Here is a 57671-nt window from a genome sequence, read left to right as displayed (position 1 = left end):
CGGGACGTCCTGCCGGAGCTGATGTGGCTGTCCCAGATGGGGCTCGTCCTGTACTGGATCTTCGACCGCACCGAGGGCCGTGAGCGCAGCTACCGGCTCGCCGAGCGGGGTGCCCGGCTGACCGCGCGGGGTGTCTCGCTGGCGCGGTTCCGGGTGCTGCGGCCGCTGGTGCGCGAGGTCCACGAGCTGTTCACGGACTTCCTGCCGGGGATGACGAACGCCATTCCGGATCCGGCGAAGCGCAAGGCGGACGGGAACACCACCGGCAAAGGGGCGCCCGCCGAGGACGAGCGCCCCTGAAACCGTCTGCGGCCGACGTCAGTTGACGGCGTCCACCTCACCCTCGGCCAGCTCGACGTCGTACACCAGCGGCCCCTCGGTCACGACCACCTGCCCGGCCCGGGAGCCGTACGATGCGGCGCTCGCCGCCAGCAGATACGTCCCCGGCGCCGGCACCGCGACGATGTACGAGCCGTCGGCCAGGGACGTCACCCCGTCCAGCCGGCGTCCGCCCTGGGTCAGCAGCGTCACCGCGGCGCCCTCGACCGGCTCGCCGTCGGCTCCCCGGACGAACCCGTGGACGACCGAGGACCGTCCGGGCACCACCGGCTCCTCCCCGGCCACCGGCGGGTCCTCCCTCGGCTCGACCGCCAGATGCGGCAGCCGCTTCTCCAGCCAGTCCGGCAGCCACCAGTTCGCGTTTCCGAGCATGTGCATCGCGGCCGGCACCAGCGCCGTACGCAGGATGAAGGCGTCCAGGGCGACGGCCGCCGCGAGGCCGATGCCCGCCATGGCGCCCTCCATGTCGCCGCTCAGCACGAACGCGCTGAACACACAGATCATGATCAGGGCGGCGGAGTTGATGACCCGGCTGGTCTCCGCGAGGCCGACGCGCACCGCGCGCGCGTTGTCCTTGGTGTGCACCCACTCCTCGTGCATCCGGCTCACCAGGAACACCTGGTAGTCCATGGAGAGGCCGAACAGCAGGGACAGCATGATGACCGGCAGGAAGGACGTGATCGGGCCTTCCTTGCCGACGCCGATGAGCTCGGTGCCCCAGCCCCACTGGAAGATCGCCACCAGGACGCCGAAGGACGCGGCCGCCGCGATGAGGTTCATCAGCGCGGCCGTCAGGGGCACCACCAGCGAGCGGAAGGCGACCAGCAGGAGCAGGAAGCCCAGCGCGATGATCGTCGCGACGAAGTACGGCAGGCGGTCGGCGGTCACCGCGGCGAAGTCCTTGAAGACCGCCGTCACCCCGCCCACATGGGCCTCGGCGCCCGTCGGCGGGATCACGTCCTCACGCAGGCGGTCGATCAGCTGGTCCGTCTGCTCGGACTGGGGTGACGTCGTCGGTACGACCTGGATCACCGTGACACCGTTGGCGGGCGGTACGGCGGCCACCTGGGCGACGCCCTCGGCGGATCGGATGCCGTCCACCAGACCGGCGGGGGCATCGCCCTCGACGACCACCTGGAGCGGGCCGTTGAAGCCGGGGCCGAAGCCCTCGGCAAGCAGGTCGTAGGCCTGCCGCGTGGTGGTCGACTCCTGGTGGTTGCCCTGGTCGGTGGCGCCCAGGCGCAGCGACAGCACCGGGATCGCGAGCACCGCCATGACGACGACGGCCATGGCCGCGACCGGCCGCGGGCGCCTTTGCACGGACGACGCCCAGCGCGCCGCGAGCCCGCTCGCCTCCGCCGGCTCCGGTCCCGCGGCGGCGAGCCGGCGACGCTGGCGGCGGCTGAGCACCCGCATGCCGAGCAGGCCGAGCAGGGCGGGCAGCAGGGTGATCGCGGCCAGGACGCTCATGACGACGGTGAGCGAGGTCGCGACGACCACGCCGTCCAGGAACCGCATGTTCATGACCAGCATCCCGGCGAGCGCGATGCACACCGTGCCGCCCGCGAACAGCACGGCGCGCCCGGACGTGTTGAGGGCGGTCACGGCCGCGTCCTCGGGCTTCATCCCGCGCAGGATGCCGCGCCGGTGCCGGGTGACGATGAACAGGGCGTAGTCGATGCCGACACCGAGGCCTATCAGCGAGCCGAGCAGCGGGGCCACTTCGGGTACGTCCGTGACATGGCTGAGCAGCATCGTGCCGATCAGGCCGGTGCCGACGCCCGCGATCGCCACGACGATCGGCAGCAGCATCGCGAAGAGCGAGCCGAAGGCGAGGAAGAGCACGACCGCCGCCGCGAGGATGCCGACCCCCTCCGCGAGGCCCTGCGGCGGCTCCTGGGTGAGGGCGATGGCCTGGCCGCCCAGCTCGACCTGGAGTCCGTCGCGCTCGGCGGCCTGCGCCGTGTCGACGACGTCCTCGATCAGGTCCTTGGGGACGGCGTTCGCCTGCTCGGTGAACGTGATCTGCGCGTACGCGATCCGCCCGTCCTTGCTGATCTGCGCGGCCCCTTGTGCCGCGTACGGGTCGGTGACCTGGCCGACCCCCTTCATCCGCCCGATCTCCTCGAGCGCGGGTTCGATCCGGGACCGTACGGACTCGTCCCGTACGGATCCCCCGTCCACCTTCCACACCACCGTGTCGGTGTCGCCCGCGCTCTGCGGGAAGGCCTTCTCCATCAGGTCGTACGCCGTCGCCGAGTCCGTGTCCGGGAGGGAGAAGTCGTTCGCGTAGTTCGTCCCGGCGCTCGAACTCGCCGCGCCCAGGCCGAACAGTGCCCCCAACCACAGCAACAGGACCACCAGCCGGTGCCGATAGCACCACCGTGCCAATGCCGCCACGCTCAACGCTCCTTATTCGGTTTCGGTCGGTCCCCCAGGTCCTGGGCAACAGCATTGGCGGCGGCACACGCGCGTGGGGATGCGTCGGCCATGACTCTCAAGGAACTCCAAAGCAGAACCGGCCCGGTTGTCAGTGGGTGCGCCGATACTGGTGGCATGACGACGGGTTCAGGCACGGTGCTGGTCGTGGAGGACGAGGAGTCCATCGCGGACGTCCTGGCCATCGCCCTGCGCTACCACCGGTTCGAGGTCATGACGGCGGGCACGGTCCGCGACGCGCTCAGCCTCGCCGAGCGCACCCGCCCCGACGCGGCGCTGCTCGACGTCATGCTCCCGGACGGCGACGGCCGCGCCCTCGGGCGTGAGCTGCGCGTGCGGCGGCCGGACCTGGCGCTCGTCTTCCTGACCGCGCGCGACTCGCCCGCCGAGATCGTCGGCGCCCTCGGCTTCGGCGACGACTACATCACCAAGCCGTTCGACGTCGACGTGGTCGTCGCCCGCCTGACGGCCGTACTGCGCCGCACCCGCCCCGCCGACGTCCTGCCGCAGCGCCCGCCGATCAGGTACGGCGACCTGGAGCTGGACGAGACGACGTACTCGGTGCGCCGCGCGGGCCGCACCGTCGAGCTCACCCCCACCGAGTACGCCCTGCTGCGCTTCCTGGTGCGCAACGGCGGCCGGATCGTGCCCAAGGACCAGCTCCTGCGCCACGTCTGGCAGTACGAGCACACCCCGCCCGAGTCGACCGTCGTGGAGACCTACATCAGCTATCTGCGACGCAAGCTGGACGCCCTGGGGCCGCCGGTGATCACCACGCGGCGCGGCGTCGGATACGGGCTGGCATGAGGATCCCCCGGATCTCCCGCGTCGGCCGCCGGCGCGGGATCCACTCCCTGCGCGGCAAGCTGACCCTGACGAACGTGGCGCTGCTCGCCGTGGGCATCGTCGTCGCGACCGCGGTCAGCCTGATGACCGCCCGGTTCTACCTGCTCGACAAGGTCGACACCGAACTGAAGGGGGCGCGCGCCACCCTGGGCCAGGCCGGGTTCACCCTGCGCCAGATCGAGTCGCTCAGCGAACTGGGCATCGCGCTGGACAAGTTCAACGACGGCGGAGCCGCGGACACGGATCCGCTGCCGACACCGTCCATGGTGTACGTCGCGGTCGACTCCGGCGGGAAGCCGGTGGCCCTGGGCCCGCTGGAGCCGACACCCCGGCAGCACGCGCTCGCCGCCGCCGCGAAGGACCCGGCCGCCTTCGCCGCCGCCGAGGATCCGCGGGACGTACGGGTGGAGGGCGACCGCTACCGCATGGCCGGCGCGCGGCTGTCGGACGGCACCGTCGTGCTGATCGCCATGCCGACCGAGGGCCTGCACGAGGGCATGGGCAAGGCCCTGCGGATGGACCTCGCCGTCGGCACCCTGCTGCTGGCGCTGCTCGGCTGTCTGACCATGTTCAGCGTGCGCCGCCGGATGCGGCCACTGGAGGACATGGTGGAGACCTCGTCCGCGATAGCCGAGGGCGATCTGACCCGGCGTGTCCCCTCCAGCCGGGACCCCACCCTGGAGGTCGAGCAGCTGCGGGTGGCCCTCAACTCCATGCTCCACCAGGTGGAGTCGGCGTACCGCACGCGCGAGCACAGCGCGACCCAGCTGCGCCGGTTCGTCGGCGACGCCTCGCACGAGCTGCGCACCCCGCTGTCCGCGATACGCGGCTACCTCCAGCTGTACGACCGGGGGATGCTGCCGGAACCCGCCGAGCGCAAACGCGTCTGGGACCGGGTGAACGGCGAGGTCGACCGCATGGGACGCCTCGTCGACGAGCTGCTCACCCTCGCCCGTCTCGACCAGCGGCCCGAACTGCGCTTCCGCAACGTCGACCTGAGCCGGCTGGTGCGCGACGCCGCCGAGGATCTGCGGGTGCAGCAGCCCGAGCGGCCCCTCACGGTCTGCGCCGACGGCACGCTGCTCGTGCACGCCGACGAGTCGGGGCTGCGCCAGGTGCTGGGCAACCTGCTGAGCAACGTGCGTACGCACACGCCCGCCGATGTGCCGGTGCGGCTGGGGCTGGAGCGGTCCGACGGCGTCGTACGGCTGTGGGTCGAGGACAAGGGGCCGGGGCTGTGCGAGGAGGACGCGGCACGGGTCTTCGACCGGTTCTTCCGGGCCGGCGGGGGTGCGGGCAGCGGGCTGGGGATGGCGATCGTGCAGGGCGTGGTCGAGGCGCACGGCGGCGAGGTCACGGTGCGGACGGCGCCGGGTGAGGGACTGGCCGTCACGGTGATCCTGCCGACGAGGCCGGCTTCACGGTCGTAACCGTCACTCGGTCTGTCATGGACCGGCGGCATGCGGTCCGTCATGGTCCGGCGCGGGCGAGTACGAGCGCCCACACCGTCTTTCCGTGGCGTCCCCGGCTCCACACCCCCCAGGCGGCGGCCAGGTTCTCCACCAGGTGCAGGCCGCGGCCGGTCTCCTCCCACTCCCCCACCACCCGCAGCTGTGGCTCCAGTTGGCCCTCGTCGGACACCTCGATCAGACAGGAGCCGTCGGCGAGCGCGGTGACGGCGACCTCGAACTCGCGCTCCAGCGGAAGGCCGTGGCGTACGACGTTGGTGGCCAGCTCGGAGACGAGCAGCACCGCGTCCTGAAGCGCCGGATCCCGTGGCGCGTGCCCCCAGTCGGCCAGGTGGTCCCGGACCCGGCGCCGCGCGAGACCGACGGACGCCGGATGCCGGGGCAGCCGGAAGGCGTTGCGTCTCAACACGTTTGCTCCTCACCCCACGCACACCTCCCTCACATGGTGCGGTGCCGCGGGGTCCCCCGGCATCACCTGGGTGATGTCAAGGCAGCGAGATCGCGTCAGATCCAGGTGAGACGCCAGAGGCGGAAGACACCGGTGCCGTCGGACAGGTACTGGCCGCCGCCGACCTCCTCACTGGAGACGACGTACTCCTTGGCCTGCCAGAGCGGGATCACCGGGACGTCGCGGGCGACGGCCGCCTGGAGGGAGCGGAAGTCCTTCGTGGCCTCGCTGCGGTCGGCGTACTGCTGGCTGGCCGTGATCAGCTGGTCCACGGCCTTTTCGCTGTACCCGGTGTTCATGGTGCCGTTCGTGCCGACGAGCGGGCCCCCGTAGGTGTCCGGGTCCGGGAAGTCGGCGACCCAGCCGACGGCGTACGCGTCGAGTTTGCCGCTCGCCCACTGCTTCTGGAAGGCGGTCCACTCGTAGCCCTTGAGCGTCACCTTGAACAGGCCGCTCGCCTCCAGCTGCCGCTTGATCTCCGCGGCCTCCTCGGCTCCGGAGCCGCGGCCGGTCGCATAGCCGTAGGTGAAGCGGACGGGCAGACTGACGCCGGCCTCGCCGAGCAGGACGCGCGCCTTGGCGGCGTTCAGCTTCGGGTAGGTGTCGAAGAACGACGTGGTGTGGCCGGTGATGCCGGTCGGGATCAGCGAGTACAGCGGGTCGACGGTTCCCTTGTACACGGTCGCGGCGAGCCGGTCGCGGTCCACCAGCCAGGCCATGGCCTGCCGGACCCGGACGTCGTGCAGGGGCGAACCCTTGCGGGTGTTGAAGTAGAGGTTGCGGATCTCGGAGCTGTCGGCCTCGGAGACACGCTGGCCCGGGTCGGAGGCGTTCAGGCCGGCGAGGACCTCGGGCGGCAGCGTCCGGGTGGCGACGTCGACCTGCTTGTCCTTCCACGCCTTGTCCAGGGCGTCCCCGTCGCCGTAGTAGCGCAGTTCGACGGGGCGGCCGGTGCCGCCGAGGGCGCCCTTGTACTGCGCGTTGGGGGCGAGGACGGCATGCTCGTCCTTCGCGTAACCGGTCAGGGTGTACGGGCCGGTACCGTCGACAGCGTTGTCCGAGCGCAGAGCCTTGGCCGGGTACTTCTCGCGGTCCACGATCGCGCCTGCCCCGGTGGCCACCTTGAGCGGGAACGTGGCGTCGGGCGACGACAGATGGAAGGTGACCTTACGGCCGTTCGCGGTGACCGAGCCGAGGGTGTCCAGCAGGCTGGACGGGCCGACGTCCGACTTGATCCGCTTGACCCGGTCGAAGGAGTACTTCACATCCTCCGCCGTCATGGCGCGCCCGCTCGGGAAGGTGAGTCCCTCGCGCAGCTCGCAGCGGTAGGTGCTCAGACCGGTGCCTTCGAAGCCGCAGCTCTGGGCCGCGTCGGGCACGGGTGTCACGCCGCCCGGCTCGAAGGTCAGCAGCGTCTGGAAAACGTTGCTGAACAGCGCCCAGGAACCGGCGTCATAGGCGCCGGCCGGGTCGAGCGATGTCACGGCGTCCGTCGTGCCGACCGTGATGGTCCGGTTGTCGTCCTGCTGCGACGGCAACAGCTGCCAGCCGCCCACTCCCACGGCCGCCAGCACGAGCAGCGTCGCGAGAATCCGCATGCGAATCGAACGCATGGGTGTGCCCTCTCCCCAGGCCCTGAACGGGCCCCCGCATGAGCTTTGGAATGCGCCACTCCCCTAAGCGGCGCGCACACCTAATCACACGGATTTCATCAGGGGGAAGAGGATTCTGACGACATGAGAAAGAACTTACCTACGGGTGTTTCCGGCAGGTTTCACAGGCCGTTCACAGAGTGAGGGTGGTGGTCCGGCCGCCCGGCGGCGTCAGGCCTGACGGGACGCCAGCTCGATCACCGTGATGTCCGACTCGGCGCCCACACGCGTGGGCGGGCCCCAGGCGCCGGCGCCCCGGCTGACGTACAGCTGGGTGTCGCCGTACCGCTCCAGACCGGCCAGGGTGGGGTTCGCCAGGTTCGCGACGAGGTTGCCGGGCCACAGCTGGCCGCCGTGGGTGTGGCCGGAGAGCTGGAGGTCGACGCCGTGGTCGACGGCGTCGTGGATCTGGACCGGCTGATGGGCGAGGAGCACGCACGCGCGTGCCTTGTCGCGGTCGCCGAGGGCCTTGGCGAAGTCGGGGCCCTGGCCCTCGCTCTCGCCCGCCACGTCGTTGACACCGGCCAGGTCGAAGTGAGGCAGTTCGGTGCGGGCGTTCTCCAGCGGGCGAAGGCCCAGGCGGCGCACCTCGTCGACCCACTGCTCGGCGCCCGAGAAGTACTCGTGGTTGCCGGTGACGAAGAAGGCGCCATGTCTCGCCCGGAGCCCGGCGAGCGGGGCCGCCGCCGGGCCGAGGTCCTTCACACTGCCGTCGACCAGATCGCCTACGACCGCGATGAGGTCGGGCTGGGTGGCGTTGATGGTGTCGACGACCTTCTGCGCGAAGCCCCGGCCCAGGATCGGGCCCAGATGGATGTCGCTGACGACCGCGATCCGGTAACCGTGCGCCGCGCGCGGGAGCTTGGCCAGCGGGACGGTGACCCGCTTGACTTTCGGGCCCCGCAGCACGTCGTAGGTGCCGTAGCCGACGGTCCCCACGGCGGCCGCGGCGGCGGCACCGGCGATGACGCGGGAGACGAAGAGGCGSCGGGTGGGGGTGGCCAGGGAGCCGGGTGGGGTCGGGGAGCCCGGGGCCGGGGTCACGGAGCCCCGAGATGGAGGCGTGGAGCCCGGAGCCGAAGGCGGCGGGTCCGAGGGGAGGTCGGTCGCCGACGCCGAGTCGGTGGCGGGGGACGTGGCCGTGGTCACTCCGGCCGGCACCGGCTCGCGATCCGGCTCCCGTACGGCCTCCTGGTCGCCATCGCGTCGTTCGACCCACCGTCGCAGCAGTGGCCGTACGACCTCACCGGCGAGAACCGCCAGGAACAGATACAGCGCCAGGGCCAGCCACAGGAAGCCCGGCCAGGCCAGGACCTGCTGGAGCCAGAAGGGCGCGCCCGTGCGCTCGGCGACCAGGGCGCCGATCATCAGCGCCCAGCCGCCGGCGATCACCACCGCGCCCGCGCGGCGCACGAACCCGGGAGCGCGGGTCGTGTCGCGGAACAGCCGACGCCACACCCACCAGTTGCCCGCCACCAGGACGGACAGCACGAGCAGCGCGACGAGCGCGAAGACGATGACCACGCGGACGTTCCCTTTCCCTTGCGTGACGAGTGAACGTCCCGGGCCTTGGCCGAGTTCCTATGACATCCGGCGCAGTGCGCGCACTGAGCGCAACCCAATCACTCCGACGACCGTCCCCAATACGAAGGAGACGACGGCGAGCATCAGGTGCACCCAGAAGTACGCCGTCGGGTGACCGTCGTCGAACGCGAGCCCGCTGCTGTCCTTGATCAGATTCTTGACGAAAGTGACCCAGATGATCCAGCTCCACACCCCGAAGGCGAGCAGGAACCAGGAGACCGGGCGGCTGAGCTTCATGAGTTCAGTATCAACGGCGCCTGTCCGGCCCTCCGAGCGGGGTGGGGACAGAAGCGGGACTTCCATGGCAACGGCATGTACGTTCTCCGTCGTGCCCGCACCCAAGAAGACCTCCAGGCGAGCCCTGCTGGTCACTTCCGCCGTCGTGTCGTCCCTCGCGCTGACCGCGCCCGTCTCCCACGCGGCCCCCAAGCCGTCACCGAGTACGAGCCCGTCGGCCACTCCCCCGGCGAACATGTCGACCGTGGGCGGCGAGCGGCTGGGGCAGGCCGGTACCCAGGCGAACCTCGCGAGCGGTGTCCCCGTGCTGCCCAAGGACCTGACCGCCCGCTCCTGGGTCATCGCCGACGCCGAGTCCGGTGAGGTGCTCGCCGCGCACAACGCGCACTGGCGGCTCCCGCCCGCGAGCACCATGAAGATGCTGTTCGCCGACACGGTGCTGCCGAAGTTCCCGAGGAGCGTCGAGCGCAAGGTCGTCCCGTCCGACCTGGCGGACATCGGGTCCGGCTCCAGCATGGTCGGGATAAAGGAGGGCGAGACCTACAGCGTCCACGACCTGTGGCTCGGCGTCTTCCTTCGCTCCGGCAACGACGCCGTGCACGTGCTGTCGAAGATGAACGGCGGAATCGCCAAGACCGTGAAGGAGATGAACGAGCACGCCGAGGAGCTCCAGGCCCTCGACACGTACGCGGTCTCCCCCGACGGCTACGACGCTCCGCGCCAGGTCTCCTCGGCGTACGACCTGACCCTGATCGCCCGCTCCGGGCTCCAGAAGAAGGACTTCCGCGAGTACTGCTCGACGGTCACCGCCAAGTTCCCGGGCCAGACGACGAAGAACAAGAAGGGCAAGTCCGTCCGCGAGTCCTTCGAGATCCAGAACACCAACCGGCTGCTGGCCGGCGACAGCGACATCCCGGTGTACCAGGGCATCGCGGGCGTCAAGAACGGCAACACGACGAACGCGGGAGCCACCTTCACGGGCGTGGCGGAGCGGAACGGCAAGGTGCTGCTCGTCACGGTCATGAACCCGGAGAAGAGCGAGCACAACGAGGTCTACAAGGAGACCGCGCGGCTCTTCGACTGGGGTTTCCAGGCGGCCGGGAAGGTCCAGCCGGTGGGTGAGCTGGTGCCGCCCAGGGGCGCGGCGCAGGCCAGCGCACAGCCGGGTGCGAACGACTCCGGGCAGGCCGGTGGCGCCGGGGACGGCGAGAAGTCCCCGAAGTCGGCGGTGGGCGCCTCGGCCGCGAGCGGTTCGACCGGCATCGGGGTGGCGCTCGGGATCACCGGCGGAGCGCTGGTGCTGCTCGCGGCGGGCGCGTTCCTGATCAACCGCCGCTGGCCGCTGCCCGACCTGGTGCGCCGCCGGGGCCGTTCCTGACGCCGGGCTCCTCTGATTCGGCGGCTGAGCCCTCGGACTCGGCCGCCGAGCCGTCGGACACGTCCGCCGCATCCTCGGAAGCCTCCGCCGAGTCCTCCGAGTCGGCCTCCGAGTCGGCCTGCGAGTCCTCGGACTCGTCGGCGAGTTCTGCCTCCTTGCCGCTCGTCGCCGTCCACGCGGCGCAGAACACCACCAGTTTCGCGGTGAAGTTGATCCATAGGAGCAGGGCGACCGGCACGCCGAACGCGCCGTACATGCTCTTCGTGGCCACGCCCTGCATATAGCCGCTGAGCAGCAGCTTCAGCAGTTCGAACCCGATCGCGCCGATCAGTGCCGCCACGACCAGCCGACGTCGCGGCGGTTCGACGCCGGGCAGCAGGGTCAGGACGTAGAGCAGCAGCAGGAAGTTCGCGAGTACGGCGACCAGGAACGCGGCGATCTGCAACAGGATCCCGCCCCAGCCGTCCTCGTCGATGCCCATCTGCCGGGTGATCCAGCCGACCAGGGCGGAGGCGACGGTGGAGGCCGCGATCGTCACGAGCACGGCGCCGCCGAAGCCGACCAGGACGCCCGCGTCCTTGGCCTTGCGCAGGATGGCGTTCTCCTCCGGGTCGGGCAGCTCCCACACCGCGCGCAGGCACTCGCGCATGGAGGTGACCCAGCCGATGCCGGTGACCAGCAGAAGGGCGCCCGCGATGAGTCCGACCGTGCCGGCGTTCTGGACCAGGCCGCCGATGTTGAGCTGGTCGGCGATGCCGGGCACCTGGTCGGCGATCTTGTCCTCTAGTTTGTTCTGCTGCTCCTGGCTGAGCGTCGCGGCGGCGATGGCCGCGGCCAGGGTGAGCAGCGGGAACAGCGCGATGAAGCTGGTGAAGGTCATCGCGGCGGCCAGCCGTGTCCACTTCACCCGGTCCATGCGCTCGTACGACCGCCACGCGTGCGTGGCCATCAGCCAGGTCATCGCGGACCCGACGACGGGGAGTTTTTTCAGCCAGTCCATGATCCGACTCTGCCCTCCGCTCGGCAGACCAATGTCCGAGTGCCCCAAAACCGCAGGATCGTAGCCAGCATCATGCCGATCGGGCAGAGCAGCTGTACGACCGCTCGCTCCGGCGACGTTCACCACGCGGAAGCCGGCGTGGGGGCGCAGGAGGCCCCTGCGGGGGTGCCTAGCAATTGGCCACCGCCAAGCCGTACATGGCCGCCGACACCATGAACAGCGCCCCGAACCCGGTCGTGATCAGGAACCAGCGCCGACAGAGCGAGAACTACGACCATATTGGGCGACATCCCATTAATCACCCATTTTGCGGAGGGGAGGAATGTTTCAGGACTGATCGCCCGCATACGGGCGCTACGGTCGCCGACATGCCTGCCGACACCGTCTCCGTCTCCGTCTCGGGATGGGGCCGCACCGCCCCCACCACCGCCCGTCTGATCCGCCCCAGGACGTACGAGGAGGCCGTGACGGCGGTCCGGGGCTGCGGGACCCGCGGAGGCATCCCGAGGGGCCTGGGGCGGGCGTACGGGGACGCGGCGCAGAACGCCGGGGGCACGGTCCTTGACATGACCGGCCTGGACCGCGTTCACGCGATCGACGCCGACAGCGGCATCGTGCTGTGCGACGCCGGGGTCTCCCTGCACCGGCTGATGGAGGTACTGCTCCCGCTGGGCTGGTTCGTACCGGTGACGCCCGGCACCCGCTATGTGACGGTCGGCGGCGCGATCGGGGCCGACATCCACGGCAGGAACCACCACGTCTCGGGCTCCTTCTCGCGCCACGTCCTGTCGCTGGAACTCCTCACCGCCGACGGCGAGATCCGCACCGTCGGCCGCGGCACGCCCCTGTTCGACGCGACCACCGGCGGCATGGGCCTGACCGGCGTGATCCTCACCGCGACGATCCAGCTCCAGCCCGTGGTGACCTCGCTGATGTCGGTCGACACCGAGCGCGCGCGGGACCTCGACGACCTGCTGGCCCGCCTGTCCGCCACCGACGGCCACTACCGCTACTCGGTCGCGTGGATCGACCTGCTGGCGAGCGGCGCGGCGACGGGGCGCGCGGTGCTCACCCGTGGCGACCACGCTCCCCTGGAGGCGCTGCGCGAGGGCACGCGCGCGCGTAGGGAGCCGCTCGCCTTCCGCCCCGGCCGCCTGCCCGCCCCGCCCGCTCTCCTCCCGGAGGGCCTGCTGAGCCGCCGCACCGTGGGCTGGTTCAACGAACTCTGGTACCGCAGGGCGCCACGCGCGCGTACCGGCGAACTCCAGAGGCTCGCCCGCTTCTTCCATCCGCTGGACGGCATGCCGCACTGGAACCGGGTCTACGGCCGGGGCGGCCTCGTGCAGTACCAGTTCGTCGTCGGGCACGGCCAGGAGGAGACACTGCGCCGGATCGTGCGGCGCGTCTCGGCGCACCGCTGCCCGTCCTTCCTGGCCGTCCTCAAGCGCTTCGGCGACGCCGACCCCGGCTGGCTCTCCTTCCCTGTGCCCGGCTGGACGCTGGCCCTGGACATCCCGGCGTACCTGCCCGGGCTCGGCGCGCTCCTGGACGCGCTGGACGAGGACGTGGCCGCGGCGGGAGGGCGGGTCTACCTCGCCAAGGACTCCCGGCTGCGGCCCGAACTGCTCGCCGCGATGTACCCGCGCCTGGACGAGTTCCGCGCGCTGCGCGCCGAGGTCGACCCGCGCGGGGTGTTCGTCTCGGACCTGGCCCGCCGCCTCGCCCTGTAGCCCCCGGCATCGGATCCCTCGAACCCTCCGAACTCCCGCCCCCATCAAGCCTCCCCGGCCCCTCAGACCTCTAGGAGCTGTCGTGAAGGACGCCTTCGGCCTCCCCCAGTCCCTGCTCGTCCTCGGCGGTACGTCCGAGATCGCGCTGGCCACCGCACGCCGCCTGATCGCGCGCCGTACCCGCACGGTGTGGCTGGCGGGACGCCCGTCACCGGCCCTGGATCAGTCGGCGGCCGATCTGCGCGCCCTGGGCGCCGAGGTGCGCACGGTGGCCTTCGACGCGCTCGATCCCGAGTCCCACGAGACGGTGCTCGGCAAGGTCTTCGCGGAGGGCGACATCGACATGGTGCTGCTCGCCTTCGGGATCCTCGGCGKCCAGGCGCGCGACGAGCGCCAGCCGCTGAACGCGGTGCGGGTGGCGCAGACCAACTACACGGGCGCCGTGTCGGCGGCCCTGGTCAGCGCGGGCGCGCTCCAGTCCCAGGGCCACGGCTCGCTCGTCGTCCTGTCCTCCGTCGCCGGCGAACGGGCCCGCCGCGCCAACTTCATCTACGGCTCCAGCAAGGCCGGCCTCGACACCTTCACCCAGGGTCTGGGCGACGCCCTGCACGGCACAGGCGTCCACGTCATGGTCGTACGCCCCGGATTCGTGCGCTCGAAGATGACCGCGGACGTGGAGGAGACTCCCCTGGCGACCACCCCGGAGGCGGTCGCGACGGCGATCGAGGTGGGCCTGCGCCGCCGCTCGGAGACGGTGTGGGTGCCGGGCACACTCAGGGTGGTGATGTCGGCGCTGCGGCATGTGCCGAGGGGCCTGTTCCGCCGGCTGCCGATCTGAGCGCTGTCCGAGCTGTCTGAGCGCTGTCTGAGCGCCCGCGTCGGAGGCGCCCCAAAGGGGCGCGGGGAGCTGCGCGACCAGCCACGACGGCGCCGAGGCCGAACAACGACATTAAGTCGCACCCACCCGTCCCGGCGCACCCTGCGGAGCTACCCCGCCGGGATCGACCCGCGCTCCACATGCCCCGCCTGCGGCGGCACCACGGCGCTCCCGAAGGCGAAGTCCCGCAGCTTGCGCCACACGCCGTCGGCGCCCTGCTCGTAGAGGGCGAAGCCGGCGCAGGGCCAGTGGGCCTCGTAGTCGGCGAGTTCCTCGAAGGCGCGGTCCATCGACTCCTCGTCGATGCCGTGGGCGACCGTGACATGAGGGTGGTACGGGAACTGCAGTTCGCGTGCGACGGGCCCGGAGGCGTCGCGGACCTGCTTCTGCAGCCAGGTGCAGGCCTCGGCGCCCTCGACGACCTGGACGAAGACCACCGGCGACAGGGGCCGGAAGGTGCCGGTGCCGGACAGCCGCATCGGGAAGGGACGCCCGGCGCCCGCGACCTCGACGAGGTGCGCCTCGATCGCGGGCAGCAGCGAGGAGTCGACCTCTGTCGGCGGCAGCAGCGTGACGTGCGTGGGGATGCCGTGAGCCGCGGCGTCGCCGAAGCCCGCGCGCCGCTCCTGGAGCAGGCTGCCGTGAGGCTCCGGGACCGCGATCGACACGCCGATCGTTACGGTCCCCACGTCGTCTCCTGTCGTCTCTCGGTGAGCTCGCGCCCTGTTGGTGAGCGTGAGTGGCCGCCTGCGCGGCCACCCGGCTATCGACTGTACGGCCACGACTGTGCTGCGGGCAGGCGCAACCGTAGTGATGTGCAGCGCTGTGCGGTGGTACGGCCGTGTTCCGGCCGTGTGCCGTGGTGCGGGCTCAGTGCTTGGCGGGCAGGAAGCCCACCTTGTCGTACGCCTGGGAGAGCGTCTCCGCGGCGACGGCCCGCGCCTTCTCCGCACCCTTGGCCAGGATCGAGTCCAGCGTCTCCGGGTCGTCCAGATACTGCTGGGTCCGCTCCCGGAAGGGCGTCACGAACTCGACCATGACCTCGGCGAGGTCCGTCTTGAGCGCACCGTAGCCCTTGCCGTCGTACTTCTGCTCCAGATCCGCGATTCCCGTCCCCGTGAGGGTCGAGTAGATGGTGAGCAGGTTGCTGACGCCCGGCTTGTTCTCGGCGTCGTAGCGGATGACGGTGTCGGTGTCGGTGACCGCGCTCTTGACCTTCTTGGCGGTGGCCTTGGGGTCGTCGAGGAGGTTAATGAGGCCCTTCGGCGTGGACGCCGACTTGCTCATCTTGATCGACGGGTCCTGAAGGTCATAGATCTTCGCCGTCTCCTTGAGGATGTACGGCTTCGGGACGGTGAAGGTCTGGCCGAAACGGCCGTTGAAGCGCTCGGCGAGATCGCGGGTGAGCTCGATGTGCTGGCGCTGGTCCTCGCCGACCGGGACCTCGTTGGCCTGGTACAGCAGGATGTCCGCGACCTGGAGCACCGGGTACGTGAACAGGCCGACCGACGCCCGGTCCGCGCCCTGCTTTGCGGACTTGTCCTTGAACTGGGTCATGCGGGAGGCCTCGCCGAAGCCGGTGAGGCAGTTCATGATCCAGGCGAGCTGGGCGTGCTCGGGGACGTGGCTCTGGACGAAGAGCGTGCAGCGCTCGGGGTCGAGGCCGGCCGCAAGGAGCTGGGCGGCGGCGAGCCGGGTGTTGGCGCGCAGCTCGGCCGGGTCCTGCGGGACCGTGATCGCGTGCAGGTCGACGACCATGTAGAACGCGTCGTGGGTCTCCTGCAGCGCCACCCACTGGCGGACGGCGCCGAGGTAGTTGCCGAGGTGGAACGAGCCTGCGGTGGGCTGGATTCCGGAGAGCACGCGGGGTCGGTCAGAAGCCATGTCCCCCATTCTCTCAGGTCCCGGAGGCCGGTCCGGAACTGGTCGGAAACAGATGGGAACCGATCCGTGCCCGGCGGTGTAACAAAGGTGTGAGGACGCGGGAGGGGGGCCGCATCGTCGATGAGGCCGCGGTGATCGCACGCGTACGCGCCGGAGAGCCGGAGGCGTATGCGCAGCTGGTGCGGGCACATACGGGCATCGCGCTCAGGGCGGCCGCCGCGCTCGGGGCCGGTGCGGACGCGGAGGACGTGGTGCAGCAGGCCTTCGTCAAGGCGTACTGCTCGCTGGGCCGCTTCAAGGACGGCGCGGCGTTCAAGCCGTGGCTGCTGGCGATCGTGGCCAATGAGACGAGGAACACAGTGCGTACGGCAGCCCGCCAGCGCACGCTCGCCGGGCGCGAGGCGGCGTTCGCGGAGGCGGAGCCCCTGATACCGGAATCGGCGGATCCCGCGGTCGCCGCCCTGGAGATAGAGCGCCGTGCGGCGCTCCAGGCCGCCCTGGAGAAGCTGAGCGAGGAGCATCGCCTGGTCGTCACCTACCGCTATCTCCTGGAGATGGACGAGTCCGAGACGGCCCAGGCCCTGGGCTGGCCCCGGGGCACGGTGAAATCCCGGCTGAACCGCGCACTGCGCAAGCTGGGGCGGCTACTGCCGGATTTTCAGCCTCGGGAAGGGGGTGATGAGCATGGGTGACGGACGGAAGCCTTACGACGATGACGGCGAAGGGGCGTACGAGAGCGGGGGACGGCGTGCGCACGGGCATGGGCGTGCGTACGGTCGTGAGGGCGCCGGGGGCGGCGAAAGCGCCGGTCGGAGCGGCCGGGGTGCCGTTGGCAGGGGCTCCGGTGACGGCGGTCGGCGTGGAGAGGCGGCGGCACGCCTGCCGGAGGAGCTGCGGGCGCTCGGGCGTTCCCTGGACGCGCGGGATGCGGCGGACGGCGCCGAGACGATGGTCGAGCGGGTGCTGGGGCAGATACTCGCCGAGCAGATGCCCGTGCCGGTGGCCGAGCCGCCGCGTGCGGCGCAGCGGCTGCGGGCGGTGCGGCGCTGGGCGCGGGTCCGCCGGCGTTCGCTGACCGCGGCGCTGTGCGGCCTGCTGACGGTGCTGGTGCTCACGCCCCCGGTGCGGGCGGCGGTCTTCGACTGGTTCGGCTTCGCCGGGGTCGAGGTGCGGTACGACCCGTCGGCGGTCCCCTCCCCCGGCGCCGAGGTCCCCGGCTGCGGCCGCTCGGTGTCACTCGCCCAGGCCGAGCGCCGGGCCGGCTTCGAGCCGCTGGTGCCGAAGGAACTCGGCGTGCCGGACGCGGTTGCGGTGACGGACGAGCCTCGGGGACGGTTCCTGATGAGCCTGTGCTGGCGCGAGGACGGGCGCACGATACGACTCGACGAGCGCCTGGCGAGCCTGGACGTCGGCTTCGCCAAGTCGGTGCGCGAACCGCCGGAGTGGATCTCGCTGGCCCCCGACGCCTCGAACAGCACGGCGGCCGACACGGCCCTGTGGTTCGCCCGGCCGCATCTGCTGACCTTCTGGCTGGTGGACGCGAGCGGGGAGCACTTCACCCGCGAGGAGCGGACGGCCGGTCCGACGTTGCTGTGGACCCACAACACCGAGGGCGAGAGCGTGGCGCTGCGGCTGGAAGGGGTGGCGTCGAAGGAGCGGGCCCTCGCGATTGCGCGGTCGGTGGAGAGGGCGTCCGAGGCGGCGTCGAAGTAGCCCTGGAAACAGCGGACCGGCGATTCAGGTCCGGATTCGTGGGCTGGATTCGCGGGCCGGGTTCGCTGTCCGGGTTCGCTGTCCGGATTCGCGGGCCGGATTCGCGGGCCGGATTCGTCGTCCAGGCAGCGTGGGCCAAGCAGCGTGGTCCCGAAATAGTCGGTTCGGGGTGGGAACCCAGGCGGGTCGGGCGGTGTACCAGAAGTGACAAGCGGCTCGGGGACGGGCCGCACGGGGATTGCTTCGGGTTGGGGGTTCGGATGTGCGGACGCGGACATGGGGTCGGTCGCCTGGAAGACCGGCTGGGGGGACAGGAGACCGGCTGCTCGGGCCGGTGCTCGCGCGGACGCGGCTGGTGGGCCGGCCGGCGGGGCCGGTGTCGTGAACTCACCGCGCTGACAGGGGCGTTGGCTGCGGCGCTGGCCCTGCTGCTGTGGGGCGCCGCGGCCCCGGCATCGGCCGGAGGACCGACGAGCGTGCTCCTGGTCTCCCCGGAGAGCACGGAGACGGCCGCCCTGTACTACTCCGACAAGGAGTACGAAGAGCTGCAGCAGCTGCTCGGCACACTGGGTGAGGGCACCCGTGACAAGCCGCCGGAGGCCGGACTGACGGCAGCCCGTCAGATCAACGTCACATGGATGGCTCATGACGTGTCCCCCTGGCGCCTCGACCAGGTCTACCCGGTCGACATGGGGAAGGACGTCTGGATACACACGGCGGCGCACCTGGACAGCACGCCGAACGGCACCTGGCATCGAGCCGATCACCCGTCCGAGCTGCGCACCCTGCTCGCGAAGCTGGGCCTGATGGGCAAGGTCTCCTCCGAGGGACGCGCGGCGATCTTCCCGCCGGACGGGGACGCGTCCGGGACGGACGACGGCGCGGAGGACTCGTCGGCGCCCGCGGCGGACGAGGCGGCCGGGACCTCCCGGGCCGGGGCGGAGTCGACTGACGGCACCGACTGGTGGTGGGCGCTGCCGGGCGCTGCGGCCGGAGCGATGCTCGCGCTGGTGCTGCGCCCCTTCGCCACGCGACTCCTACTGGACCGTCTGCGGGGCGAGCCGGGGCCGAGGCAGGAGCTGCGGGACATATGAAGACCGATCCGGGCGGAGGGTTGCGGCTCGCGCTGGTCGTGGTGGCATCGGCGGCGCTGGCTCTGTGGGGCACAGCGGCGGCCGCCTGGGCCACGCCGACGCAGGGCCGGGACGCCCCCGATGTGGCGATGGTGGTCGCGGGCGGCACGGGGCGTACGACGGCACTGCACTCCGGTCAGCCGGGCTTCGCCAGACTCTGGCAGCTGCTCCAGCCGACGTATGTCGGGACGGAGCGGGTGCCGCAGGACTGGGCGGAGGGGCGTCATCCGTCGATACGGATCACCGTGCTCTGGGGACTGACGGGAGTCGGCGGCTGGCCGCAGACGAACCGGGCGCCGGGAGGGGACGTGGCCATAGAGCGGCAGGACCAGCTGTTCCTGGCCGGGGACGGCACACCCTGGGTGCGCTCGGACCTCGCGCCGGACGTGGAGGACGACGACATCCGCTGGCACCGGGCACCGCGCTCCGTCTTCGAGCGGCTGGACCTGGGAGGACTCCTCGGCGAAACGGAGGGCGAGCTCATGGCTGCCGCTGCGGGAACGGCGGCCGGGGGCCGGTCCGGCGTGGTGTTGGGTGATGCCTGGTGGGCGCTGGCGGGGCTGGCCGTCGGGTTCGCGACGGGCGTCGGCGGCACCCTGCTGATACGCCGCGCGGCGGCCCGGCCGGAAGCCGGACCGCCGCGTCAGGAACCACGCCACGAGTTGATCGACCTGGATCTGTAGGTCGTCGGCGCGTAGAGGCGGGCGTCAGCCCAGGTCGATCTCCGGGTACAGCGGGAAGCCGGTGACGAGGTCGGTGGCCCGGTGGGAGATCTCGTCGGCGATCTTCGCGTCGAGGACGTGAGCGGCCTTGGACGGAGCGCCCGACTTGGTCGTGCCGGCCTCGGTGGACGTGAGGACGCGGTCGATGAGGGCGGCGACCTCGTCCATCTCGGCGGTGCCCAGGCCACGGGTGGTCAGGGCGGGAGTGCCGATGCGGATGCCGGAGGTGTACCAGGCACCGTTGGGGTCGGCCGGGATGGCGTTGCGGTTGGTGACGATGCCGGACTCGAGGAGCGCGGCCTCGGCCTGGCGGCCGGTGAGGCCGTAGGAGGAGGCGACGTCGATCAGGTTCAGGTGGTTGTCGGTGCCGCCGGTCACCAGGGTCGCGCCACGGCGCATCAGGCCCTCGGCCAGTGCGCGGGAGTTGTCGACGATGCGCTGGGCGTAGTCCTGGAAGGAGGGCCGGCGGGCCTCGGCGAGGGCGACGGCCTTGGCGGCCATGACATGCGGGAGCGGGCCGCCGAGGACCATCGGGCAGCCGCGGTCGACCTGGTCCTTGAGGGAGTCGTCGCACAGGACCATGCCGCCGCGCGGGCCCCGCAGCGACTTGTGGGTGGTGGTGGTGACGATCTGGGCGTGCGGGACCGGGTCGAAGTCGCCGGTCAGGACCTTACCGGCGACGAGACCCGCGAAGTGGGCCATGTCGACCATGAGCGTGGCGCCGACCTCGTCGGCGATCTCGCGCATGATCCGGAAGTTCACGAGACGGGGGTAGGCGGAGTAGCCGGCGACGATGATCAGCGGCTTGAACTCGCGGGCCGAGGCACGCAGCGCCTCGTAGTCGATCAGGCCCGTGGCGTGGTCGGTGCCGTAGGAGCGCTGGTCGAACATCTTGCCGGAGATGTTCGGGCGGAAGCCGTGGGTGAGGTGCCCGCCGGCGTCCAGGGACATGCCGAGCATGCGCTGGTTGCCGAAGGCCTGACGGAGCTCGGCCCAGTCGGCCTCGGAGAGGTCGTTGACCTGGCGGACGCCGGCCTTCTCCAGGGCGGGGGCCTCGACGCGGGCGGCGAGGACGGCCCAGAAGGCGACGAGGTTGGCGTCGATGCCGGAGTGGGGCTGGACGTAGGCGTGGCGGGCGCCGAAGAGCTCGCGGGCGTGCTCGGCGGCGAGGGATTCGACGGTGTCGACGTTGCGGCAGCCGGCGTAGAAGCGTCGCCCGATGGTGCCCTCGGCGTACTTGTCGCTGAACCAGTTGCCCATCGCCAGGAGGGTGGCCGGAGAGGCGTAGTTCTCGGAGGCGATCAGTTTGAGCATCTCGCGCTGGTCGGCGACCTCCTGGCCGATGGCATCGGCCACGCGCGGCTCGACGGCGCGGATCACGTCGAGGGCGGAACGGAAGGCGGTGGACTCGTTGGAGAGGGGCTCGGCTGACATGGGGACCTCCGGACGTCGTGTGCAGCGATCACGGTACGGCCCAGGCGCACGGCACTCGGTCTGGACTCGGTCCAGGGGCCGCTCCCCGATGGTTCGTCCATCCCAGCGCGCCAGTCACGGCCCGCCGATCAGCCTACCGGGCGCGCCGGTCAGCCATGGCCGCACGTCCACCATGCGAGCAACGATAGGAGGGGGGCCGCACGGCACTCGTAAGGCAGGAATTGGACAGTGGCCGCGAGCCTCGTGACTGCCGGGACACGAGCCCTCGCGGTGGCGGAAACGGAGAGCCCTGTGAGTACGTCGAGCACCACCCAATCGCTGATCGCCGCGATCGACGCGCACAGCGCGCACAACTACCACCCGTTGCCGCTCGTCGTGGCGACGGCGGACGGGGCCTGGATGACGGATGTGGAGGGGCGGCGGTATCTGGATCTGCTGGCCGGTTATTCGGCGCTCAACTTCGGGCACGGCAACCGGCGGATCCTTGCGGCGGCGAAGGCGCAGCTGGAGCGGGTGACGCTGACGTCGCGGGCGTTTCATCACGACCGGTTCGCCGCGTTCTGCGCGCAGCTCGCCGAGCTGTGCGGGATGGAGATGGTGCTGCCGATGAACACCGGGTCGGAGGCGGTGGAAACGGCCGTGAAGACGGCCCGGAAGTGGGGTTACCGGGTCAAGGGCGTCCCGGCGGAGATGGCGAAGGTCGTGGTCGCGGGCAACAACTTCCACGGCCGTACGACGACGATCATCAGCTTCTCCACCGATCCGGAGGCGCGGGCGGACTTCGGGCCGTACACGCCGGGCTTCGAGATCGTGCCGTACGGGGATCTGACGGCGATGCGGGATGCCTTGACGGAGAACACGGTGGCTGTGCTGCTGGAGCCGATCCAGGGCGAGTCGGGGGTGCTCATGCCGCCGGCCGGTTATCTGTCGGCGGTGCGGGAGCTGACGCGGGAGCGGAACGTGCTGTTCGTGGCGGACGAGATCCAGTCGGGGCTGGGGCGCACGGGACGTACCTTCGCGTGCGAGCACGAGGGAGTCGTGCCGGATGTGTATGTGCTCGGGAAGGCGCTCGGTGGCGGGGTTGTGCCGGTGTCGGCGGTGGTGTCGTCGGCCGATGTGCTCGGGGTGTTCCGGCCCGGGGAGCACGGGTCGACGTTCGGCGGGAATCCGCTGGCGTGTGCGGTGGCGCTGGAGGTGATCGCGATGCTGCGGACGGGCGAGTTCCAGGCCCGGTCGGCCGAGCTGGGCGCGCATCTGCACAGGGAACTGGGCCTGTTGACCGGGACGGGCCGGGTGACGGAGGTGCGGGGACGCGGGCTGTGGGCGGGGGTCGACATCGCCCGGGCGTACGGCACGGGGCGGGAGGTGTCCGAGAAGTTGATGGACCGGGGTGTGCTGGTGAAGGACACCCATGGGGTCACGATCCGGATCGCGCCGCCCTTGGTGATCGGGAAGGAGGATCTGGACTGGGGACTCGCCCAGTTGCGGGGCGTGCTCGGGCTGTGAGTGCGCCGGTGCGGGTGCCGCCTGCCTCAGCGGGGCGCGGTGTGGTCGAGGATCGCGGTGGCGAGCGGCTTGTGGATCTCGGGTGACAGCGCGTGGCCCATGGACGATCTCTCCATCAAGCGATACGATACGTCTCGTCTCGCACACTCTTGAGTGAGCCCATCGGTCCGCCGCACCCACAAGGAGCCCCATGGAGCACGTCATCGACCTCGACGAGGCACCCGGCATCCGCCTCTGGGCGGAGGATCACGGCGCTCCCGGCTCACCTCCCCTCCTGCTGATCATGGGCGCGCTTTCCCCCGGCCTCGGCTGGCCCGACGAACTGGTCGCCCTCCTCGCCGCCCAGCACCGCGTGATCCGCTACGACCACCGCGACACCGGCCGCTCCACCTGGGCCTACGACGACCGGCCCTACCCCCTCACCGCCCTCGCCGAGGACGCCCTCGCGGTCCTGGACGGACTCGGCATCGCACGCGCCCACGTCGTCGGCATGTCACTCGGCGGCATGCTCACCCAGCTCCTGATCGCCGACCACCCCGACCGCCTGCTGAGCGCGACCCTGATCGGAACGGGCGCCCTCAGCGACACCCCGTACCGCGACCCGGAGGGCACCCGCGTCCCGCCCGAGGAACTCCCCGGCGTCGACCCCCGCATCGTGCAGCTCTGGTCCCAGCCGTGGACGGACCAGGGCCAAGAGGCCGAGCTGAACCGGCGCGTCGAGCACTGGCGACTACTGTCCGGCGACCAACTCCCCTTCGACGCCGACTACTTCCGCACCCTGGAACAGCGGGTCATCGCCCACACCGGCCACCACAGGCCCGCCGACGCCCACGCCCGCGCCGACACCTCCGGCATGCTCCGCACCGAGCAACTCGCCCGGACCACGGTCCCCACCCTCGTCACCTCGMCCCCCGCCGAACCGCGGGGCGGGGGCTGCTCTTCCGGGGCGGTGATGTCGAGGAGTTGCACGCGCTGGTCAGTGCGCGGTTCGCGCCGCACCGGCTGACAGTGCTGGACGAGCACCCGGTCGACGGGCGGTTCCGGTGTGTGCACGAGGGCGGCGTGGCGCTGTACGAGCTGGGGTACGGGGCTGAGGTCGATGTCACGCCGGGTGAGCTGCCGGAGTTCTACAACATCCATGTGCCACTGGCGGGCGACGGTGTCGTGACGGCGGACGGGGTGGCCCTGGCGTCCTCGCTGAGCGTCGTCAATCCGGGGCAGCGGCTGTCGATGCGGTGGAGCGGGCAGACCCTGAACCGGGTGCTGATCATTCCCCGGGCCACGCTCGACGGGGCGCTCGCCGTGCGGCTGGGTGAACTGCCGTCCGCGCCGCTGCGGTTCGCGCCGGTGCTGGATCCGCGGGTGGGGGTGGTCGGGGCGTGGTTGCGCGTGGTGCGGGCGTTCGCCGAGTTCGCCGACTCGGAGTTGGCGGAGCGGTCGCCGCTGGGGGTGGGGCACTTCGAGCAGTTGGTGGTGAACGGGCTGCTGGACGCGCAGCCGCACATGCTCAGCGACACGGTGGCGGGGCGCGGGCCGGCGGTGCTGCCCAGTGCCGTGCGGCGGGCCGCGCACTTCTGTGCCGAGCATGCCCATGAGCCGATATCCGTGGCCGACATGGCGGTGGCGGCGCGGGTGAGTGTGCGAAGCCTCAGGGAAGGGTTCCGGGTGCATCTGGCCACGACTCCGCTGGCGTATCTGCGGCGGGTCCGGCTGGATCTGGCGCGGCGCGATCTGCTGGCCATCGCGGACGGGCACGGGCTCGGGACGGTCACCGATGTGGCGTTGCGGTGGGGGTTCGCGCACCTGGGGCGGTTCACCGGGCACTATCGGCAGGTGTACGGGGAGACGCCGTCACAGACGTTGCGGCGGGGCTCGGGCTATCCACAAAAGGGGGCGGTTTCCGCCGTAAGCGGATAGCTGGGTGGCGGGTGCCGACGCGATGCTGGAGTCCTGCCGCCCGGGTCGTGAACAGTGGTTCGGGGGAGCCGAGCCGGGCGGCAGCACCGGCCGCGCGGCCCGCTCTCGCCCGACTCGCCTTCCGTGTACGGCCGTTACAGGATCACGTGCGGCAGGAAGCGCGCGTACTCGTCCGTGATCAGGCCGGACGACTCGCGGATGCCGAGGCCCGCCGACTCGTCCTCGACGACCCACGCGCCGAGGACGACGTGGTTGCCGTCGAAGGCGGGGAGCGGGGCCAACTGCTGGTAGCAGCAGGGCTCTTCGCGGACGATCGGCTCGGCGGCGGGTTCGTGGATCGTGACGCCGGCGCCCTCCCTGCCCAGCAGGGGCTTCGCCACGTAGCCGGTGGTCGTCGCGAGGTCGCGAGGCCCGTCGAGGTACGCGGGGAGCAGGTTCGGGTGGTCCGGGTAGAGCTCCCAGAGGATGGCGAGGAGCGCCTTGTTGCTGAGGAGCATCTTCCAGGCGGGCTCGATCCACAGGGTCGTGCCCGTGCCGCCGCCGTTGTCGAGGGTGCCGAGGACGTGGTCGGCGAAGCGGTCGGTGGTGAGCCACTCCCAGGGATAGAGCTTGAAGCAGCTGCGGATGAAGCGGAGCTGGTTGTCGACGAAGCGGCCGGAGAGGCGGTCCCAGCCGATCTCCTCCATGGAGATCCAGCCGGTGTCCAGGCCCGCCTGCTCCGCGGTCTCCTTCAGATAGGCGACCGTCATCATGTCCTCGCCGAGTTCGTCGGCCGAGGAGTACGCGAAGTGGAGCGGGGCGCCGGGCGGGAGCAGGGCGGACTGTTTCTTCCAGGCGGCGACGAGGCGTTCGTGCAGGGAGTTCCACTGGTCGGCGCCGGGGAAGCGGTCCTCCATCCAGAACCACTGGGGCGAGGCCGCYTCGACCAGGGAGGTGGGGGTGTCGGCGTTGTACTCCAGGAGCTTGGCCGGGCCGGTGCCGTCGTAGTGGAGGTCGAAGCGGCCGTAGACGGACGGGAGTTCGGCGCGCCGGCGCCAGGCCTCGGCGACCGCGTCCGCGATGCGCGGGTCGGTGATGCCGAGGTCGGCGAAGCGGCCGGTGGAGGCGATGTGGTCCGCCGCGGCGAGGCACATGCGGTGGAGTTCCTCGACGGTCTCCTCCAGCGCCTCGACCTCCGGGAGGGAGAACACGTAGTAGGCGCTCTCGTCCCAGTACGGGCGCAGGGAGTCGTCCGGGTGGCGGGTGAGGGGGTAGACGAGGCCCTGTTCCTCGACGGTCTGCTGCCAGTCGGGGCGGGGCTCGATCGTGCGGCGCTGCATCTCGTACGGGTCCTGCTCAGCCGCCGCTGCTGCCCGAGCCCGAGCAGCCGAAGCCGCCTCGGTCGACGGCCTCGCTGCGGCTGAAGGTGCCGAAGTCGGCGTGGCCGTCGTCGATGTCGGCGTCGTAGTACCAGGCTGCGTCGGAGCTGCCGGTCTTCTTCTTGCCGCTCTTGCCGTACGAGGAGCCGGAGCCGGTGGTGGAGTTGCAGTTCTTGTCCGCGACGATCTTGTAGCCCTCGTAGGTGTAGCTGTCGCGGTCGACGCAGCGGCGGTCGGGGTCGGAACTGCAGGAGGTCAGGGCCGCGGCTATGACTCCCATGCCGCCGAGTACGACTGTGCTGGAGCGCAGCCTGCGTCGCGTTTCTGCCATGTGTGTCTCCCCCGGTGTTCCCTGTGCCCGGCCGTCGATGACCCGGCCGTCGATGACCCGGTTGTCGGGTCGGTTGTCCGTCGGTTGTCCGGTCGGTTGTTCGTGGTTCGTCAGGCGGACAGCCTAGAGATCGGTGAGAGTGCGGCTGTCGGAGGGCTGTCGATCTTCCGCTCGCCTACAGTCGCTTTGTGCTGTTTGGGATGCTGTGTGCGCTGGGTGCGGCGGTCTGTTTCGGTGCGRCGACCGCCGTCACCGCGAGACTGGACGCCAACGCGGCGCTCACGGCGTAGATGGGAAGCGACAGCAGGGCCACGACCTGCAGCACGAACCCCATCCCGTCCAGGCCCAGCCCGGCCAGATACCGCCACTGGCGCAGCGCCCGCAGCAGCACCCCCGCCTCGCCGCCCGGGCGACAGTCACCGTCCGGTCAATCCCCGCGGCTCACCCCGGCCAGACGATCGCCTGCACCTCGCTGTAGGCGGGTCGGGAGGGTGGTGGGTGTCATGCGCCGGCCGGCATCTTCCAGCGGGCGAGCACCTCGACGCCCACCACGACGAACGCTCACCCCCCGTCCTCAACGCCGGAGGCATCCGCACCCGGCGCCTCCCCAAACCGCGCCAACGCCAACGCCCCCGCCCAAGCGTGATCCGGCGGCGTCCCGTATCCCACCACCAGCGCGTCCGTCGGATCCGCCGTGGCGGACTCGTGGCGGAACGAGTTCACGCCATGCAGGGCCAGGCCCTGCCAGGTGGCCGCCTGGACCACTGACCGTTCCGTGCCGGGCGGGAGGCGCAGGAGGACGTGGAGGCCGGCTGCGATACCGGTGACGTGGAGGTGGGGGGCGTGCGTGGACAGGGCCCGGACCAGGGCGTCCCGGCGGCGGCGGTAGCGCAGGCGGGCGGCGCGGACGTGGCGGTCGTAGGCGCCGGAGGTCAGGAACTCGGCCAGGGTCAGCTGGTCCAGCACACCGCAGGTGTCCGAGCCGCCCTTCGCCGCCGTCACCTCCTTCACCAGCGCCGGCGGCAACACCATCCACGCCAGGCGGAGGGCGGGGGCCAGGGACTTGCTGGCCGTGCCCAGGTAGACCACCTTGTCGGGGTCCAGGCCCTGCAGCGCGCCAACCGGCTGGCGGTCGTAGCGGAACTCGCCGTCGTAGTCGTCCTCCAGGACCAGTCCGCCGGTGCTGCGCGCCCAGTCCACCACCGTCCCCCGGCGGTCGCGGTGCAGCGGCACGCCCATGGGGAATTGGTGGGCGGGGGTCAGGAGTACCGCCCCGGGGCGCAGGTCGCCGGATGTCAACTCCCCTGGGTTCGTGCCCAGTTCGTCGAAGGGGAGGGGTGTTGTGGTCAGGCCCGCCGCCGTCAGTTGCTTCCAGTGCGGTGGGAGGCCGTACGACTCCACCGCGATCGTCTCCACACCGCGCGCCCGCAGCACCCTGGCGAGCAGTTGCAGGCCGTGCACGAAACCCGCGCACACCACGACGCACTCGGGGTCGGCGCGTACGCCCCGTGCGCGGGCGAGGTAGCCGGCGAGGGCGGTGCGCAGTTCGGGGCGGCCGCGGGGGTCGCCGTAGCCGAGGGCCTGGTTCGGGGCGGTGAGGAAGGCGCGGCGGGCCGCCTTGAGCCACTCCGTGCGGGGGAAGGCAGCGAGGTCCGGCGTACCGGGGATCAGATCGTAGACCGGGCCCGGGCGCTCCGGGTGAGGTGTGGCCGTGGTGCCTGTCGGTGGGGTCACCGTGCGGTCGGCCACTCTGGTCCCCGAGCCCTGGCGGGCGGTGAGCCAGCCCTCGGCGACGAGTTCGGCGTACGCCTCGGCGACCGTGTTGCGGGCGATGCCGAGGTCGGCGGCGAGGGAGCGGGACGAGGGCAGCCGGGTGCCGGGAGCCAGGCGCGCGCTGCGGACCGCCTCGCGCAGGGCGGCGGTCAGGCTGAGACGCAGGCCCGGTCCGGACGGTTCCAGGTGGAGGTCGACGCCCAGAGTGGCCCAGGGTTTCGGCATGGAAGTGGACCATACTCCTGGGCTGCTTCGCTCCTAGGCTCGACACCATGACGACGATCGACAGCACCCCCGACACCACGACGGTCGAGTACGCGGCCGAGCGGCCCGCCCGGCTCAACTGGGCCAAGCACGCCCCCGAGGTCTACAAGGCGATGGTCCGCGTCGACGCGGCCGCCCGTAAGGGACTCGATTCCAGGCTGTACGAACTGGTCAAGATCCGCGCCTCGCAGCTGAACCACTGCGCGTTCTGCATCGACATGCACACCAAGGACGCGCTCGCGGCCGGCGAGAGCGTCGAGCGGATCGTCCAGCTCAGCGCCTGGGAGGAGTCGGCGCACTTCTACACCGCCAAGGAGCTCGCGGCGATCGAGCTCACGGAGGCCGTGACCGTCCTGACGGACGGGTTCGTGCCCGACGAGGTGTACGACCGTGCCGCCGCGCACTTCGAGGAGCCCGAGCTGGCCCAGCTGGTCTCCGCGATCGCGGTGATCAACGCCTGGAACCGGTTCGGGGTGACCTGCCGTATGACGCCGGGGCACTACCGGCCCGGTCAGCATGCGTGAGCCGACATACACAGCCATCGACAACGGGAACCGGGTGATGGTCGCCCGCCGCATTCCACCAGGGGGATACACACCGTGACCGACAGCGTGGGCAGCACCGTCACCAAGGTCGAGACGTTCCGCGCCCTGCACCGGCGCAGGGCCCCCGGCGACCCGCTGGTCCTGCCCGGCCCCTGGGACGCCGCCAGCGCCCGCGTGTTCGTCGAGGCCGGGTTCCCCGCGCTCGCCACGCCCAGCGCGGGCGTCGCCGCCTCCCTCGGCCACGAGGACGGGCAGACCCCGGCCGACGAGATGTTCGCGGCGGTCGCGCGGATCGTACGGGCCGTGGACGTGCCGGTGTCGGCGGACATCGAGGGCGGGTACGGGATCGCGCCGAAGGAGCTGGTGGAGCGGCTGCTGGAGACCGGCGCCGTGGGGTGCAACCTGGAGGACTCCGAGGGCGGGGTCCTTCACGACCCGCGCGCGCACGCCGACTGGCTCGCCGAGGTACGGCACGCCGCCGGCGACCGGCTCTTCGTCAACGCCCGGATCGACGCCTTCATCCGGCCGCCCGGTGACGCCGACCCCAAGCAGGCCGCGGAACAGGCCATCGCGCGGGCCGCGTTGTACGTCGCCGCGGGCGCCGACTGCGTGTATCCGATCGGCGCCCCCGTCGGCGTACTGCCGCTGCTGCGGTCCGGGATCCAGGGGCCCGTCAATGTGCACGGCACGGTGACCGGCGGCCCCTCGTCCACCGAACTCGGTGAACTCGGGGCCACCCGCGTCACGTTCGGGCCGGGGCTCCAGCGCGGGGCCGTCGAGGCGCTGCGGGAGATCACGGCCGGTCTGACGAGGTGAGCGTCAGGACAGCCACGTCTTCCACGTGGACTCGTGGCTGTCCGCCCACTTCTTCGCCGCCTCCTCGGGCGACAGCTTCTGCTCGGCGATCATCAGGGAGACCTCGTTCTGGTCCTCGGTCGTCCACTTGAACTTCTTCAGCAGGGCCGCCGCCTCGCCGCCGTTCTTCGAGAAGTCGGCGTTGAGGTACTTCTGCAGCGGGGTGTGCGGATAGGCGCAGGCGACCTTTTCCGGGTCCGCGTCGCAGCCCTCCTTGTACGCCGGCAGCTTCACCTCGGTCATCGGGACTTTCTTGAACAGCCACTGCGGCTCGTACCAGTACGTCAGGAAGGGCTTCTTGGCCTTGGCGAACTGCTTGAGCTGCGTGATCTGCGCGGCCTCCGAACCGGCGAACACCACCTGGTAGTCCAGGTCCAGGTTGTTCACCAGCGCCTTGTCGTTGGTGACGTAGGACGGCGAGCCGTCCATCAGCTGGCCCTTGCCGCCGCTCTCCGCCGTGCGCATCTGCTCGGCGTACTTGTTGAGGTTCTTCCAGTCGGTGACGTCCGGGTGCTCCTTGGCGAAGTACGTCGGGACGTACCAGCCGATGTGGCCGGTGACTCCGAGGTCGCCGCCGGGCACGATCGTCTTCTTGTCCTTGACGTACCGCTGCTCCTCCTCCGGGTGGCCCCAGTCCTCCAGGAGAGCGTCGACCCGGCCCTGGCTGAGGGCGTCCCAGGCGGGCACCTCGTCGATCTGGACGGTGTCGACGCGGTAGCCGAGCTCCTTCTCCAGCAGGTACTGGACGACGGCCACGTTGGCCTGCGCGCCCACCCAGGACTGGACGGAAAGGGTCACCGTCTTGGCGCCCTGCGCGTTCGCGAAGGGCGAGGACTGCTTGGTCATGTCGGCGGCGCCGCAGCCGGTCAGCAGCAGCAACGAGAGCGCGGACACGCCGGCCACTGCGGCAGTCGTACTCATCCGTATACGCATGTCACGCTCCCTTCTTCGCGCGGCGTTCCGTCGGCTGGGTCACCCGGTCCAGCATCAGGCCCAGGCAGACGATCGCCGCGCCGGCCACCAGACCGGTCGCGAGGTCGCCCTGCGCGAGGCCGAAGACGACCTCGTAGCCGAGCGCGCCACCGCCGACCAGGCCGCCGATGATGACGACGGCGAGGACCAGGACCACGCCCTGGTTGACGGCGAGCAGCAGGGCGGGCCGGGCGAGCGGGAGCTGGACCTGGCGCAACTGCTGGGCGGGGGTCGCGCCGAGCGAGCGCGCCGACTCCAGGGCGGCCGGGTCGACCTGGCGCAGGCCCTGGGTGGTGATGCGGACGACGGCGGGCAGCGCGTAGACGACGGCTGCCGCGGCGGCCGGGGCGCGGCCCACGCCGAACAGCGCCACGACCGGGATCAGGTACACGAACTGCGGCATCGTCTGGAAGACGTCCAGGACGGGCCGGAGCATGCGCTCGACGCGGTCGCTGCGGGCCGCCGCGATGCCGGTCGCGAAGCCCAGGACCAGGGTGACGGCGACGGCCGCGAGGACCTGGGAGAGGGTGTCGAGGGACGGCTTCCACACACCGAGCACGCCGATCGCGGCCATGGCGAGCACGGCGGTCAGCGCGGTGCGCCAGGTGCCGATCAGCCAGGCCAGGGCGGCGACGATCAGCAGCACCGACCACCAGGGCAGCCACTGCAGGCCGTCGCGCAGGGGGTCGAGGATCCAGGTGGTGAAGTGGGCCGCCCAGTCGGCGGTGCCGCCGACGACGGGGACGCCGGAGTAGAGGTGGTCGGTCATCCAGTCGACGGCGCGGTTGACCGGCTCGGCGATGTTCAGGTCCCAGGCGTCGGGCCAGTCGAGACGGCCCGCGAGACGTGCGGCGACCGCCACGGCCAGAGTGCCGGCGAGCGCGTACAGCCAGCGTGCGCGGCCGTTCGGCTGGGGCTCCTCGCCGAGGCTCTCGCCTGCCGCGCAGGTCACCCGGTCCAGGACGACGGCGAGCAGCACGATCGGGATGCCGGCCGCGAGCGCGGCGCCGACGTCGACCGAGGCCAGCGCCTGGTAGACGCGGTCACCGAGGCCGCCGGCGCCGATGACGGACGCGATGACCGCCATGGACAGCGCCATCATGATCGTCTGGTTGAGGCCGAGCAGGAGTTCCTTGCGGGCCAGCGGTATCCGGGCCGTCAGCAGGCGCTGCCGTGCGGTGGAGCCGAGCGACTCGACCGCCTCCAGCACCTCCTTGTCGGCGCCGCGCAGACCGAGGGCGGTGAGGCGGGCCATCGGCGGGGCGGCGTAGACGACGGTGGCCAGGACGGCGGCGGGGACGCCGATGCCGAAGACCAGGACGACGGGCAGCAGGTACGCGAAGGCCGGGAGCACCTGCATGGTGTCCAGGACGGGGCGCAGTATCCGGTCCATACGGTCGGACAGACCGGCCGCGAGACCGAGCAGCGCGCCCACGGCGGCCGAGGCGAGCACCGCCACGACCATGAGCGCCAGGGTCTGCATGGTGGGTACCCACATGCCGAGGAACCCGCAGGCCAGGAACGCTGCGGCCGTACCGGCGGCGAGCCGCCACCCGGCGACGCGCCAGGCGATCAGGGACGCGGCGGCGGTGACACCGGCCCAGCCGGCGGCGAGCAGCACCAGGTACACGGCGCGTACGGAGAGCACGACCGCGTTGCTGATGTGCCCGAAGAAGTAGAGGAACAGCGGGTGGCTGTCGCGGTTGTCGATGATCCAGGTGCTGACCTTGGTCAACGGTTCGGACAGGTCGACGGTCAGCGCGCCCGGCCAGGAGCCGCTCGCCCAGCGGGCGTTGGCCAGCGGGACAAGGATGGCGGCGAGGAGCGCGAGCAGCAGGAGCTTGCGCAGGGCGGGCCGTTTGAGGAAGCCGGGCAGTGCTGCCCGGGGAGCGGTGGCGGTGACGGTGGCCATCAAGCCACCTCCCTACTCTGCTCCGTCCCCGCTACGACGCCGAGAAGCCGTTCGTGGTCGACCACCCCCAGACAACGTCCCCCTTCCATGACCCGGGCCGCGGCACCGGTGCGTGCGACGGCCTCGATGGCCTCGGACACGGTCGCGTCCGGCGCGAGGGCGGGGCCGTTGCCGCCGGCCTCCTCCGCCGACGCGGTCCTCATCGCCGTACGGACCGTCAGGACCTGTTCGCGCGGGACGTCACGGACGAACTCGCGGACGTAGTCGTCGGCCGGGGAGCCGACGATCTCCTCCGGGGTGCCCAGCTGGACCACGGCGCCGTCGCGCATGAGGGCGATGCGGTCGCCGAGCTTGAGGGCCTCGCTGAGGTCATGGGTGATGAAGACCATCGTGCGGCCCTCCTCGCGGTGCAGGCGGACGACCTCCTCCTGCATGTCCCGCCGGATCAGCGGGTCGAGCGCGCTGAACGGCTCGTCGAAGAGCAGGACCTCGGGGTCCACGGCGAGCGCCCGGGCGAGGCCGACGCGCTGGCGCTGGCCGCCGGAGAGCTGGCCCGGCCTGCGGTGCTCCATCCCCTCCAGGCCGACCTTGGCCACGACTTCGGCGGCCCGCTCACGGCGCTGCGCCTTGCCGACGCCCTGGATCTCCAGGCCGTACGCCACGTTGTCCAGGACCGTGCGGTGCGGGAGCAGGCCGAAGTGCTGGAAGACCATCGCGGCGCGGTGCCGGCGCAGTTCGCGCAGGCGGGCCTTGTCCATGGCGCGCACGTCCTCGCCGTCGATGGCGATGCTGCCGGCCGTCGGCTCGATCAGCCGGGTCAGACAGCGCACGAGCGTGGACTTGCCGGAGCCGGACAGGCCCATGACGACGAAGACCTCGCCCTTGCGGACGTCGAAGGACACGTCACGCACGGCGGCCGTGCAGCCGGTGCGGGTGCGCAGCTCGGCGGGCGTGAGCGCGGTCAGCTCGGGGTCGGCGGGGACGCGGTGCGCCTTGGGGCCGAAGACCTTCCACAGGCCTTCGACGGAGAAGACCGGCGCGGTCGGGGGCTTACGGGTCTCGGGCGAATCGGGCGTCACGGTCTGGGTCGTCGTACTCATCACGCCTCACCTCCAATCAAATCGACGGCCTTCTCCCCGACCATGAGCACCCCGATCATCGGGTTCACGGCGGTCATCGTCGGGAAGACGGAGGCGTCGGCGATACGGATTCCTTGCAGGCCGCGGATCCTCAACTGCGGGTCGACCACGGCAAGTTCGTCGTCGGCGGCGCCCATGCGGCAGGTGCCGGCCGGGTGGTACACGGTGTGCGCGACCTTGCGCGCGTACTCGCTCAGCTCCTCGTCGCCCGTGACCTGCGGGCCGGGGCACACCTCGCGCTTGAGCCAGTGCGCCAGCGGTTCGGTCTTGGCGACCTCACGGGCGATCTTGATCCCGTCGACGAGGGTGCGACCGTCGTAGTCGTCCTCGTCGGTGAAGTACCGGAAGTCCAGCGCGGGCTTCACGGACGGGTCGGAGCTGGTCAGGTACAGCCGGCCGCGGCTCTTCGGCTTGGGGATGTTCGGGGTCATCGACACCCCGAACTCCGGCCGCTCGTAGCCGAGGCGCTCCGGGTTGTCCGTGAACGGGACCTGGTAGAAGTGGAACATCAGGTCCGGGCCCCGGTGTTCGGGGTCGCGGCGCACGAACAGGCCCGCGTCGGAGTCCATCGCGGAGTTCTCCGGGATGGGTCCGTCGGTCTCCCAGACGATCACCGACTCGGGGTGGTCGAGGAGGTTCTCGCCGACGCCCGGCAGGTCGTGGACGACCGGGATGCCCAGCTCGGTGAGGTCCCCGCGGGGGCCGATGCCGGAGTGCAGCAGCAGGCGGGGCGAGTCGACGGCGCCCGCGCACAGCACGACCTCGCGCCGGGCGCGGACCAGGATCTCCTCGCCGTCCTTGGTGCGCATGTGCACGCCCTCGGCGCGGGTGCCGTTGAGCTCCAGCTTGTGCGCCCAGGTCTCCAGCAGGATCGTGAGGTTCTCGCGCTCGTCCATCACCGGGTGCAGATACGCCACCGACGCCGAGGAGCGCTTGTTGTTCTCGGGGTGGTAGGCGAGGTCGAAGAAGCCGACGCCCTCGGTGAAGGGCTGCTTGTTGAAGCCCTCGACGCGCGGGACGCCGAGCACGTCCTGGGCGGCGTCGACGAAGTCACGGGCGATGGCGTTCCGGTCGTTCTCGTCGACCGGGACGATGTTGTTCTTGAGCCGGGCGTAGTACGCCTCCATCGGCACCGCGCCCCAGCCCTTGGCGCCCGCCTCCTCCCACTCGTCCCAGTCGGACGGCAGCGGCTTGAAGGCGATGAGGGTGTTGTGGCTCGAACACCCGCCCAGCACGCGGGCCCGGCTGTGCCGGATGTGCGAGTTGCCACGGGGCTGCTCGGTGGTCGGGTAGTCGTAGTCCAGCTCGCCGCCGAGCAGACCCATCCAGCGGCGCAGGGTCAGGACGTCGTCGCGGCCGACGTCACTGGGGCCGCCCTCGATGACGGCGACGGTGATGTCGGGGTCCTCGGTGAGGCGGGAGGCGATGACGGAACCTGCGGTTCCGCCGCCTATGACGACGTAGTCGTACTCGTGGGTGTTCTCGGGCATGCGGGTGGTACTCCAAGGGGGGTTGATCAGGGCTGACTTGAGGGGACGGGGTCAGCCCGTGAACCAGCGGACCGGCTTCGGCGCGAGGTTCTGGTAGACGTGCTTGCTCTCGCGGTACTCGGCGAGTCCGGCGGGGCCGAGTTCACGGCCCACCCCGCTCTTGCCGAAGCCGCCCCACTCCGCCTGCGGGAGGTAGGGGTGGAAGTCGTTGATCCAGACGGTGCCGTGCCGCAGGCGGCCCGCGACCCGGCGGGCCCGGCCGGCGTCGGCGGTCCAGACCGCGCCCGCGAGGCCGTACTCCGTGTCGTTGGCCAGCGCGATCGCCTCGTCCTCGGTGCGGAAGGTCTCGACGGTGAGGACCGGGCCGAAGACCTCCTCGCGCACGACCTTCATCTCGCGGTGGCAGTGGTCGAGGACGGTCGGCTCGTAGAAGTAGCCGCTCTCCGGCCGCTCCGGGGACGGCTCGGGGCGCTTGCCGCCGGAGCGCAGCACCGCGCCCTCCTTGAGCGCGGATTCGACGTACGACTCGACCTTGGCGCGCTGTTGCTCGGAGACGAGCGGGCCGCACTCGACGCCGTCGGCGGTGCCGCGGCCGAGGCGGATCTTCTGGGCGCGGCGGGCGAGTTCGGCGACGAAGCGGTCCCGGACGGACTCCTCGACGATCAGGCGGGCGCCCGCCGAGCAGACCTGGCCGCTGTGGATGAACGCGGCGTTGAGGGCCTGGTCGACGGCGGTGTCGAAGGCCTCGTCGGTGGCGCAGGCGTCGGCGAAGACGACGTTGGGGTTCTTGCCGCCGAGTTCGAGGGCGACCTTCTTGACGGTGGGCGCGGCGGCCTGGGCGACCTTGGTGCCGCTGATCAGTCCGCCGGTGAAGGAGACGAGGTCGACGTGGGGGTGCTCGGAGAGCCGGGCGCCGACGGAGTGGCCGGGGCCGGTGACGATGTTGGCGACGCCGACCGGCAGGCCCGCCTCGACGAGCAGGTCGATGAGCGCGACGGTCGTCAGCGGGGTGATCTCGCTGGGCTTGACGACGAAGGTGTTGCCGGCGGCGAGCGCGGGCGCGATCTTCCAGCTGGCTTGGAGGAGGGGGTAGTTCCAGGGGGTGATCAGCGCACACACACCGACCGGCTCATGGACGACGACGCTGTGGATGTCGGGCGAGCCCGCGTCGACGACCCGGCCGGGGGCCTCGGCGGCGACGAGGTCGGCGAAGTAGCGGAAGGCGTCGGCGACGCAGTCGATGTCGACACGGCCCTCTTCGACGGTCTTGCCGGCGTCACGGGCCTCCAGCAGGCCGAGCGGCTCACGGTCGCGCACGAGCAGGTCGGCGACGCGGCGCAGCAGGGCGGCACGCTCGGCGACGGGCGTGCGGGGCCACTCCCCCTGGCCGCCGTCGAAGGCACGGCGGGCGGCCTCGACCGCCAGATCGGTGTCCTTCTCGTCACCCTCGGCGACCAGGACGAACGGTGTCGCGTCCGCGGGGTCGAGGATTTCGCGCGTCGCGCCGGAGACGGCCGCACGCCATTCCCCTCCCACGTGGATGGTGCCGCGCGTCTGGAGTTCCGTACTTTCCGCCATGATCGGTGTTGCCTTCCGTTCCTGTTCAGAGCCCCTGTGTCACACGTATGTCACCCATGGGACCGAGTGCGCCTGCCCCTCGGTTGCGGATGCATGCGCGATCCATGGCCGAAAGTGTGCTGGGTCACTGAACATGCGGGCAAACCAGACAAAACAGGAACCGGCCGGGCTGGACCTCGACCGGACCTTTGACTAAAGTCAAAGAAATATGAAGCCAGTGTCGGCAGAACAGGTGACGGCCTTCCGTCGCTTCAACCGCTACTTCACGCGCCGCATCGGCGTACTGGACGACCACTACCTCGGCCAGGACCGCCCGCTGGGCGAGGCGCGGCTGCTGTTCGAGATCGGGGACGGGGTGTCCCTGCGTGAACTCAGGAGCCGGCTCGGGCTGGACGCCGGGTATCTGAGCCGGATGGCCAAGGCGCTCCAGGCCCAGGGCATGGTCAGGCTCAGCACCCACTCACAGGACAGCCGGCTGCGCATGATCGAGCTGACGCCGGCCGGACGGGTGGAGGTCAAGGAGCAGAACCGGCGGGCGAACGTGGTCGTCGCCGGGCTGCTCGACGGCCTCAGCGAACCGCAGCGCGCCGAGCTGACCGGGGCGCTGACCACCGCCCAGCGCCTGCTGCGCCTCGCCGGCATCACCGTCGCCCTCGTCGACGGCGCCGCACCGGACGCCCTGGCCTGCCTGGACGCCTACGCGGCCGACATCGACGAGCGGTTCCCGGAGGGGTTCGACAAGGACGACCTCGTACGGCCCGAGGAGGTGTCCGGCGACGCCGGCGCGTTCTTCGTCGCGTACGAGGAGAGCCGCCCGGTGGGCTGCGGCGCGCTCCGGCGCCTGGAACCCGGCGTCGGCGAGATCCGCCACGTCTGGGTGTCCCCCACCGCCCGCCGCCTCGGCCTCGCCCGCCGCCTGCTGGCAGCCCTCGAACAGGAGGCCACCACCCGCCACTTGACCGTCGTACGCCTCGACACCCACGCCTCACTCACCGAGGCACAGGCGATGTACCGGGCGTGCGGATACACGGCGATCCCGGCGTACGACGACAATGTCTACGCCAGCCACTGGTTCGAGAAGCGGCTGGCCGTCTGAGCCTGCGGTGCGCTCTGCGTCGACCCTGCGGAGATCGGCGCCGGGACCGGGGTGCGCGGGCCTGGGTGGCTCGCGCTCAGCCGCTGGTGGAGGGCCAGCAGTTCTGGTGCCGGGTCGACGCCCAGGTCCTCGGCGAGGCGCTTGCGGACGGCGTCGTAGTGGAGGAGAGCCTCGGCCGGTAATCCGCATCGGTACAGGGCGGTCAGCAGCTGCGCAGCCAGTCGCTCGTCCAGCGGGTGGGCGGCGGCCAGCTCCCGCAGCCGAGGGAATGTTGAGGAAACCTGTACGCGCAGGTCGTACGCCCTGGACCATGACCGCTCGGAGGACAGGGCCTAGGGAAGGACGGACCGGTGGAGATCCGGTTGCTGGGACCGGTACAGGCGTGGGCGGACGGGGCCGCGATCGACGTCGGCCGCCCTCGCCAGCGGTGCGTGCTCGCGGTGCTCCTCATGGAGGCCAACCGCGTCGTACCGATCGAGACACTCATCGACCGGGTCTGGGGCGACGATCCGCCCGCTTCGGTGCGCAACGTGGTCTACGGCTACATAGGCCGCCTGAAGACCGCACTGAGCGGGTCCGGCCCGGCGGCGACGGACATACGGCTGAACCGGGTCTCGGGTGGCTACGAGCTACGGGTGCCGGACGAGCGTGTCGACCTGTACAGCTTCCGTGACCTCGTCGCCCGTGCCCGGGACTCCGACGACGACCGGGCGGCCGAACTCCTGCAGGGAGCCCTGGAGTTGTGGCGCGGCGAGCCGCTGTCCGGGGTGACAGGAGCGTGGGCCGACACGACCCGTGCCGGTCTGGCGAGGGAGCGCGTCGACGGCTGGCTCAGGTACCACGAGGTGCAGTTGCGCAGGGCGCGCCACAGCGAGATCCTCCCCCGGCTGCGGGAGCTGGCCGCCGCCCACCCGCTGGACGAGCGACTGGCTGCGCAGCTGCTGACCGCCCTGTACCGATGCGGATTACCGGCCGAGGCTCTCCTCCACTACGACGCCGTCCGCAAGCGCCTCGCCGAGGACCTGGGCGTCGACCCGGCACCAGAACTGCTGGCCCTCCACCAGCTCATCGTCACCAACGACCCGACCCTGGCCGCACCGACCCCGCGCCGTTCCGGGATACCGGCCGAACTGCCCCACGACGCCGCCGGTTTCGCGGGCCGCACCGACGAACTCGCCCGCCTGCACGCACTGCTGGACAGCGGCCCGGCGAACACGGTCGTGATCTCCGCCATCGGCGGCGCCGCGGGCATCGGCAAGACCGCCCTGGCCGTGCGCTGGGCACACCAGGCGCGGTCCCGCTTCCCGGACGGCCAGCTGTACGTCAACCTGCACGGCTTCGACCACGACCGGCCGCCGCTCACGCCCACCGAGGCGCTCGAACTCCTGTTGCGGAGCCTGGGCCTGGAAGCCTCGGAGATCCCCTTGGCCGAGGAGGCGCAGGCACGCGCGTACCGCACCCTGCTGGCCGACCGCCGCCTGCTCGTCCTGCTCGACAACGCGGCCTCGGCTCAGCAGGTACGTTCGCTGCTCCCCGGCAGCCCGTCCTGCTGCGTCGTCGTCACCAGCCGCAACCGGCTCGGCGACCTGGTCGCCCACGACGGCGCACACGCCCTGCCCCTGGACCTCCTGCTGCCGGAGGAGGCCCGCGCCCTGCTGAGCGAGGCCCTCGGCCCGAACCGGCTCACCGCGGAACCGCCCGCGGTGGCCGAAGAGTTGATCCGGCTGTGCGGCAGTCTTCCGCTGGCACTGCGGGTCGCTGCCGCGAGGTTGGCGGGCGATCCGGGCCTGCGCCTGGCGGACCTGGTCGCCGAGATGTCGGAGGGCGACCGGCTGCAGGCCCTGGCACCGGACGACACCGGCAACTCCCCTTTGCGTACGGCGTTTTCCGCCTCGTACCGGGTCCTGTCGGACGGGGCGCGGCGGTTGTTCCGGCTGCTCGGACTGTTTCCCGGGGCGGAGTTCACGGCCGAGATCGCCGCGGCTCTCCTGGACCTGCCGCTGTCCCCGGCCCGCCGGCTCCTCGGCGGTTTGGCCGGGGCCCACCTGATCGAGCCCGCGGCCTCGGGCCGGTACCACTTCCATGATCTCCTCCGTGAGTACGCGCTGGAGCGTGCCCAGGTGGAGGAGGTGGCGGCGGATCGTGACGCCGCGTTGAGACGGGTCCTGGTCTGGTATCTGGGCGCTGCCCGGGCCGCCAGTGGAAGCTGGCTCTTCCCGCAGTTGCCCGACGATCTCGTCGCAGGCGAGCAGCCGGGCCTGCCGCCCGCCGCCGGAGCCGGACGATGGCTGGACGCGGAGCGGGCGAATCTGCTCGCCGTCATCAACCACGCGGCCCGTCACGGCCCCCGCCCGGTCGCCTGGCACCTGACGAACGCACTGTTCGGCTACTTCTGGCTCCATCTGCCGCGGGCGACATGGCAGGCCACCGCGCAGACCGCACTGGACGCCGCCACGGCCGAGGGAGACCTGTTCGGCCAGGCTGCCATGCACAGCAGCCTGGGACTGCTCAAGTCGGACCGGGGGCATGGCACGCAGTCACTGGAACACCACACGCGCGTACGCGAGATCAGCCGGGAGCTCGGCTGGGCGACGGGCGAGGCGGCGGCGCTCGGCGGCCTGGCCCAGACAGAGTGGAGCATGGCCCGCCTCGACAGGGCGCGCGAGCATGTCACCACCGGCCTGCGGATCACCCGGGAGGCCGGGAACCGTCACCTCGAAGCGCTCGGGCTGGTGGTCCTCGGTGTGACCTGCCGCGATCTGGGCCGACTGCGCGAGGCCGCGGAGCACCTCGAATCGGCGATCGGCCGGAACGAGGAGATCGGCTGGAACGACCACAGCCTGGCCCTGCAGAATCTGGGCTGGGTGTACTGGGAACTCGGACGTCTGACCCATGGCCTCGACGCGCTCGGTCCCTGGGTCACCTCTTCGGGGCGAGGCGGCTACCGCAACGACCGCGCCATGATGCTGGACGCCGTCGCGAGGATCAACATCGAGCTCGGCCGTCACGGGGAGGCTCTGGAACAGGCCGAGCGTGCCCTCGCGATGGTCAAGGACAGGGGACGGCGCTGGATTCAGGCCGGCATCCTCAACACGATCGCCGCCGCTCAGCGGAAGCTGACCCACTTCGACCTGTCGCTCCAAGCCGGCCGGCAGGCCGTGGCCCTGGCCCACGACTCGGGATCCCGGCGTACCCAGGCGGACTGTGTGCTGGGCCTGTCCCTCACACACCGGCAACTGGGCCGGTACGACGACGCCCGCACCCACGCCGAACGGGCGCTCAGCATCGCCCGCGACCACTGTTTCCGCGTGGTGGAGGGCCAGGCGCTGACCGCCCTGTCGGCGACGGCGAAGTCGGAGGGATCGCACGCCACGGCCGTGGAACTCGGCACCGAAGCCCTGGCCATACACCGCCGCACCGGCCACCGCCTCGGCGAGGCCCGCACGCTCCTGGTCCTCGGCATGAGGCAGGAGGCGTGGGACATCTTCACGGACGTCGGCGTGCCGACGCGGGAGTAGACGCCCGCGGGCCCCGTACCGGAAGAAACCGGTACGGGGCCCGCGGCTGACGCGTCTGGCGCAGGTGGCTCAGATGAGGCCGAGGGCGCGGACCGCCTCGCGCTCCTCCGCCAGCTCGGCGACGGAGGCGTCGATCCGGGCGCGGGAGAACTCGTTGATCTCCAGGCCCTGGACGATCTCGTACTTGCCGTCCTTGGTGGTGACGGGGAAGGAGGAGATGAGCCCCTCCGGCACGCCGTAGGAACCGTCGGACGGGATGCCCATGGAGACCCAGTCGCCGTCGGCGGTGCCGTTGACCCAGGTGTGGACGTGGTCGATGGCGGCGTTGGCGGCGGAGGCCGCCGAGGAGGCGCCGCGGGCCTCGATGATCGCCGCGCCGCGCTTGGCGACGGTCGGGATGAAGTCCTCGGCGAGCCACTTCTCGTCGCTGACGACCTCGGCGGCGTTCTTGCCGGCGATGCTGGCGTGGAAGATGTCCGGGTACTGGGTGGCGGAGTGGTTGCCCCAGATCGTCAGGCGCTTGATGTCGGCGACCGTCGAGCCCGTCTTCTTCGCGAGCTGGGTCAGCGCGCGGTTGTGGTCGAGGCGGGTCATCGCGGTGAACCGCTCGGCCGGTACGTCCGGCGCGGCGGCCTGCGCGATGAGCGCGTTGGTGTTGGCCGGGTTGCCGACGACGAGGACCTTGATGTCGTCCGCGGCGTTGTCGTTGATGGCCTTGCCCTGCGGCTTGAAGATGCCGCCGTTGGCGGAGAGCAGGTCACCGCGCTCCATGCCCTTGGTGCGGGGGCGGGCGCCGACGAGGAGGGCGACGTTGGCGCCGTCGAAGGCGACGTTCGGGTCGTCGCTGATGTCGATGCCCTGGAGCAGCGGGAACGCGCAGTCGTCGAGCTCCATGGCCGTACCCTCGGCAGCCTTCAGCGCGGGCGTGATCTCCAGGAGACGCAGCTTGACCGGCACGTCCGCGCCGAGCAGCTGGCCGGAGGCGATGCGGAAGAGCAGGGCGTAACCGATCTGGCCGGCCGCGCCGGTGACGGTGACGTTCACGGGAGTGCGGGTCATGGCGTTCTCCGTATGACAGCTGGCGATGGGGCGTCTCTGCCCCCGGGGTGCGGGACCTGGGCCCTGAGATGATCGATCTCTTGGCGTCGAGAGATCCACCGGTCAGGCTATCGCGCCTCCGGTATCCCGCACGGCCGGGTCCGTGTGGCCCACCCCACAGGATGACCATCAGTACGGCAAAAAGGGGCGGCCGCCCGGTCCGGGAGAGGGAAACCTGGGCGGCCGCCTGTGGGGGTACCGATGCCGGACTCCCGTGGGGGTACCGTGCGCGTGCCCACTTTGCCGACGGCCATTCCTGCCCAGCCGGATTCTTTTTCCGCCCCCGCCGCCGCTACCCGTCCCACGCTGAAAGACGCGGCCCGGACAGCGCCCCGAAGAGGCGCGGGGAACTGCGCGACCGGCCACCGACGGCCGTTGGTCGCGCAGTCCGCCCGGCGTGAGCCCCCGGGGCGCCCCTTACTGCGTGCACCCCTCCGGGCCGGCGGCCAGCGTCGCGCAGGCGATTGCCTCGCCCGCGTCCTTCACGGCCACCATCGGCGTGTACGCGATCGTGTCGCCGGCCACCGTGATCGACCCGGTCTCCTTCGCCTTGCCGACCGTCACGGCCACCTCGTCGCCCTGCGCGGCCTGGGTGATGCGCCCCCACGCCGCGCCGCACGTCTCGCTGTAGCGCACCTCGACCACGGCCGTGCCGACGGTCGCGGTCTTGGCGGTGGTCACGAGGTCACCACTGCACCCCATGGCCTCCGCGTCCTTGCCGGTGCAGGAGTCACCGCTGCACTTCACGCCGACCGGCAGGTCGGTGTCGGTCGAGGTGGTCGGCGAGGGCGACTTGGCGGCGTCCTCGTTCTTCTTCCCGCCGACGCCGTCGGTCAGGTAGAACACCGCCGCGATCACCACGAGCACACCGACGACGCCCGCGAGGAACATCGTCAGCCGCCGCTTCCCGCCGCCCCCACCGGCGCGGCGACTGCCGGGACGAGGCCCCCGCGGAGGCTCGCTGTACGGACTCGGGGTCCCCGGCGTCCACGCGGCACCCGACTCCGCCTCGGACGGCCCGGACACACCGGACGCGCCGGACACACCGGATGCCGCGGAGGCCCCCGTCGCACGGCTCCCCGTCTGGGACGGCCCTCGATACCCCGCCAGGCCCCAAGAGTTGGCCCCGGAGGCCTCGTCCTCGCGGACGTCACCCCCGCCGGACCCCCGCACCGGAGCATCCCGGACCACCGCGTCCCGCACCTCCGGCGCCTTGGGCTGCACGGGCACCGAAGGCGGCACGGTCGGTGCCACACCGGCCGGACCCGCCACCCCGGGCGTGGGCGCGGCCGTGGCGCTGCCGCCGCGGCGTGAGCCCTTGGCCGTCTTCGCGCCCCCCTTGGCGTTCGCGGGCGGCGCTCCGAACTCGCTCAGCGCCGCGCGGGCCTGGGAGATCCGGATGGCTTCCATGGTCATGTCGTGGCGCATCTCCGAACGGCTCCACGCACGTTCGGCGAGCTCCCACATCGTCGTCAGGTGAACCGGATTCGTACCGGTGACCTCGGCGAGCGCCACGATCGCGCCCTTGGGCGCAAGGAGCCGCCCGTTCAGGTACCGCTCCCAGGACGTCTTGCTGTATCCCGTGCGGTCGGCCAACGCCGCGACGCTCAGACCGCTGCGGTCCACGAGCCGACGCAACTGGCTCGCGAACTCCCTGACCTGCGGATCGAGTTCATCCGGCAAGGCCCTCCAACGAGGCATTGCTTCCCCCCTCTTCCCCCCGGTTCGTGCTGGTGTTTCTCGCGTTTTCCCCGCGCGTGGTGCCCTCTGCCGAGTCCCCGATGTGGCTACCCACAGGGATGCGCCACGTAAGGATCTCAGTTCCCGGGGTGGGGGCGCACGGGAGCATTGGGACTGCGGGCATGCACCGTCGCACGCCCGCCCAACCGCGTCCAGTGTTCCACCGGCTCCCCTTGCCGGCCGACACAACCCTGGCAGTAAGCCCTTACAGACAAGCGGGACGCCCCGGACGTCCCGATCGACCACGCTAGCCCGCCCACTGAACGACTTCCTTGCAAATGCGCGAACTTGTCAACACATCGACACACAGAACGCACATAAAAGATCACTCACGTCACATGCGACCTATTCGGGCAAGTCCGACGCGGCCGTCCCAGCGGACTCACCCCAGCGCAACGGCCCCGATCACCGCCGCCAGCACCAGCACCAGGACGAGCACGACGGCGACCATCAGCAGCCGGCGCGACGGCGGCCCGGTCTCCTTGGGCGGCGCGTCCCACCAGGGCAGCGTGGGATCGTCCTCGTACCCCTCGTCGGAGTACTGCTCACCCCCGGCGCCCGCAGGGCCTGYGGTCTCCCCCGCCTCCCCCGTCACATCCGGCTTCCCCGGCACCGTGACCGGCTTCGGCCAGGCCTGCACGGCCAGTTCCCAGCGCACCCCGAAGCGTTCCGCCTCCTCCTTGCCGACCCCCGCGACCCGGCACAGCGCGACGACCGCCTGCCGGGGCGGGGGCTGGGTGGCGTTGAGGTAGCGCTGCCAGGAGGACTTGCTGTACGCGGTGCGCGCGCCCAGCGCGACCAGGCTCAGGCCCGTACGGTCCTTGAGCTGCCGCAACTGCACCACGAAGTGCCGCACCTCCGACGGCAGATCGTCGGGCAGCGGCTGCCACGCACCCATCGCTCACCTCCGAACCAGACCCGATCGGGTGACGACACGACACGGCGCCTTGGTTCCCCGACGTGTCCGACGTAGCGGAACGGTCACTTCCGTGCCACAGCGCACTGACAGCCGTTGAACAGCGCCTTCACCGTGCCCGAGGGTTGACGCAGACGGCGGTCCGTCCTTCCTCGGGGGAGAGGACGGACCGCCGTCGCGCCGCAGGGTTTTCCGCGGGCTAGTTCTCCACCGTGAAGTGCAGCGTGTCCTTGAGGAACGGGACCTCCAGCAATGGCTTGGGCTGCGCCATCAGCGCCAGCAGCACGATCGTGAGGCCCAGCACGCCGTACGTCACGATGTCCGTGAAGCGCGAGCGCACCGCGAGCATGCCGACGCTCGGCAGCAGCCACCGCATCACCGCGCCGGCCAGCAGGGCCCCGCCGATCAGCAGCGTGCCGACGCGGAACACGTCGAGCGCGGTGACCAGCAGTCCGACCCCGACCAGTCCGAGGACGACGAGGACGGGCCACTGCCGGGCGGGCGCCGGCAGGTCGCCGGACGCCGCGCGGCCGCCGCCCTCGGGGCGGGCCGTGTCCCGGGTGAAGAGCGGGAAGCGGCGGGTGGTCCGCCGGGGCCTGCCCTCCGCGTCCGGCGCGCTCACCGGATCCCGGACCTCGATGTCGTCGGTCTCCTCGATGTCCTTGATCTCCTCCGCCTTACCGGCGCCCGGTTCAGCCGACACTGCGCTCCGCCGCCTCGACCACGTTGACCAGCAGCTGCGCCCGGGTCATCGGACCCACGCCGCCGGGGTTCGGGGAGATGAAGCCGGCCACCTCGGCGACGCCGGGGTGGACGTCGCCCACGATCTTGCCCTCGGCGTTGCGCGAGACGCCGACGTCGAGGACGGCCGCGCCCGGCTTCACGTCCTCGGGCCGGACCAGGTGGGCGGAGCCCGCGGCGGCGACGATGATGTCGGCGCGGCGCAGGTGCGAGGCCAGGTCACGGGTGCCGGTGTGGCACTGGGTCACGGTCGCGTTCTCGCTGCGCCGGGTCAGCAGCAGCGGCATCGGACGCCCGATGGTCACACCGCGGCCGACGACCACGACCTCGGCGCCCTTGATCTCCACGCCGTACTGGCGCAGGAGCGTGAGGACGCCGTTGGGGGTGCAGGGCAGCGGGGCCGGCTCGTTCAGGACGAGGCGGCCGAGGTTCATCGGGTGCAGGCCGTCGGCGTCCTTGTCCGGGTCCATCAGCTCCAGGATGCGGTTCTCGTCGATGCCCTTGGGCAGCGGCAGCTGGACGATGTAACCGGTGCAGGCCGGGTCCTCGTTCAGCTCGCGGACGACGGCCTCGATCTCCTCCTGGGTCGCGGTCGCGGGCAGTTCACGCTGGATGGAGGCGATGCCCACCTGGGCGCAGTCGCGGTGCTTGCCGGCGACGTACTTCTGGCTGCCGGGGTCGTCCCCGACCAGGACCGTGCCGAGTCCGGGCGTGACGCCCTTCTCCTTCAGCGCCGCCACGCGGGCGGTCAGGTCGGACTTGATCGCGGCTGCGGTGGCCTTGCCATCGAGAATCTGGGCGGTCATGACTCCCATCTTCCTGGATGACGCCCTCCCGGTTCCAATCCGGGTCCCACGTGGCCTGCGTCACCCCATCTACGCCTGTATCCGCCCATGATCAGCGATGTTGCACTTGCACAACACATAGGGAATGCGGCTGGACAAGTAAGAGCCGACTAAAGAACGATGTGACTGCAGTGCCGCGGGCTGTACCGGGGGGACGAACCGCATTCAGTCAACTCTCCTCCGCACCGTGCCGCGCGTCCCCGCACTCGGACAACGGAGGAAAGACCGCCATGAGTTTTGGCGACCCGAACAACCCTTACGGCCCGCCTCCCCAGCAACCGCCGGCCGCTCCCGGCTACGGCTACCCGCAGCAGGCTCCCCCCGGAGTCCCGCCTCAGCAGGGCTACGGCTACCCACAGCAGCCGGCGTACCCCGGCTACCCGGGGGGCAACCAGATGATGCCGCAGTCGATGCCGGGCTTGCTCGTCACCGCGCGCGTGTTTCTGTTCATCATCTCGGCGGTCCAGATCTTGGCGGGCCTCGCCTGGCTCTACGTTGCGGCCATCGCCAACGACGTCTCCGATGCCGCAGACGACCTGAGCTCCTCCTCCGACGACCCGTTCAGCTCGATCGGCGAGGGCGGTGACATCGCAGCAGGCGTTCTCGTACTCATCGCGCTCATCGCGCTCGGTCTCGCTGCTCTGTCCATCACGCTCGGTGTCAAGTTCAGCAAGGGCGGCCAGGGCATCCGGATCACCACGGTGGTCTACGGCGCGCTCGGCACAATCGTAGGGGTCATCGGCCTGTTCGTCGGTCTCGACTCAGGTCTGGCCACAGCGGTCATCTTCCCGTTGCTGTGGGTCGTCTTCGGCGGCATCATCACCGCCGCGCCGGTGGTGCCCAGCGGCACGGCGTGGTTCAACCGCCCCCGCTACTGAGCTCACTTGCACCCGGCTGGGCTGTGCCTCCTCTCCGCTCGAGAGGGGCCACAGCCCAGTCGGCATTTCACGACATCTCACCGAGGTCGGTAACTCGTTTCGCATTAAAGGTAACTTGACGTATAACTCTGGCCAGTGATTTGCTCCCATTGCCGCCATCTTGACCAGTGCGCGGCCGACGGCCGAATGACCAACGGCTGTCAACACAGTTCAAGGGGACAGGGGCACCATCCGTATGCCCCTCCCTGTGAAAACGGGAGACCACACACTTGAATACGTTCTCGCAGCGCAAGGTCCGCACGGGCGTCCTGGCCGGGACCTCCCTCCTCACCGCGGTCGCCATGCTCTGCACGGCATCCCCCGCCCTCGCCGAGACGGCGAACACGACGGCGGCCAACGCCGCGTCCGTGGTGGAACGAGCCACCGGCACAAGGGATCTGGCCCTGTCGACCGCCGCGCCGGACGGCGCGGCCCGCGCCGTCACCAGCTCGGAGTCGGGCTCTGTGACGGTCACCGCGCCCACTGACTCTCTCGGCTCCGTGGAGCACACCGCGGCAGACGGCACCAAGTTCCGTCTCAACCTGCCCGAGACCAGGCAGGTCACCGGCGTCAAGGCGGGAGCGGGCACCGTCGTCTACGAGGACGCGGCCGAATCGACCGACCTCGCGGTTCAACCGACCGCGGATGGCGGCGCACGCACTCTGGTCACGCTCAAGGACAGCGCCGCACCGGACGAGTACCGCTTCGGCCTCGATCTTCCGTCCGGCACCGAGCTCCTCGAGGACGGCCAGGGCGGGTACTTGATCACCAAGACGGGCAGCAAGGGCGCGGTCGTGGTGGGCTCCATCGACGCACCGTGGGCCAAGGACGCCACTGGAAAGGCCGTGCCGACCGCCTACCGCATCGAGGGCGGTTCGCTGGTCCAGAAGGTCACGACCACCGGCGACACGGCCTTCCCCGTGGTCGCGGACCCGAAGGTCAGTGTTGGCTGGAACATCTACATCAAGTTCAGCAAGGCCGAAGTCAAGGCGCTGAAGGGCAAGGTCGCTCACGCGGATACCTCCGTCGCGATGTGCGGTCTGCTCGTCAACCCCGTGGCGTCCGTGGGATGCGCCCTGCTCGCCGGCACGGTGATCAAGAGGATCCAGGGCGTGTGGGCGTACGCCGCCGCGCACGGGCGTTGCGTGGAACTCAAGTTGACGTACACCGGCCAGTTCGGCGACATCAAGCACTACAAGTGCTGATGAAATCTCCGCAGTCGGGGGTCGGTTCACGCCAATAACAGCCCAGGGCCGTGTCTCACCTGTTCGAGGGGGACACGGCCCGGCTGCGTCGCCCTACTCTGACGTGGGTAGCCGTCAGGCACGGGGAGACGCACCTTGTACAGCATCATCGTGGTACCTCCGCCGACCACGGAGGACGAGAATCAGCGCACCCAGCACAGGCTGGCGCCCGGCGAGCGGCTCGGCTTCGGGCGATCCGTTTCCGACAACGACCTCGCGATCGTGCACGACGGGGTGTCCCGCAGAGCCGGTGAGATCACCGCGCAGGGCGCCTTCTGGATACTGAGCAACCTCAGCCGGGAGCAGACGTACGTCGTCGAGAACCCGGAAGGCGCGGGTGAGCACATCAAGGTCGGGCCGGGGCGGTTGGACGCCCCGATCCCGTTCGAGTTCTCGCGGATCGTGCTGCCCGCCGCCGGTGATCTGCTGGCGATCGAGGTGTGGGCGCCGCGCCACGACTACCTCAGCTCCGAGGGCAGTCCGGACGGCGCCACCACCGCGCCCGCCTTCTCCGTGGACCGCACGAAGCGCTACTTCGCCGTCCTCGCCGCCCTCTGCGAACCCCGCCTGCGCGGCGAACCGCACGCCGCGCTGCCCACCGTCGAGCAGGTCGTGGACCGGCTGCGCCCCACCTGGCCGGCCGCCTCGCGCACCTCGGTGCAGTGGAACATCGACTACCTCGCCGTGAAACTGCGCCTCAAGCCCGGCCCGGAGACGGCAGACACCGGCCCGCGCCTCAACGGCAAGAAGGAGTCACTGGTGTCGCTGGCCCTCCGGTTCGATCTCGTGCGGGAGGACGATCTCATCGTGCTCAAAGAGGCCGCCTCCGGCCGGGTGGTCCGGTGACCGAGCCCTACGCCGTGCCGGTGCCCAGGGGGTACCGGGTGGGCGTGTGGGAGGTGCGGGAGCCGATCGCCACGGGGGCGTTCGGCAGCGTCTACGAGGCCAGACGCGTCGGCGACGACGAGACGCAGCCCGCCACGGCGGCCCTGAAGTTCCTGCCCACCGGCACCGGAACCCCCCGCCAGCTCACCCACCTGCGCGAACTCATCGAGCGCGAGGTCGAGTTGCACCGCCGGCTCAAGCAGCCGCGGCTGATCCGGATGTACGACACCCTCACCGTCGACGACCCGGCCCGCCCCGCGCTCGACGGCGCCACCGTCCTCGTACTGGAGAAGGCGGAGGGTTCCCTGTCCACGCTGCTCGCGGCGGACCCGCGCCCCGAGGCGGGTCCGGCGCTGCTCGCGCAGATCTGCGAGGGTCTTGCGCAGCTGCATCACGCGGGCTGGGTGCACGGTGACCTCAAACCGGCCAATGTGCTGCTGATGGCGGACGGTTCGGCCCGGCTCGCGGACTTCAACATGGCCGCGGAGCTGGAGGGCACACACGCGTACACGCCCGCCTTCTCGACGCCCGACTACACCCCGCCCGAGCTGCTGTGGTCGGAGATCGGTGAGCGGGGCCGCCGGATCCGCCCCTCGGCGGACGTGTGGGCCTTCGGCGTCCTGGCCCATCTGCTGCTGACCGGCTCCTTCCCGCTGCCGGGCGCCACCCCCTCGACCCGCCGTGACGCGGCCGCCGCCTATGCGCGCGGCACCGACGAGCTGCGGCTGTCCCCCGAACTGCCGGAGGTCTGGCGAGAGATCGTCCGCGACTGTCTGACCCGCACGCACGAGGACCGCGTCGGCACGCAGGACCTACTGCGCCGGGTGGAGGCCGCGGCGGGCACGGGCCGCTCACCGCGTCTGCCGCGCGCCCTGCTCCCCCGCCGCCGCTCCCGCCGTACGACGATGCTGGCCGCCGCGAGTGCGGTGGTGGCGGTGTCCGCCCTGGGCTACGGCATCAGCAACTGGGCCGGTGGCGGTACGGGCGCCGGCGGGACCCCGGGCGGCGAGAACACGAAGGTCACGACCGCGAACTACGGCGCTGCCGAACTCCGTACCGACAAGGGCATCCCCGTGGCCTACCGGCGCATCATCGTCGACTCGGCCCATGACTGCGTCCAGCCGGAGGTCACGCCCGCGCTGATCGCCGCCCTGTTGAAGGCGGAGAGCAACTTCGACCCGGACCTGTCCGACCCCTCCGTCGGCAAGGAGGGCGAGTACGGCATCGCCCGCTGGACGCCCAGCCTGCTGCGCTGGTGGATCCGCGCGGACGGCGTCCCCGCGGAGGAGACTCCCAAGCCGCCCCTCACACCGGCCGAGTCCATCCCGGCCGTGGGCCGCTACCTCTGCTACATGGAACCCCTCCTGCGTCCGACCGGCCTGTCCGGCGACCGCCAGGTCCTGCTGGCGGCCGCCTACCGCACCTCGACCAAGGTCGTGAACAACACGGGCGGAGTTCCCCCGAAGTACCGCGACTACGCCACCCGCGTCGCCCACTACCTCAAGGAGTACACGCCGCCCGGCAAGAAGTGACCCTGAGAGTTCTGAGGTACCGCTCGCGCGGAGTCGGCGTCACGGTGGCAAGTGTCCGATCTGCGGCTTCCGGTCTCCTCGGGGGAGGGCCGGAAGCCGCAGCTTGGTTATTGCGGTGATCTCCGGCGCGGATAGAGGGAAGATACACACACCGGCGCACAAGACGCACGGTTCACAACTCCACAAGGAGGCTTCCCACTTGAGACCGACCCGTATGGCCCTGGCCCTCGTCTCGACCGCCCTGGCCCCGGCACTTCTGCTCGCCACCCCGGCCATCGCCGCCGAGTCGGCACCGTCGTCCGCCACCACCGTGGCGACGGCCTCCGACATGTCCGACGACGATGTCCGCGTCGCGATCATGCGGATCATCGGCGACCCGAGCACCGGCAAGGCCGTCTACGCCGCCGCGCAGAAGGCCATGGACGGCACGATCGAGGACCAGCGGTACTTCCTGGAGACGGGCCGCGGGATAGCCCAGGCCGAGGACGACCGCGTCGCGATCGCCCGCATTCTCGCCACCGCCGACCCGAAGACCGACAAGGCGGTCATCAGGGAGGCCAACGAGGCCCTCGACGCCAACACTCCGGAGGCTCTGAGGGCCTTCCTGGAGACCGGTTACCGCCTCGCCCGCGCCGAGGACGACCGCGTCCGCATCGCCCGCATCCTGGCCGACCCGACCATCAGCGACGCGTTGCGCGCGGCGGCGGAGGAGGCCATCGACGGAACGCCGGAGGAGCTCCGGTACTTCCTGGAGGTCGGGCAGTACGAGGTCTCTTAGAGGGACTTGACGAAGAGGGCCCAGGCGCGGGTGGGGAACACCAGCGCCTGGGCCCTCCGGGTTTCTGGAGTCGCGGACGGGGACGAGGTTGGGGAAGATGTCGGCCACCTCGACGCACACGGTGTGGTGCGAACTGCCCACCGGGATACAAGAAGCGAGTGCGCTCTGAGGGGCCTGCGCGACACACGAGCCCGCGATAGCCTCGGGGCAACTGGGGTGACTGACTCAGTGTGTTGGGACATAGGTACATCGGGGGTTCCATGTCGGACCAGCGGCCCACGCCGCCGCACTCGTCCACGTCCACGGACGCCGCCCTGGAGCAGGCCGGGGCGCGCCCGCTGCGGTCCGCGGACCCGACGCGTATCGGCCCCTACCTTCCCCTCGGCCTCCTGGGCAGCGGCGGTATGGGCCACGTCTACGTCGCCCGCCCCGCCGACGGCGCCCCCGGGCTCGCCGCCGTCAAGGTGATCCGTCCCGAGTACGCCGAGGACCCCCGGTTCCGGCGGCGCTTCGAGCGGGAGGCCGCCGTGCACTCCCGGGTGCACACACCGCGCACGCCCGACCTGCTCGGCACCGGGTTCGACGACTCGCTGCTGTGGATGGCGACGCAGTACCTGCCCGGCCTGAACCTCGCCGAGGCGGTGCGCGAGTGCGGCCGGCTGGAGCCCGCCGGGGTGTGGCGGCTGGTCGCGGAGATGGGGCAGGCGCTGTCGGCGCTGGCCGCCGCCGACGTCGTACACCGGGATCTGAAGCCGTCCAACGTGATCCTGTCCCTCCAGGGCGTGTACGTCATCGACTTCGGCATCGCCCAGGCCGCCGACGGCAGCGCCATCACGTCGAGCGGGAGCCGGGTCGGCACGCCCGCCTTCATGGCGCCGGAGTATCTGCGCGAGGGCAGCTGCGACACCGCCTCCGACGTCTTCTCGCTCGCCGGGAGCCTGATCTACGCCGCCACCGGGCACGCCCCGTTCGGTGACGGCACGGGCGTCGACGTGATGCACCGGGTCGCCTTCGAGGAGCCCAAGCAGGAGATCATGGCCGAACTGGCCGCCGTGGACCCCGCGTTGGCGGCCCTGATGTCCGCCTGCCTCGCGAAGGATCCTGCCGGGCGGCCCCTCCCGCGGCAGCTGATCGAGGCCGCCACGGCCGCCGGACACGGGCACGGCCACGCGCCCGCCTGGCACGAGCCCCTGGGCGCTCGGCTGCTCGCCCGGCAGCAGGCATGCGAGGTGCTGGAGCGGGTCGCCGTACAGGAGACCGTCCAGTTGCGTACGCCGGTACAGCCGCCGGTCTTCCCCGGTCCCTCAGTCGGGGCGCCCACGCCGCCGGCCCCGTGGCAGCACGCCACGCCCACGCAGACCCCGGCCCCCGAGAACGGCGGCAGGCGGAGCAGACGCAGGGTCTACCTCGCCGTCGCCGCAGGTCTCGCCGTGTGCGCGGTCGCAGCGGGGGCGTTCGCCCTCACCCGCCCGCCCCTCGACGAGACGGCGTCGGCCAGACCGGGGGCGGCCGAAAGCGCCCTCCCCGGTGGCGCACGAACCTCTGCCCTCCCCAGCTCGTCCGCCTCGCCTTCCGGCAAGAAGAAGGAGTCGGAGAAGGCCGAGCCTCGGGAATCGGACGTCACGGCGTCCGAAAGCTCGAAGGCGACGCCCGACAGCGGCGCGGACGGAACCCGGCCCACCCCCACCGACGACGCCTCCACCCCGGCCGGCGGCGGCCAGCGCCGACAGCGCCTGCCCCATCTCCGCGACCAGCCGCCACACCCCGGCGGGCTCCAGCCGGCCGCACTCGCGCACCGCGCTCCAGCCGGCCGCACTCGCGCACCGCGCCCACCACACCCGCCACCCCGCCCTGGATCTCCCAGTGCACGTACTACTCCGGCAGCGAGCTCACCGTGCAGGGCAACAAGGGCCAGCGCGTGGTCCAGGTGCAGTGCATGCTCACCCAGCGCGGCTACAGCGTCGGCTCGTCGGGCGTGGACGGAGAGTTCGGCAGCGCCACGCTGGCCGCCGTGAAGCAGTTCCAGGGGGCCAAGGGCCTTGAGGTGGACGGCGAGGTGGGCCCCAACACCTGGGCGGCYCTGCGCAGTTCGACGTAGCAGCCGAATCGGCGCGCAGTGCCGCCCAGGTCGGATGTCCGGCCGAGGCCGGCGCTCCGTGTCAGTGGAAGAAGTGGCGCGTCCCCGTGAAGTACATCGTGACGCCCGCCTTCTTCGCGGCCTCGACCACCTGCTCGTCACGGACCGAACCGCCCGGCTGGACCACGGCCTTCACGCCGGCCTCGGTCAGGATCTCCAGGCCGTCGGGGAAGGGGAAGAAGGCGTCGGAGGCGGCGTAGGAACCCTGAGCGCGCTCGGCGCCGGCCCGCTCCACGGCCAGCTTCGCGGAGTCGACGCGGTTGACCTGGCCCATGCCGACGCCGACCGAGGCGCCGTCCTTGGCGAGCAGGATCGCGTTGGACTTGACGGCCCGGCAGGCCTTCCAGGCGAAGGCGAGCTCGGCCAGGTCCTCGGCGGAGAGCGCCTCACCCGTCGCCAGGGTCCAGTTCGCCGGGTCGTCGCCGTCGGCCTGGAGGCGGTCGGTGACCTGGAGGAGGGCGCCGCCGTCGATGGGCTTGATCTCGACGGGGTTGCCGGGGCCCTCGGGGCAGCGCAGCACGCGGATGTTCTTCTTCTTGGCGAGGGCTTCGAGGGCGCCGTCCTCGTAGTCCGGCGCGACGATGACCTCGGTGAAGATCTCGGCGACCTGCTCCGCCATCTCCTTGCTGACCGGCCGGTTGACGGCGATCACGCCGCCGAACGCCGACAGCGGGTCACAGGCGTGAGCCTTGCGGTGCGCCTCGGCGACGTCCGCGCCGACCGCGATGCCGCACGGGTTGGCGTGCTTGATGATCGCGACGCAGGGCTCGGTGTGGTCGTACGCGGCACGGCGGGCGGCGTCCGTGTCCGTGTAGTTGTTGTACGACATCTCCTTGCCGTGCAGCTGCTCGGCCTTGGCCAGGCCGCCGCCGTTGCCGTCGACGTACAGGGCGGCCGGCTGGTGCGGGTTCTCGCCGTAGCGCAGGGTGTTCTCGCGCTCCCAGGTGGCGCCGAGGAACTCCGGGAACTGCGAGTCGTCCAGCGGGGCGTAGGAGGAGGCGAACCAGGAGGCCACCGCCACGTCGTAGGCGGCGGTGTGCTGGAAGGCCCGCGCGGCGAACAGCTTGCGCAGTTCGAGGGTGAAACCGCCCTCGCGGACCGCCTGGAGGACGGCGGCGTACGCGTCCGGGTCGGTGACGACCGCGACCGACGGGTGGTTCTTGGCGGCGGCGCGCACCATCGACGGGCCGCCGATGTCGATCTGCTCGACGCACTCGTCGGGGGTGGCGCCGGAGGCGACGGTCTCGCGGAACGGGTAGAGGTTGACGACGACCAGGTCGAACGGCTCGATGCCCAGCTCGGCCAGCTGCCGCTGGTGGTCCTCCAGGCGCAGGTCGGCGAGGATCCCCGCGTGCACGCGCGGGTGCAGCGTCTTGACGCGGCCGTCCAGGCACTCGGGGAAGCCGGTGAGCTCCTCGACCTTGGTCACGGGGACACCGGCCGCGGCGATCTTCGCGGCCGTGGAGCCGGTGGAGACGAGCTCGACGCCCGCCTCGTGCAGGCCGCGCGCGAGGTCTTCCAGACCGGTCTTGTCGTAGACGCTGACGAGCGCCCGTCGAATGGCCCGCTTGTTGCTCTCGGCGGTCACTGGATAACTACCTTTCGTCCCTCAATGCGGTGGCCGTTGCGGGCGATCCGCCCCACGACCTCGACGAGCAGCCTTCGCTCGACTTCCTTGATGCGCTCGTGCAGAGCGCTCTCGTCGTCCTCGTCCCGGACCTCGACCACGCCCTGAGCGATGATCGGCCCGGTGTCGACGCCGTCGTCGACGAAGTGGACGGTGCAGCCGGTGACCTTGGCGCCGTACGCGAGGGCGTCACGGACGCCGTGGGCGCCGGGAAAACTGGGGAGCAGGGCCGGGTGGGTGTTCACGAACCGGCCGCCGAAGCGCGCGAGGAACTCCTTGCCCACGATCTTCATGAACCCGGCGGAGACGACGAGGTCGGGCTCGTGCGCGGCCACCGCCTCGGCAAGCGCCGCGTCCCACTCGTCGCGGGTGTCGTAGTCCTTGACCTTCCGCACGAAGGTCGCCAGCCCGGCACGCTCGGCCCGCGCCAGCCCCTCGATGTTCTCCCGGTCGGCGCCCACGGCCACGATCTCGGCGCCGTACGCCTCGGTGCCGACGGCGGCGATCTCGTCGAGGAGCGCCTGCAGGTTGGTGCCGGATCCGGAGACCAGCACGACGAGGCGCTTGGCACGCTCGGCCACGGGCTTGGCGGCCACGGTGGGGCCCTTTCTCGGGGGTGTGTTCTTCGCGGCCGACGCTTTGTATATTCGTACGAATGCATCGCGCCCCGGGATACGGGGAAGTCTACGAAGCGGCCGACCGTCAGCAACGATACCGGCACTCCCGACAGCCCCCACGGGACGGGGGCGTGGCCGGAAGGTAGCGTCTGGGGGGAGCGGGCTCGGGAACGCGGTCGTCGTGCGGTGCGTTCTTCGTGTGACAGCTCAGGACAGCCAGCCGTATCACCAAGGGGAAGACGCTCACTTGATGCCGGACCGCAGCTTGCGACTCCTCACGCTCCCCCCGCAGTCCTTGCAGGGAGGGGAGCACAGCGGCGTGCTGCTGCGGGAGCGCCCCACCTCGCCGCCCGACGCCCCGTCGGGCGGGCAGAACGGCGACCAGCAGGGCAGCGGCGGCCAAGGGCAGGACGACAACCCCTTCGCGCCACCGCCGGAGGGCACGCCGGACCGCCCGTGGCAGCCGCGCCGCCCGTCGGGCGACGACGACTCGCAGGGCTCCGACCAGGGCGGCGACAACTCCCCGTGGGGCAATCAGTGGAGCGACCGCCAGCCGGGCCGCTCCCCCGGCGGCTTCGGTGAGAACCCGCGCGGCAGCGGGCAGGACGGCCCCGGTGGCGGCGGCCCGGGCTCGGGCATGCGCTGGGACCCGACCGACCCGGCCCAGCGCCGCGCTCGTTACGCCCTACTGTCCGGCATGTGGGCCTTCTTCTTCGCCTTGTTCAGCTGGCCGTACATGGCCCTGCTCCTGGGCGCGCTGGCCCTCTACTGGGGCATCACCAGCCTGCGCACCAAGCCCCGCAGCCCCGACCCGGACACCCCGGCCCCGCAGAACAGCGGCCGCCCCCAGACGACGGCGGCGGTGAGCGGCCTGGTCACGGCATCCCTCGCCATCGCGGTGGTCGCGGCCGGGTTCGCGGCGCAGGTGGTCTACAGCGACTACTACACCTGCCGCGACGACGCCCTCACGAACGAGGCGCAGCAGTCCTGCAACGAGCATCTGCCCAAGGAGCTCCGGGGGATTCTGGGCGCGGAGAGCTGAGCCCGGGTCATCGGGGGTGCCCCTCGGGGGCGTTCGGTGAGTCCGGGTTGTCTTCGGCGGGCGGGGTCTCCTCGGTGGCCGGTGTCTCCTGGGTGGCCGGTGCCTCCTCGGTGACCGGCAGTTCCCGCTCTTCCGGCGCGTCCGGCATCTCTGGTACATCGCGTGCGTCCGGTTCCTCGTCGTCGCGCCAGGACGAGGGCGGGGGCGGCGGTGTTCTGCGCCGTGGCGTTCGCCGTGCTGGCCACGCTGTCCGGCGGGCCGCTGGGGCTGGGGGCGCTCGCACGGTTCGGGCCGGTGTGGTGGCAGACCGGGGCGGCGACGCTCGGGTGGGTCGCGCTGGTGGCCGTGCCGGTGGCGGTGCTGGTGCGGGGCTGGCGGTGCTGGTTGGAGCAGCGGCGCGCGGAGCCGGTGGG

General features: G+C 71.2%; 51 protein-coding genes, 2 pseudogenes and 1 riboswitch (1 of these 54 running past the window's edge). Of the genes and pseudogenes, 25 read left to right on the top strand and 28 right to left on the bottom strand.

Annotated elements, in window-relative coordinates; translation table 11 throughout:
• Positions 1-300: the final stretch of a TetR family transcriptional regulator gene (locus EAO75_RS01975; RefSeq protein ID WP_147993281.1), read on the top strand. 486 nt of this gene lie to the left of the window's left edge; 300 of the gene's 786 nt are visible here — the last part of the coding sequence; its start codon lies off the left edge, out of view; the stop codon is at positions 298-300.
• 18 nt (positions 301-318) lie between these two features.
• On the opposite strand, the gene EAO75_RS01970 is transcribed toward EAO75_RS01975, so the two are convergent.
• Positions 319-2730 (bottom strand): MMPL family transporter, encoded by a 2412-nt coding sequence (locus EAO75_RS01970; RefSeq protein WP_147994231.1) that lies wholly within the window; start codon positions 2728-2730, stop codon positions 319-321.
• Positions 2731-2895: 165 nt separating this feature from the next.
• On the opposite strand from EAO75_RS01970, the gene EAO75_RS01965 reads away from it, so the two are divergent.
• Positions 2896-3585: a response regulator transcription factor gene (locus tag EAO75_RS01965; RefSeq protein ID WP_147993280.1), complete on the top strand. Its 690-nt coding sequence runs from the start codon at positions 2896-2898 to the stop codon at positions 3583-3585.
• Positions 3582-5054: a sensor histidine kinase gene (locus EAO75_RS01960; protein ID WP_147993279.1), complete on the top strand. Its 1473-nt coding sequence runs from the start codon at positions 3582-3584 to the stop codon at positions 5052-5054. Before EAO75_RS01965 ends, EAO75_RS01960 begins: the two co-directional genes overlap by 4 nt.
• Before the next feature lie 40 nt (positions 5055-5094).
• On the opposite strand, the gene EAO75_RS01955 is transcribed toward EAO75_RS01960, so the two are convergent.
• The 4 genes from EAO75_RS01955 to EAO75_RS01940 form a co-directional block, all read right to left on the bottom strand.
• Entirely contained in the window at positions 5095-5502 is a 408-nt protein-coding gene (locus EAO75_RS01955) for an ATP-binding protein (RefSeq protein WP_147993278.1), read from the bottom strand.
• 95 nt (positions 5503-5597) lie between these two features.
• Positions 5598-7154 carry an ABC transporter substrate-binding protein gene (locus EAO75_RS01950; protein ID WP_147993277.1) on the bottom strand — a complete coding sequence of 519 codons (1557 nt, stop codon included), beginning with the start codon at positions 7152-7154 and terminating at the stop codon, positions 5598-5600.
• 210 nt (positions 7155-7364) lie between these two features.
• The gene (locus EAO75_RS01945; protein WP_147993276.1) at positions 7365-8717 is read right to left on the bottom strand and encodes a metallophosphoesterase; all 1353 of its coding nucleotides are present in this window, start codon (positions 8715-8717) and stop codon (positions 7365-7367) included.
• A gap of 57 nt (positions 8718-8774) precedes the next feature.
• Positions 8775-9014 (bottom strand): SCO4848 family membrane protein, encoded by a 240-nt coding sequence (locus EAO75_RS01940; protein ID WP_147993275.1) that lies wholly within the window; start codon positions 9012-9014, stop codon positions 8775-8777.
• A gap of 91 nt (positions 9015-9105) precedes the next feature.
• On the opposite strand from EAO75_RS01940, the gene EAO75_RS01935 reads away from it, so the two are divergent.
• Entirely contained in the window at positions 9106-10392 is a 1287-nt protein-coding gene (locus tag EAO75_RS01935) for a D-alanyl-D-alanine carboxypeptidase family protein (RefSeq protein ID WP_261989114.1), read from the top strand.
• Here the strand turns inward: EAO75_RS01935 and EAO75_RS01930 are convergent.
• Both EAO75_RS01930 and EAO75_RS46960 read right to left on the bottom strand, forming a co-directional pair.
• Positions 10340-11392, bottom strand: coding sequence for a YihY/virulence factor BrkB family protein (locus tag EAO75_RS01930; protein ID WP_147993273.1), 1053 nt, complete (start codon positions 11390-11392; stop codon positions 10340-10342). The genes EAO75_RS01935 and EAO75_RS01930 overlap by 53 nt on opposite strands.
• Positions 11380-11563: pseudogene (locus EAO75_RS46960) on the bottom strand (GtrA family protein); the annotation flags it as partial. The gene EAO75_RS01930 and the pseudogene EAO75_RS46960, both read right to left, overlap by 13 nt.
• 197 nt (positions 11564-11760) lie before the next feature.
• Between EAO75_RS46960 and EAO75_RS01920 the strand changes: the two are divergent.
• Both EAO75_RS01920 and EAO75_RS01915 read left to right on the top strand, forming a co-directional pair.
• Positions 11761-13122 (top strand): FAD-binding oxidoreductase, encoded by a 1362-nt coding sequence (locus EAO75_RS01920; protein WP_147993272.1) that lies wholly within the window; start codon positions 11761-11763, stop codon positions 13120-13122.
• A gap of 82 nt (positions 13123-13204) precedes the next feature.
• Positions 13205-13960 (top strand): decaprenylphospho-beta-D-erythro-pentofuranosid-2-ulose 2-reductase, encoded by a 756-nt coding sequence (locus EAO75_RS01915; protein WP_147993271.1) that lies wholly within the window; start codon positions 13205-13207, stop codon positions 13958-13960.
• A 149-nt stretch (positions 13961-14109) separates the two neighbouring features.
• Here the strand turns inward: EAO75_RS01915 and EAO75_RS01910 are convergent, their stop codons facing one another.
• Both EAO75_RS01910 and trpS read right to left on the bottom strand, forming a co-directional pair.
• Positions 14110-14688, bottom strand: a complete 579-nt coding sequence (locus EAO75_RS01910; RefSeq protein WP_147993270.1) for a 2'-5' RNA ligase family protein — start codon at positions 14686-14688, stop codon at positions 14110-14112.
• Positions 14689-14869: 181 nt separating this feature from the next.
• Positions 14870-15883, bottom strand: coding sequence for a tryptophan--tRNA ligase (trpS, locus tag EAO75_RS01905; protein ID WP_147993269.1), 1014 nt, complete (start codon positions 15881-15883; stop codon positions 14870-14872).
• 89 nt (positions 15884-15972) lie between these two features.
• Between trpS and EAO75_RS01900 the strand changes: the two genes are divergently transcribed.
• The 4 genes from EAO75_RS01900 (at position 15973) to EAO75_RS01885 (ending at position 19412) form a co-directional block, all read left to right on the top strand.
• On the top strand, positions 15973-16575 hold the full coding sequence (locus tag EAO75_RS01900; protein WP_187284268.1) for an RNA polymerase sigma factor: 603 nt from the start codon (positions 15973-15975) through the stop codon (positions 16573-16575).
• Positions 16559-17596, top strand: a complete 1038-nt coding sequence (locus EAO75_RS01895; RefSeq protein ID WP_410092165.1) for a hypothetical protein — start codon at positions 16559-16561, stop codon at positions 17594-17596. Before EAO75_RS01900 ends, EAO75_RS01895 begins: the two co-directional genes overlap by 17 nt.
• Positions 17597-18003: 407 nt before the next feature.
• Positions 18004-18690, top strand: coding sequence for a hypothetical protein (locus EAO75_RS01890; protein ID WP_261989112.1), 687 nt, complete (start codon positions 18004-18006; stop codon positions 18688-18690).
• Entirely contained in the window at positions 18687-19412 is a 726-nt protein-coding gene (locus EAO75_RS01885; protein ID WP_410092163.1) for a hypothetical protein, read from the top strand. Before EAO75_RS01890 ends, EAO75_RS01885 begins: the two co-directional genes overlap by 4 nt.
• A gap of 24 nt (positions 19413-19436) precedes the next feature.
• On the opposite strand, the gene EAO75_RS01880 is transcribed toward EAO75_RS01885, so the two are convergent.
• Positions 19437-20885, bottom strand: a complete 1449-nt coding sequence (locus EAO75_RS01880; RefSeq protein WP_147993267.1) for a glycine hydroxymethyltransferase — start codon at positions 20883-20885, stop codon at positions 19437-19439.
• Positions 20886-20916: 31 nt separating this feature from the next.
• A riboswitch (ZMP/ZTP riboswitch) is annotated at positions 20917-21013 on the bottom strand.
• 163 nt (positions 21014-21176) lie between these two features.
• Between EAO75_RS01880 and rocD the strand changes: the two genes are divergently transcribed.
• From rocD to EAO75_RS01865, 3 genes are all read left to right on the top strand, one after another.
• On the top strand, positions 21177-22391 hold the full coding sequence (gene rocD, locus EAO75_RS01875) for an ornithine--oxo-acid transaminase (RefSeq protein ID WP_147993266.1): 1215 nt from the start codon (positions 21177-21179) through the stop codon (positions 22389-22391).
• 190 nt (positions 22392-22581) lie between these two features.
• Positions 22582-23397 (top strand): alpha/beta hydrolase, encoded by an 816-nt coding sequence (locus tag EAO75_RS01870; protein ID WP_147993265.1) that lies wholly within the window; start codon positions 22582-22584, stop codon positions 23395-23397.
• Positions 23355-24308, top strand: a complete 954-nt coding sequence (locus tag EAO75_RS01865; RefSeq protein WP_261989111.1) for an AraC family transcriptional regulator — start codon at positions 23355-23357, stop codon at positions 24306-24308. The genes EAO75_RS01870 and EAO75_RS01865 overlap by 43 nt, the downstream gene beginning before the upstream one ends.
• A gap of 134 nt (positions 24309-24442) precedes the next feature.
• On the opposite strand, the gene EAO75_RS01860 is transcribed toward EAO75_RS01865, so the two are convergent.
• From EAO75_RS01860 to EAO75_RS01845, 4 genes are all read right to left on the bottom strand, one after another.
• Positions 24443-25627 (bottom strand): glutathionylspermidine synthase family protein, encoded by a 1185-nt coding sequence (locus EAO75_RS01860; RefSeq protein WP_147993264.1) that lies wholly within the window; start codon positions 25625-25627, stop codon positions 24443-24445.
• A 16-nt stretch (positions 25628-25643) separates the two neighbouring features.
• On the bottom strand, positions 25644-25997 hold the full coding sequence (locus EAO75_RS01855; RefSeq protein WP_147993263.1) for a hypothetical protein: 354 nt from the start codon (positions 25995-25997) through the stop codon (positions 25644-25646).
• Positions 25998-26172: 175 nt separating this feature from the next.
• Complete coding sequence (locus EAO75_RS01850) at positions 26173-26388, bottom strand: hypothetical protein (protein ID WP_147993262.1); 216 nt, start codon at positions 26386-26388, stop codon at positions 26173-26175.
• Between the two features lie 170 nt (positions 26389-26558).
• Positions 26559-27995 carry a PLP-dependent aminotransferase family protein gene (locus EAO75_RS01845; RefSeq protein ID WP_147993261.1) on the bottom strand — a complete coding sequence of 479 codons (1437 nt, stop codon included), beginning with the start codon at positions 27993-27995 and terminating at the stop codon, positions 26559-26561.
• 47 nt (positions 27996-28042) lie between these two features.
• Between EAO75_RS01845 and EAO75_RS01840 the strand changes: the two genes are divergently transcribed.
• A complete protein-coding gene (locus tag EAO75_RS01840) occupies positions 28043-28558 on the top strand; it encodes a carboxymuconolactone decarboxylase family protein (protein ID WP_147993260.1) in 516 nt (171 codons plus the stop codon).
• A gap of 75 nt (positions 28559-28633) precedes the next feature.
• Positions 28634-29395: an isocitrate lyase/phosphoenolpyruvate mutase family protein gene (locus EAO75_RS01835; RefSeq protein WP_261989110.1), complete on the top strand. Its 762-nt coding sequence runs from the start codon at positions 28634-28636 to the stop codon at positions 29393-29395.
• Between the two features lie 3 nt (positions 29396-29398).
• Here the strand turns inward: EAO75_RS01835 and EAO75_RS01830 are convergent, their stop codons facing one another.
• The 5 genes from EAO75_RS01830 to EAO75_RS01810 are packed head-to-tail and all read right to left on the bottom strand — an operon-like array spanning position 29399 to position 36525.
• Positions 29399-30367, bottom strand: coding sequence for an ABC transporter substrate-binding protein (locus EAO75_RS01830; protein WP_147993259.1), 969 nt, complete (start codon positions 30365-30367; stop codon positions 29399-29401).
• A 1-nt stretch (position 30368) separates the two neighbouring features.
• Complete coding sequence (locus EAO75_RS01825; RefSeq protein WP_147993258.1) at positions 30369-32318, bottom strand: ABC transporter permease; 1950 nt, start codon at positions 32316-32318, stop codon at positions 30369-30371.
• A complete protein-coding gene (locus tag EAO75_RS01820; protein ID WP_147993257.1) occupies positions 32318-33418 on the bottom strand; it encodes a glycine betaine/L-proline ABC transporter ATP-binding protein in 1101 nt (366 codons plus the stop codon). The genes EAO75_RS01825 and EAO75_RS01820 overlap by 1 nt, the downstream gene beginning before the upstream one ends.
• Entirely contained in the window at positions 33418-34947 is a 1530-nt protein-coding gene (locus EAO75_RS01815; RefSeq protein ID WP_147993256.1) for a GMC family oxidoreductase, read from the bottom strand. Before EAO75_RS01815 ends, EAO75_RS01820 begins: the two co-directional genes overlap by 1 nt.
• 51 nt (positions 34948-34998) lie before the next feature.
• On the bottom strand, positions 34999-36525 hold the full coding sequence (locus EAO75_RS01810) for an aldehyde dehydrogenase family protein (protein WP_147993255.1): 1527 nt from the start codon (positions 36523-36525) through the stop codon (positions 34999-35001).
• Positions 36526-36733: 208 nt separating this feature from the next.
• Here EAO75_RS01810 and EAO75_RS01805 point away from each other — a divergent pair, with 208 nt between their 5' ends.
• Positions 36734-37621 (top strand): helix-turn-helix domain-containing GNAT family N-acetyltransferase, encoded by an 888-nt coding sequence (locus tag EAO75_RS01805; RefSeq protein ID WP_147993254.1) that lies wholly within the window; start codon positions 36734-36736, stop codon positions 37619-37621.
• On the opposite strand, the gene EAO75_RS48465 is transcribed toward EAO75_RS01805, so the two are convergent.
• Positions 37582-37842, bottom strand: a complete 261-nt coding sequence (locus EAO75_RS48465) for a BTAD domain-containing putative transcriptional regulator (protein ID WP_261989175.1) — start codon at positions 37840-37842, stop codon at positions 37582-37584. The genes EAO75_RS01805 and EAO75_RS48465 overlap by 40 nt on opposite strands.
• Before the next feature lie 129 nt (positions 37843-37971).
• On the opposite strand from EAO75_RS48465, the gene EAO75_RS01795 reads away from it, so the two are divergent.
• A complete protein-coding gene (locus EAO75_RS01795; RefSeq protein WP_261989109.1) occupies positions 37972-41139 on the top strand; it encodes an AfsR/SARP family transcriptional regulator in 3168 nt (1055 codons plus the stop codon).
• 69 nt (positions 41140-41208) lie between these two features.
• Here EAO75_RS01795 and EAO75_RS01790 read toward each other — a convergent pair whose 3' ends face one another.
• The 5 genes from EAO75_RS01790 to EAO75_RS01770 form a co-directional block, all read right to left on the bottom strand.
• Positions 41209-42198 (bottom strand): malate dehydrogenase, encoded by a 990-nt coding sequence (locus EAO75_RS01790; protein WP_147993253.1) that lies wholly within the window; start codon positions 42196-42198, stop codon positions 41209-41211.
• Between the two features lie 456 nt (positions 42199-42654).
• Positions 42655-43938: an XRE family transcriptional regulator gene (locus EAO75_RS01785; RefSeq protein WP_147993252.1), complete on the bottom strand. Its 1284-nt coding sequence runs from the start codon at positions 43936-43938 to the stop codon at positions 42655-42657.
• Between the two features lie 421 nt (positions 43939-44359).
• A complete protein-coding gene (locus tag EAO75_RS01780; protein ID WP_147993251.1) occupies positions 44360-44875 on the bottom strand; it encodes a helix-turn-helix domain-containing protein in 516 nt (171 codons plus the stop codon).
• Between the two features lie 217 nt (positions 44876-45092).
• Positions 45093-45596: a DUF3017 domain-containing protein gene (locus tag EAO75_RS01775; RefSeq protein WP_410092159.1), complete on the bottom strand. Its 504-nt coding sequence runs from the start codon at positions 45594-45596 to the stop codon at positions 45093-45095.
• Positions 45586-46440 carry a bifunctional methylenetetrahydrofolate dehydrogenase/methenyltetrahydrofolate cyclohydrolase gene (locus tag EAO75_RS01770; protein WP_147993250.1) on the bottom strand — a complete coding sequence of 285 codons (855 nt, stop codon included), beginning with the start codon at positions 46438-46440 and terminating at the stop codon, positions 45586-45588. The genes EAO75_RS01775 and EAO75_RS01770 overlap by 11 nt, the downstream gene beginning before the upstream one ends.
• A gap of 269 nt (positions 46441-46709) precedes the next feature.
• Here EAO75_RS01770 and EAO75_RS01765 point away from each other — a divergent pair, with 269 nt between their 5' ends.
• The 6 genes and pseudogenes from EAO75_RS01765 to EAO75_RS01735 all read left to right on the top strand — a co-directional run bounded on the left by EAO75_RS01765 (position 46710) and on the right by EAO75_RS01735 (position 53933).
• A complete protein-coding gene (locus EAO75_RS01765; RefSeq protein ID WP_147993249.1) occupies positions 46710-47357 on the top strand; it encodes a hypothetical protein in 648 nt (215 codons plus the stop codon).
• A 269-nt stretch (positions 47358-47626) separates the two neighbouring features.
• On the top strand, positions 47627-48601 hold the full coding sequence (locus EAO75_RS01760) for a hypothetical protein (RefSeq protein WP_147993248.1): 975 nt from the start codon (positions 47627-47629) through the stop codon (positions 48599-48601).
• Positions 48602-48736: 135 nt separating this feature from the next.
• On the top strand, positions 48737-49486 hold the full coding sequence (locus EAO75_RS01755; RefSeq protein WP_147993247.1) for an FHA domain-containing protein: 750 nt from the start codon (positions 48737-48739) through the stop codon (positions 49484-49486).
• A complete protein-coding gene (locus EAO75_RS01750) occupies positions 49483-51057 on the top strand; it encodes a protein kinase domain-containing protein (RefSeq protein ID WP_147993246.1) in 1575 nt (524 codons plus the stop codon). The genes EAO75_RS01755 and EAO75_RS01750 overlap by 4 nt, the downstream gene beginning before the upstream one ends.
• 199 nt (positions 51058-51256) lie before the next feature.
• Complete coding sequence (locus tag EAO75_RS01745; RefSeq protein WP_147993245.1) at positions 51257-51835, top strand: ALF repeat-containing protein; 579 nt, start codon at positions 51257-51259, stop codon at positions 51833-51835.
• Between the two features lie 260 nt (positions 51836-52095).
• A pseudogene (locus EAO75_RS01735) lies at positions 52096-53933 on the top strand (protein kinase domain-containing protein).
• Positions 53934-53994: 61 nt separating this feature from the next.
• Here EAO75_RS01735 and purH read toward each other — a convergent pair.
• Together purH and purN are read right to left on the bottom strand one after the other, a co-directional pair.
• Complete coding sequence (gene purH / locus EAO75_RS01730) at positions 53995-55560, bottom strand: bifunctional phosphoribosylaminoimidazolecarboxamide formyltransferase/IMP cyclohydrolase (protein ID WP_147993244.1); 1566 nt, start codon at positions 55558-55560, stop codon at positions 53995-53997.
• A complete protein-coding gene (gene purN / locus EAO75_RS01725) occupies positions 55557-56195 on the bottom strand; it encodes a phosphoribosylglycinamide formyltransferase (RefSeq protein ID WP_147993243.1) in 639 nt (212 codons plus the stop codon). The genes purH and purN overlap by 4 nt, the downstream gene beginning before the upstream one ends.
• 271 nt (positions 56196-56466) lie before the next feature.
• Here purN and EAO75_RS01720 point away from each other — a divergent pair, with 271 nt between their 5' ends.
• Positions 56467-57258 carry a hypothetical protein gene (locus EAO75_RS01720; RefSeq protein ID WP_147993242.1) on the top strand — a complete coding sequence of 264 codons (792 nt, stop codon included), beginning with the start codon at positions 56467-56469 and terminating at the stop codon, positions 57256-57258.
• Between the two features lie 7 nt (positions 57259-57265).
• On the opposite strand, the gene EAO75_RS45540 is transcribed toward EAO75_RS01720, so the two are convergent.
• Entirely contained in the window at positions 57266-57406 is a 141-nt protein-coding gene (locus EAO75_RS45540; protein ID WP_187284267.1) for a hypothetical protein, read from the bottom strand.
• A gap of 14 nt (positions 57407-57420) precedes the next feature.
• Between EAO75_RS45540 and EAO75_RS01715 the strand changes: the two genes are divergently transcribed.
• Positions 57421-57671: DUF6350 family protein (locus EAO75_RS01715; RefSeq protein ID WP_315986980.1), on the top strand; the 251-nt coding region annotated here is incomplete at its 3' end.

The sequence above is a fragment of the Streptomyces sp. UW30 genome, assembly GCF_008042075.1.
Lineage (GTDB): Bacteria > Actinomycetota > Actinomycetes > Streptomycetales > Streptomycetaceae > Streptomyces.
Note: the sequence above shows the minus strand (reverse complement) of the source record. Positions and strands in the feature narration are given on the sequence as shown.

Excerpts from the sequence above, each read along its gene's own strand:
- EAO75_RS01965 (WP_147993280.1), top strand. The coding sequence starts at position 2,896 with ATGACGACGGGTTCAGGCACGGTGCTGGTCGTGGAGGACGAGGAGTCC.
- EAO75_RS01960 (WP_147993279.1), top strand. The coding sequence starts at position 3,582 with ATGAGGATCCCCCGGATCTCCCGCGTCGGCCGCCGGCGCGGGATCCAC.
- EAO75_RS01950 (WP_147993277.1), bottom strand. The coding sequence starts at position 7,154 with ATGCGTTCGATTCGCATGCGGATTCTCGCGACGCTGCTCGTGCTGGCG.
- EAO75_RS01940 (WP_147993275.1), bottom strand. The coding sequence starts at position 9,014 with ATGAAGCTCAGCCGCCCGGTCTCCTGGTTCCTGCTCGCCTTCGGGGTG.
- EAO75_RS01930 (WP_147993273.1), bottom strand. The coding sequence starts at position 11,392 with ATGGACTGGCTGAAAAAACTCCCCGTCGTCGGGTCCGCGATGACCTGG.
- EAO75_RS01920 (WP_147993272.1), top strand. The coding sequence starts at position 11,761 with ATGCCTGCCGACACCGTCTCCGTCTCCGTCTCGGGATGGGGCCGCACC.
- trpS (WP_147993269.1), bottom strand. The coding sequence starts at position 15,883 with ATGGCTTCTGACCGACCCCGCGTGCTCTCCGGAATCCAGCCCACCGCA.
- EAO75_RS01885 (WP_410092163.1), top strand. The coding sequence starts at position 18,687 with ATGAAGACCGATCCGGGCGGAGGGTTGCGGCTCGCGCTGGTCGTGGTG.
- EAO75_RS01880 (WP_147993267.1), bottom strand. The coding sequence starts at position 20,885 with ATGTCAGCCGAGCCCCTCTCCAACGAGTCCACCGCCTTCCGTTCCGCC.
- EAO75_RS01855 (WP_147993263.1), bottom strand. The coding sequence starts at position 25,997 with ATGGCAGAAACGCGACGCAGGCTGCGCTCCAGCACAGTCGTACTCGGC.
- EAO75_RS01845 (WP_147993261.1), bottom strand. The coding sequence starts at position 27,995 with ATGCCGAAACCCTGGGCCACTCTGGGCGTCGACCTCCACCTGGAACCG.
- EAO75_RS01840 (WP_147993260.1), top strand. The coding sequence starts at position 28,043 with ATGACGACGATCGACAGCACCCCCGACACCACGACGGTCGAGTACGCG.
- EAO75_RS01830 (WP_147993259.1), bottom strand. The coding sequence starts at position 30,367 with ATGCGTATACGGATGAGTACGACTGCCGCAGTGGCCGGCGTGTCCGCG.
- EAO75_RS01825 (WP_147993258.1), bottom strand. The coding sequence starts at position 32,318 with ATGGCCACCGTCACCGCCACCGCTCCCCGGGCAGCACTGCCCGGCTTC.
- EAO75_RS01820 (WP_147993257.1), bottom strand. The coding sequence starts at position 33,418 with ATGAGTACGACGACCCAGACCGTGACGCCCGATTCGCCCGAGACCCGT.
- EAO75_RS01815 (WP_147993256.1), bottom strand. The coding sequence starts at position 34,947 with ATGCCCGAGAACACCCACGAGTACGACTACGTCGTCATAGGCGGCGGA.
- EAO75_RS01810 (WP_147993255.1), bottom strand. The coding sequence starts at position 36,525 with ATGGCGGAAAGTACGGAACTCCAGACGCGCGGCACCATCCACGTGGGA.
- EAO75_RS01805 (WP_147993254.1), top strand. The coding sequence starts at position 36,734 with ATGAAGCCAGTGTCGGCAGAACAGGTGACGGCCTTCCGTCGCTTCAAC.
- EAO75_RS01790 (WP_147993253.1), bottom strand. The coding sequence starts at position 42,198 with ATGACCCGCACTCCCGTGAACGTCACCGTCACCGGCGCGGCCGGCCAG.
- EAO75_RS01785 (WP_147993252.1), bottom strand. The coding sequence starts at position 43,938 with ATGCCTCGTTGGAGGGCCTTGCCGGATGAACTCGATCCGCAGGTCAGG.
- EAO75_RS01770 (WP_147993250.1), bottom strand. The coding sequence starts at position 46,440 with ATGACCGCCCAGATTCTCGATGGCAAGGCCACCGCAGCCGCGATCAAG.
- EAO75_RS01765 (WP_147993249.1), top strand. The coding sequence starts at position 46,710 with ATGAGTTTTGGCGACCCGAACAACCCTTACGGCCCGCCTCCCCAGCAA.
- EAO75_RS01720 (WP_147993242.1), top strand. The coding sequence starts at position 56,467 with ATGCCGGACCGCAGCTTGCGACTCCTCACGCTCCCCCCGCAGTCCTTG.
- EAO75_RS45540 (WP_187284267.1), bottom strand. The coding sequence starts at position 57,406 with ATGCCGGACGCGCCGGAAGAGCGGGAACTGCCGGTCACCGAGGAGGCA.